Here is a 57671-nt window from a genome sequence, read left to right on the forward strand (position 1 = left end):
CCCGCGACGGCCGCCGCTGGTACCGCACCGGCGACCGGGTGCGCCGCCTGTCCGACGGCGAACTCGTCTACCTCGGCCGCCTCGACTCCCAGGTGCAGGTCCAGGGCTGGCGCGTCGAACTGGCCGAGGTCGAGCACGTGCTGCGCGGCGTCGACGGCGTCGAGGACGCGGTCACCGTGGGCGCGACGACGGCTTCGGGCACCGAACTCGTCGTCTACTACACCGGCCAGGCCCGCCCCGCCGCCCAACTCGCCCGCGCCCTGCGGGAGCTGCTGCCCAAGGGCATGATGCCCCGGCACTTCGAGCACGTGGCGGAGTTCCCGCTGAACTCCAACCGCAAGACCGACCGCAAGGAACTGACCCAGCGGGCGACGGACCTGGTCGCCCGGCCGTCGCGGCGCGAGGCCGCCGGTTCCGGCGCTGGTGTGGAGCGGCAGCCGGTCGCCTGACCGCCCGGCTGCGAGAGCGGGACCGCCCGGGGAGCGAGCCCCGGGCGGTTCTGCGGTTTCTGGGGGTGGTTCGGGTGTCCCGGTCGGGTGGCGGCGTGTGCACTGCCCACCGCAGGGTTCACCGCTGCCCCCGCGCCCATCGGGCCCGCCCGGCACTGGTGCTCACCCGGTAGTTGATGAGCGCGGAAAGGGCCGTCAAGGCCCGGTCGCGGCGGCAGCCGCGATTTCGCGATCGGCGCGGTGACGCCCGCCGACGGCCCTGCCAGCAGGGCCAAACGCTGCCCGGCCCGGGTGGCGGCAGCGGCACGGGCAGGTTGCCCGCCGGAGGCCCAACCGGCCGCTGGTTCTGGAGCTTGAAAGAGGGGCAACGTGCTGATCTGCGGAAACGCAATGCGAGTGTGGGGTTACAACCCCCAGTTACCGATGAGTAACGGGGGTTGTAACCCCACACTCGTGAAGTCGGCCCGCCAAGTGGGGGTTGCAGCCCTACAAAAGTTATCTCCTGGGATAACCTTTGGTAGTGATCAGTCCTTCGAAGGGCGGCGATGTGGTCCGCCTTCCTGCCTCGCGGCCTCCCGCTGAGCCGGCGGGCGCACACAATGTGGTCGCCATCCGGCTCCAGCCGGGCGAGACGGTCACGGTCAGCCCGGCCCCTGAGCCGGAACCGGGCGGCGGGCGGCGGGACGACTTCGACTTCCTCGGCCACAGCTTCTACATGGCCTCGAAGGAGCTCTCCGCCAAGCTGCCGTTCATCGGCCTGACCGCGACCGAGTACGACGTCTGGCACACCATGCTCGGCGCCCAGCTCAAGGGCGGCATCGTGCCGATCACCGTCATCAAGCTCGGCGAGCGGCTCGGCATCGGTCGCAAGGAGGCGGGCGAGGCCCTGGCCCGTTTCCTGGACATGGGCTTCATGTGGCTGGAGCGGCGAGGCCGCTACCGGATCAACCCGCGCATCGCCTTCTGGGGGTCCAGCGCGGAACAGCAGCGCGCCCTGGCGCTGATGCCCGACTCCATCCCCGAGATCCGCCTGCCGGAGGGTAGTGTTCGCCCACCCCGTCGTACCCGCCGACCGAAGTTGGAGTCGCTGTGATGACCGCCGCCCACCGGGACCCGGGCACGGAGACTTTCCTGACGGCAGAGGGCAGCGTGTTCACCGCACAGGATCTCTCCCGGGCCCTGCCGCTGTACCGGCTCACCACCCTGCAGTACGACGTGTGGCACACCGTGCTGGGTGAGATGACCGACGGCGGCTACGTCACCCTCACCCTCGATGACATCGCGGAGCGGCTCGGCTCCAGCAAGAGCAATATCTCGCCGGCCCTCAGCCGCCTGGCCGAGCTCGGCCTGCTGTGGCGGGTCTCCAACGGGCTGCACCGGGTCAACCCGCGGATCGCCTTCAAGGGCTCCCAGGAGGAGTGGGCCGAGGCCCTGGACACGGTGCCGGCCGACGTCCCCGAGGTCGTCCTGCCCAGCTATCGCAGGCGCCCGCCCCGCAACAACAGGTCCGGTCTGGCCGCCACCGGCTGAAGCTGAGTGCGGGTTGCAACCCCCCAAAAGTTATCTGCTGGCAGAACCTTTGGGGTTCAGCTCTTCGGCTGGTGGCAGTGTCGGCCGGGGTCGGCGCACTATCACCGGTGCTAGTGGTTTGGCCCTGGCCAGCGGGGCCAGAGGTTGCAGTTCTTCCCGGAGGTGAGCAAGTGCCCGAGGCCCCCTCGATCGAGGACCTCATGACAGTCTGCAAGTACTCGGCCGTGCACCTGGAGATGCGCGACGGCTACATGCGAGATGACCAGCGGTTCGTCGCATGGCAAGCTGGAACGCTCGACCTCAGCTCGGCCAATGAGGCCGAGCGCCCCTGGCTCGCGTTGATCGCGGCCACCACAGCGCGCGGTGTCGTTGTGCGACGAGCCCGGATCGTCTCCGAACCCATCAGCGACTACGTCCGCTTCGAGCACGACCTCACGCCGGCCAACGTGGCATCGGGCGAGATGGTGCGCTGGCTGCCGCGCCGACAGGCGACCGGCCTCGCTGTGCCCGGCAACGACTTCTGGCTCTTCGACAGCGCGGTGCTGCTGCTCAACCACTTCGATGGGGACGGCAACTTCATCGACCACGAGCTAATCAGCGAGCCCGAGATCATCAAGCTGTGTGCAACAGCCTTCGAGGCCGTCTGGGACCGCTCCATCCCACACGAGGAGTATCGACCGGCCTGACCGGACCCGTCCCTGTTCTCAGCACTGCGGCGCAGCTCGTGACCGTCGATCAACGAACGGCCGGGATCCGGCCGCTTCTCCAGTCACTCAGGCGCTTGCGGATGCTCGCCAGCATCGGCAGGCCGTCCGCCTCCGCAGGGGTGAACCACGCGACCTCGGTCGACTCCACCGACACCCGCAGCTCCCCGCCAACCGGCCGGCCCAGTAGGCAGATCGAGAACTCCTGCCGCACCTCACCGTCGTCGTAGGCGAACACGTGCCCGGGGTTGGTGTAGGTGCCGACGATCCCGGTCACCTCGATGTGGACGCCGGTCTCCTCCAGCGTCTCCCGGATCCCGCACTCGGCCAGGGACTCCCCCAGCTCCATCTTCCCGCCGGGGAGTGCCCACATCCCGTTGTCGGTACGCCGCTGCAGCAGCACCCGGCCGTCCTCACCGACCACCACCACCGAGGCGGCCGGTACGAGCGAGTTGGGCTTCGGGGCGTTCGTATCGTTCTCGTAGTCACGCCTCGGCATGAGCCACCTCCAAGTCCCAGATGTTCCGGCCGCGTCCCATCAGCGACTCGCCGCGACGGCGTCGGTGTACAGCTCAGTGGTGAGGTCGCCGCTCTCAATGCCCAGCCCGGCAAGGACATCACGCACCACCGACAGGGCCGCAGGTAGATCGCTGTCGCTGACCGCGATCGTCTCCACCTCGAGGAACGTGCCGTCGATCTCGGGGACGCGCACCAGCGTTGCCAGCAGATCGCGGCCGTCGGCACTGAAGGAGTAGTTCCGGCAGCGCTTCTCGAACGCGATCACCGGCACGTACCCGAGGCCTCGAACGATCTCGTGTGCGGCGGCAGCGTCCTCCACTCGCGTCTCGTGCTCCGGCTTCGAGCCGGACGCCTTGTCCACGCGCGCGCCCTTGTAGGTGAGCACGGTCCGAGTGTCGTCGGCCGCGTGCACGGTGCGGATCCGCAGCTCGCGATCACCCTGGTCGAGCAGGCCGGCCGGCGTGTCGTAGTACGTGTCCTGGTAGAGCACCGGGCGCCCCGGGCCGTACGCCTTCTCCAAGCGCTCCGTCACCGCCTTGGGATCCCGCACGATCGCCTTCAGCTCGGCCTCGATCGCCAATGTCTCCTCCTCGGACGGTGGCCATCAACTTGTGAGTCGCAGGCTCGTGTCCCTCTCAGGCGCTCGCGCCAGTGTTCAGGGTGCCACCCTCGACCGCCTCGTGAACCGCCGCCAGTGCCATGCGCCACGGATACGCGCGTGGGTTGCCCTGGCCCGGTGCATTCGGCACGAACCCGTCGTCGCTCCCCAGCAGCACGCGCACCCCTGCGGATCGGAGCACGGCGATGCTGTGTTTGCGAAGCCGACGATGAACGAGGAGGTGAGCCCGCTGTTGTGGAGCGTGAGGGGCATCGGCCGAGGTCGAGCACGTGCTGCGACGGCAGGACCGCCCGGGGAGGAAGTCCCGGCGATCTGGGGTTTCTGAGGGTGGTTCAGGCGTCCCCTTCGCTCTTCCCCTCCGGTCAGTGGCGGCGCGTGCCCTGCCGGATGGCCGGGCTCGGGCGGCAACTGAACGTCCGTCGCGGGGTTGGTGGCAGATGGGTGGCTGGGCGCGGCGTGCTCCGCCCCCGCACCCGTGGCCAGCGCCCGGATGCGCTGGACCATCCACTGGCGCCTGGCCTGCGCTGTCGACGCTGCGCGCCGACAGCGCACCGGACCGGGCCGCGGGGCGGCCCTTGCCCTGGCCAGTTGCCGTCGGGTTTCGGTGGCTGGGGCCGGTGTCAGGCGAAGGTGCGCTGCCGAGCCGGGCTGCCTCAGCCTCGGGATGCTGCCCGCCACCCGGCAGCAGACGTGGTCAGAGGCGGCTTGGGCGAGAGGCTGTTGGCGCACCCTGACGACGAGTGGGGCAAGCCAACCAGCGCCAACGGGACTGGAAGACCGTCGTTGGCCTACCGCCGGAGCGACTCCGTGGACGGGTACGCGGCCCTGCCGGAGGCCCGTCGTTGGCTGACCATGGCCGCTGATGGCGGTGCGCCTTCCGCACGTCATCAACCAGTGGTTAGAGCGAACCGCACGGGCAGGTCGCTGACCTTGGCAAATGCCGATCGGAAGGGGATTCCAGGATCCCCAAAGGGGATCCTGCGATCCCGCGAAGGGATTCCAGGATCCCTAAAATGGACTATGAGTCCATGGTGGACATAGGTCCATTCGGGTGATTTTGGTGGGCAAAAATGGACTCATGATCCATGGATGAATAGTCTATTTTTAGGTGTGGGGAGTCCCATATATGGACTATGAGTCCATCGCCAGAGCACGGAGGAGGGGGCCATGGCAGGTTCGCGTGCCCAGCGGTTCGACGCGGACGGCAACGCCGTCCGGCAGACCCACTTCGGCTACGCGGGCTCGTACAGCACCGTCGACAACACGCGGATGAACGGGATCGCCGAGGGCGTAGAAGCTCTGACGGATCGTGAGTGCCGGGTGTTGCTGTGGTTCGTGGCCAACATGCCCGGCCCCGACCTGCCGGTGGAGAAGAGCGGGCCGGAGATCGCGCGCAGGCTGAAGATGGATCCGAAGGTGCTCAAGCGGCACGTCGACAAGCTGTCCGGGATGCGCCTGCTGTTGCCAGGCAAGACGATCGGCCGGTACACCTTCTGGAAGGTGACACCGTACCTGTGCTCGCAGGCGGGAGCAGCGGAGCAGCGCGACGCGATCAAGGCGTGGAATCCTCCCGAGATCCCGCAGTGGGTGGAACCGGAGCCCAAGACGCGTAAGACTCGGGCCAAGAAGACAGAGGGGGAGTGACGGTCATGCAGATCAACTCGCGCGAGGACGTGCGTCGACTCATGAGCGTGACCAGTTCGCTGCCGCCCAACCAGCGCATCGTCGTCCTGCTCTACGCCACTCATGAGCAGGACCCGGGCAGTGGGGCCGTCCCCGTGGACGCCAAGGAGCTCGCTGGGGAGATCAACATGGACCCGTCCCTGTTCTCCAGACTGCGAGGGCAGCTCGTGACCGCCGGCTGGATGGAGAAGATCGAGGACACGGTGTACTACCGCCTCACGTCCAAGGCCGGTGGCGACGACAACGTTGTGCCGATGCGCCAACGATCCCGAGCCGATGGGCGGCACATCCGCCACGCCTGAGCAGTCAAGGTCAAGGGGCCCCGCAGCCGATGCAACTCCCCATCGTCGGGGTACTGCTGCTCGGGGTGGTGCTGCCCAGCCCTGGGAATCGAGCAAGCGTTTGATCAGCTAGGTGGGCGCCCTCCGCTACGCTGCCGCCATGGTGATCAAGGCTGTGGTGTTCGACGTCGGCGAGTGCCTGGTGGACGAGACTCGTGAGTACGGCACCTGGGCCGACTGGCTGCAGGTTCCGAGGCATACCTTCGTCGCCCAGTTCGGCGCAGTCATCGCCCAGGGCCTCGACTACCGCGAGACTTTCCAGGTTTTCCGTCCTGGCTTCGATCTCCACGAAGAGCGGGAGAAGCGCGCCGCCGCCGGCAAGCCGGAGTGGTTCGGCGAGGACGACCTTTACCCGGACGTGCGGCCAGCACTCACGCAGCTCCGCGCGGACGGCCTGTGGCTGGCCATCGCGGGCAATCAGACTGTCCGCGCCGGCCGGATCCTGCGTGAGCTGTTCACTGGTGACGTCGACCTGATCGGCACTTCGGATGACTGGGGAGCCTCCAAACCCGACCTGCTGTTCTTCGAGCGCGTTGCCGAGGTCACGCCTGCCGAGCCCAGCGAGGTCCTCTACGTCGGTGACCGTCTGGACAACGACATCCGACCAGCGGCTACAGCTGGGATGCGCACGGCGTTGATTCGCCGGGGCCCGTGGGGTTGGATCCAGCAGAACGACCCGGCCGCCGCCGACCTGGCCACGTTCCGCATCGACTCCCTCGCCGAACTGCCTTACCTCATCGTCAAGTTCAACGCTGAAGCGCGCTGAGCGTCGCCGACCAGGAGTAGAGGCGGTCATCGACTTGCTCGACTTCTGGTCGGTCCTGCCACGGTGTGAGGGCCCGGCGCGCTTCGCGGACGCGTTCCATGCCGGTCGCGTACCAGGTGAGCGCCAGCTGGTCGAGGGCCTGTTCCAGGCGCTCGCATGCTGAATCAGGTTGGCCGCTGGCGGCCTCGACTGAGGCGAGGTCAGCCAGGATGACGGAACGTTGCTTGCCGTCCGTTGGGGGCAGCTGGTCGAGCACAGCCTCCAGGGTGGTGCGCGCTTGCGGCAGGTGGCCTGCGAGCAGTTCGGTGTTTCCCCGGAAGGCGGAGAGTCGCACTGGGCTGAACCAGGTGAACCAGTCCGGCGACGCGTTCCCGTTGTCGGCTGCCAGGACGTCCTCTGCGCGCCGGAGTAGCGCGAGCGCGCCGCGGAGGTCTCCGCAACGGGTGAGGCACTCGGCCTCGACGGCGTCCAACCAGGCGAGCAGTTCGGCGGATGCAGGGCCACGCCGGGCGTAGGTGCGCGCCGCAGTCATGCGTTCGGTGGCGTCCTCGCGGCGGCCAGCCCACCCGGGGATGAAGGCCGAGTGGGCGAGGACGGCCGCGCCGAGGAGGGAATCATCAGCGTCGCCGGCGGCTTGCAGGGCACGGAGGTAGGTGGGTTCGGCCTGGGTGGGCTGCCGGAGGTCGAAGAACTGGATGCGGCCGGCGAGTAGTAGCGACTCGGCCAGTGCCGCGGCAAGGATCCGCCGCGCAACGCCGGCGGTCTCGCCGAGCAGCGCGAAACCGAGGTTCGCGTGCTCGGTGACGGCCTGGTGGAGGGTGGCGGGGGCGACGCTCCAGTACAGGCGCCGGTGGGCCTGGGTGATTATCGCGTAGTCGGCGCCGATGGTGGGTGGCTGGGCTGCCGCGTTGTTGGGCCGTGGAAGTGCTGACCGAAGCGCCGGGGCACTGTAATGCGCTGCGGACTGGCGGATCGATGCGATGGGCGCAGTGGCCTGAGACCAGGGGGACTTGAAGCCGAGCTGCTCGATCGGCAGGTGCAGCACGTGGACCAGAAGCCGCTGGTAGTCGTCTTGCGGCCACGGCGGTGTGTCGGATTCCCACCGCCGGATCTGACGAAGGCTGACCGCTACCTCGCCCAGGCCGAGCTGCCTGGCCGCAGCGCTGAGGGCGTCAGCGAACGCGGGCTGTGAGGAGAGCCCGACCGCCTGTCGAGCCGCCTTCAGTGCCGTGTTGCCGAGAGGTCGTGCCATGAGCGTCTCCCAGAAGTCCGACTGCGACTCAACTGTACTGACCGGATGCCATATTGGGGACTCCGAACGCGCGTGCCAGATGGAAGGGGCCTCAATAAGTCCCCAAGGAGTCCTCGGCGAGGCCTTCATGGCGTTCTCGGGCTGGTCGACCATGTAGCCACAGAGCCTCAGCGGGTCATCGCTCGCGACCGAGAGTAGTGCAGGGGTACGCATGCAGCGCCCACGACTTGAAACACCCAAACCGAGCTGCGTTGAGTGCGGCGCCAAGGCGGCTCCGCACTTGGGGGAGATCCGAACGACCCGGGTAGCGCCGGGCGTGGTGCGCGACGAACGTGTGCAGCGCTGCACCTCGTGCCAGCGCAAGCGCCGTTCAGCGCCTGTGGGGGCGAAAGCATGAGCGTGACCGACGCCCGGCACCCGGGCCTGTACGACGCCACCCTCGCCTTCCTGGCACGGCACGACCTGCAGCCGGACCCGGCCGGGTTCCTGGAGCACGGCTACGTCGACCTGTTCCTGGCCGCGTGGCGGGGCTCGACCGGCGAGCCGCTGGAGCTGGCCGCGTGCTGGGGTCTGTGGACGTGGCGCTTGGACGACGTGCTCGACACGGAGCTGCGCGACGCGGATTCCACGACGGTCGGCGCGCTCGTCGGCCGCCTGGTCGACGTCCTGGACGGGGAGCCGGCCGAGCTGGGCGATCACCCCACGGTGCGGGCGCTCGCGGAGCTGGTCCGGCGGACCCGGCCGGCGATGCCCCGGGGTTGGTGGGAACGCTACGCGTCCGAGCTGGACGCGTGGTTGCGCGCCGCGAGCGACAAGCTGGCGGCCTTCGTCCAGGCAGGCCGGACGCCTTCGCTGCGCCAGTACCTGACGCTGCGCCCGATCGACGGCGGCATGCTGTTGGCCGCTATGTGGACGGAGCTCGCGCTGGACTGCGTCACCCCGGACTGGGGCACGCTGCTCGTGCATCGGCTGCTCGACGCGTTCTCCGCGTGCGGCACCCTGACCAACGACCTCGCCGCGGACCCGGCCGACCCCTTCACCGCTCAGGCCTCGCTGGCCGCCGCAGGCCTGTCGCTGACGGAAGCCCGGGAGCGAGTGCGCGAGCAGTTGTCGGCGGAGGCTTCGCGTGTCTGGTTGCTGCTGACCGCCATCCGTGAGGACGCCCGGCTCGCGGGGCCTGGTGCGGTCGCCCCGGTCACGCTCGACTTCGCCCTGGCGCTCGACCGCTTCCAGCGGGCGTTGACGGACTGGACGCGCACCAGCTCCAGGTATCGGCCACGTGGTTGGGCCGGGTCGCTGCCCGTGGCGGCTTCGGTTGATAGGACGGTCTGATGACGCCGTACCAGACCCAGGCGCTGCGGAAGCTGCGGGAGCTCGGCCGCCAGGTGGACGCTGCCGCCGAGCGGGGGGCCGACACCGAGGTGCTGGACGCGCTGCTTGCCACCATGCGGCAGGTGCACGAGGGGATCGCGGAACACCTGGCCGAGCAGCTCGGGCTGGCCCGCCGCCGCGTGTGCGCAGGTTGACCAGGGCGGCCTGACCGCCCCACCAACCCCCGTGTCAGCCGCTGCGTGGACTGCGAGGACAGCGGCTGGCACGGGCCAGAAGAAGTTGACCGAGCGAATGTGAAGAGCTGCCCGGGAGCGAAAGCTCCCGGGCAGCTCTGTAGTTCCTGGTGTCAGTTCAGCAGGCCCTCGCCGTCGAGGATGCTGAAGAGCTCGTCGGCGCTCGCCGAGCTCAGGTCGTCCGCGCCGGTGTCGGCGCCGAAGAGCAGCTCGCGCAGGTGTGCGGCGAGCTTGTCAGGGGTCGGGTAGTCGAAGATGAGGGTCGGGGTGAGGCGGGCGCCGGTGAGGGCGGCCAGGTGGTTGCGCAGTTCCAGGGCTGTCAGGGAGTCGAAGCCCAGGTCGAGGAAGCCGCGGTCGGGGCGGACGGCGTCCAGGCCGGCGTGGCCGAGGACGGCTCCGGCCTGGCGGCGGACCAGGTCGAGCAGCTCCTGTGCGCGCTCCTTGGCGGCCAGTGCGGAGAGGCGCTTGACCAGTTCGTCCGGGGCGGAGGTGTGGCCGCCGGCCCGCTCCAGGGAACGGGTGGCCTGCGGGAGCAGGCCCTTCAGTAGGGCGGGCAGACCGTCCGCCCGCGACCGCAGGGTGCCGGGGTCGACCCGCAGCGGGACGGTGGCGGGACGGCCGGAGGCCTGCGCCGCGTCGAACAGGGCGAGGGCCTCGGAGACCTCCAGGGCGGGCAGGCCCCGGGCCGCCATCAGGCGGACGTCCTCCTCGAGCGACTCGGTGAGGCCGGTCTGCACCGCCCACAGGCCGTAGGCGAGGGAGGTGGCGGGCAGGCCCTGGGTGTGCCGGTGCTGGGCCAGCGCGTCCAGGAAGGTGTTCGCGGCGGCGTAGTTCGCCTGCCCGGCGGCCAGGATCAGACCGCCCGCCGAGGAGATGAGGGTGAAGAACGCCAGCGGCAGCTCACGGGTCAACTCGTGCAGGTACCAGGCCGCATCCGCCTTGGGGGCGAGGACGCCGGAGAGGCGCTCGGCGGTCATCGTGCCGATCAGCCCGTTGTCCCCCGCACCGGCCGCGTGCACCACACCCGTGAGCGGGTGGGCGGTGGGGACGGTGGAGAGGAGGTGCTGCAGCGCGGCGCGGTCGGAGACGTCGCAGGCCGCGACGGTCACCTGCGCGCCCAGCGCGGACAGCTCGGTGACCAGCTCGCTCGCCCCCGGCGCGTCGGCGCCGCGCCGGCTGGTCAGCAGCAGGTGGCGGGCACCGCGCTCGGTGACCAGGTGGCGGGCCAGGTGCGCGCCGATGCCACCGGTACCGCCGGTGATCAGCACCGTGCCCTCCGGGTTCACCGGGAGCACGGTGGCCTCGCCCACGATCGGGGCCAGGCGCGGGACCAGGACGCGGCCGGAGCGCACCGCGCTCTCCGGCTCGCCCGAGGCCACCACGGCCGCGAGTCCGTCCAGGCCGTCGGTCAGGTCGGTGAGCTGGATCCGGCCCGGGTTCTCGGCCTGCGCCGCGCGCACCAGACCCCACACCGGGGCCTGCGCCAGATCCACCCCCTCACCGGACTCGACCACCACCGCGTTGCGGGTGGCGACCACCAGCGAGGAGGCGGCGAACCGCTCGTCACCGAGCCAGGCCTGAAGCACCGCCAGCGTGCGCTCGCCGGCCTCCCGCACCGCGGCGGGCACCGCGCCCTCGACCGCCGGGACCCGGTAGACGACCACACCCGACACCGCACCGGCCTCGGGCAGCTCCTCCCACAGCTGGTGAGCGGCCTCACCCGACACCGCGCCCGGCAGCGCACGCCAGCCGATCCCGAACAGCGACTCCTGACGCCCACCACCCAGCTGCTCCCGCGACACCGGACGGAACGCCAGGGAGCCGACCGAGGCGACCGGAGCGCCGTCCTGGTCGGTGAGGTCGAGCGACAGGTTGCCGACCTCGTCCTTGGTGATGCGCACCCGCAGGGACTTGGCGCCCACCGCGTGCAGCGAGATGTCCGACCAGGAGAACGGGAGTTCCGTCGGCTCCTCGCCGGTCACGCCGTCGCCGACGCCGAGCGCGTGCATGGTGGCGTCGAGCAGGGCGGGGTGGATGCCGAAGCAGTCGGCGTCCTCGTGGGCGTGCTCGGGCAGTTCGACCTCGGCGAAGACGGTGTTGCCCTGGCGCCAGGCGGCCTTCAGGCCCTGGAAGACCGGGCCGTAGTCGTAGCCCTGCTGGAGGAGCAGCTCGTAGGCGTTGCCCATGGTGACCTCGGTGGCGCCGGTGGGGGGCCAGGTGGTGAGGTCGGTGGCGGGGGTGACGGGCTCGCTGCCGAGGAAGCCTTCGGCGTGCAGCTGCCACGGCGAGTCGGGCAGCGCCGACTCGTGGCGGGAGTGGATGCGCACGGGGCGCCGGCCGAGGTCGTCGGCGGAGCCGACGGAGACCTGCAGGGCGACACCGCCCTCGGCGGGCAGCACGAGCGGGGCCTGGAGGATGAGTTCTTCCAGGGTGGGGCTGCCGGTGTGTTCGCCGGCGTGCAGGGCGAGTTCGACGAAGCCGGTGCCGGGCAGCAGCACGGTGCCCAGCACGTCGTGGTCGGCCAGCCAGGAGTGGGTGTCCAGCGCGAGGCGGCCGGTGAAGGTGAAGCCGTCGCCGTCGGGCGCGGAGAGCACCGCGCCGAGCAGCGGATGGTCGACACGACCGAGGCCGAGGGAGGCGGGGTCGCCGCCGCCCTGGGTCTCGATGATCCAGTAGCGCTCGCGCTGGAAGGGGTACGTCGGCAGGTCGATGCGGTGGGCGCCGGTGCCGGCGTGGAACGCGGTCCAGTCGATCCGGGTGCCGGCCGTGAAGAGGCGGCCGATCGCGGTGAGCAGGGTCTGGGCCTCGGGCTGGTTCTTGCGGACGGCCGGGACGACGACGATCGGGTCGTCGCTGTCGAGGGTGGTCTGGGTGAGCGCGGTCAGGATCGCGTCCGGCCCGAGCTCCAGGAAGCGGGTGACACCGCGTCCGTGCAGGTAGGTGACCGTGTCGGCGAAGCGGACGGCCTCACGCAGGTGACGGGTCCAGTAGTCCGGGGTACCCCAGTCCTCGGCGATCGTGCCGTGCACGCCCGCCACCACCGGGATGCCCGGCTTCTGGTAGCCGATGCTCTCCGCCACCAGGTGGAACTCAGCGAGGACCGGGTCCATCAGCGGCGAGTGGAAAGCGTGCGAGACCTTCAGGCGGCTGGTCTTGCGGCCCTGGGCGGTGAACTCGGCGACGATCGCCTCGACATCCGCCGCGACACCCGAAACCACCACCGAGGAGGGGCTGTTGATCGCCGCGATCCCGACCGTGTCACTCAGGTGCGGCAGCACCTCGGCCTCGGTCGCCTGCAACGCGGCCATCGCACCACCGGCCGGCAGCGCCTGCATCAGACGCCCACGGGCCGCCACCAGGCGGGCCGCGTCGGCGAGGGTGATCGCGCCGGAGGCGTGGGCGGCGGTGATCTCACCGATCGAGTGCCCGGCCAGGAAGTCCGGCCGCACCCCCCACGACTCCACCAGACGGAACAACGCCGTCTCCACCGCGAACAACGCGGGCTGGGTGTAGGCGGTGCCGGCCAGCAGCTCCGCGTCCTGGCCCCACATCACGTCCTTGAGCGGAATCTCGAGGTACGTGTCGAGCGCGGCCACGGCCTCGTCCAGCGCGGCAGCGAACACCGGGAACACGCCGTACAGCTCACGGCCCATCCCCAGCCGCTGCGCACCCTGACCCGTGAACACGAACGCGCTCTTGCCCGACCGCACCAGATCCTGCACCACACCGGGACCCAGCGACCCACCCGCGACCGCCGACAGCCCCGCCAGCAACTCCTCGCGGCCCCCGGCCACCACCACCGCGCGGTGCTCGTGCGCCGTTCGGCTGATCGCGGTGGAGTACGCCAGGTCGGTCAGCGACACGTCCTGCTGCTCGGCGACCTGAGCACGCAGCCGCGTCGCCTGCTCGACCAGCGCCTGCGGCGAGCGACCCGAGAGCAGCACCGGAACGACCGGCAGCTCGCGCCGCTCGACCGCCTCCTCAGCTACGGCTGCCGGGGCTTCCTCGATGATGATGTGGGCGTTGGTGCCGCTGAGGCCGAAGGAGGAGACGCCCGCGCGGCGTGGCTGCTCGCCGGCCGGCCACGGCACGGCCTCGCGCAGGAGCTCGACGTTGCCGGCCTCCCAGTCCACGTGCGGGGTCGGCTCGTCCAGGTGCAGCGTCTTGGGCAGCAGGCCATGGCGCAGCGCCAGGACCATCTTGATGATGCCGCCCACCCCGGCCGCGGCCTGGGTGTGGGCCAGGTTGGACTTCAGCGAGCCCAGGTACAGCGGCTTGGCGTCGGCGCCGCGCCGTCCGTAGGTGGCCAGCACCGCCTGCGCCTCGATCGGGTCACCGAGCCTGGTGCCGGTGCCGTGCGCCTCCACCGCGTCCACGTCCGCGATCGTCAGCCCCGCGCTGTCCAGCGCCGCGCGGATCACCCGCTGCTGCGAAGGCCCGTTCGGTGCCGTCATCGAGGACGACGCACCGTCCTGGTTCACCGCCGAACCCCGCACCAGGGCGAGGACCGGGTGGCCGTTGCGCCGGGCGTCGGACAGACGCTCCAGCACCACCACACCCACACCCTCCGAGCAGCCCGTCCCGTCCGCCGCAGCCGCGAAGGACTTGCAGCGGCCGTCGGCGGCCATCCCCCGCTGGTGGCTGAAGTACAGGAACATGTCCGGCTCGGTCATCACCGTCACACCACCGGCCAACGCCAGCGTCGACTCACCCGACCGCAACGACTGCGCCGCCAGATGCACCGCCACCAGCGACGACGAGCACGCCGTGTCGATCGTGACCGCCGGACCCTCCAGACCCAGACTGAACGCCACCCGACCCGTCACCAGACTGCCGTCGCTCGTACCGGGACCGTAGTCGTGGTACATCACGCCGCCGAAGACACCGGTCTTGCTCTTGCGCAGGCTGTGCGGGTCGATGCCGGCGCGCTCGATGGCCTCCCAGGAGGTCTCCAGCAGCAGCCGCTGCTGCGGATCCAGCCCGAGCGCCTCGCGCGGCGAGATACCGAACAGCGCGGCGTCGAAGTCACCGGCGTCGTAGAGGAAACCGCCCTCACGCGTGATCGTCCGGCCCAGCTTGCCCGGCTCCGGGTCGTACAGACCCTCGGTGTCCCAGCCACGGTCGGTCGGGAACTGCGCGATGCCGTCCCGGCCCTCGGCGACCAGCTCCCACAGGCCTTCCGGCGAGTCGACCCCGCCGGGGTAGCGGCAGGCCATGCCCACCACGGCGATCGGCTCGCTGCTCCGGGCGGTCTGCTCGGTCAGCTCGCTGTTCTGCAGGCGCAGTCGCTCGTTGTCCAGCATCGACTGCCGCAGTGCGGAGACGAGTTGCTCAACTGATGCTTCCACGATGCCCTCAGCCCTCGGTCGAAGTCGGGTCGGCGGACGCCAGCGCGGCACGCACCAGGTCGTCGATGTTCATGCTCTTGATCTCCTCGCTGCGGTCCACCGGCTGCGGGACCGCTGTGGTCTCGGGCGCCGCGGGGGCCGCCTGGCCCGCCGGGGCGAGCCTGAGCAGCGCGTCCAGCAGCCCGGCGTCGCGCAGCGTGGCCACCGGGATCGAGGCGAGCAGTTCGCGGACCGACTCCTCGTCCTGCGGTGCGGCCTCGTCCGGAACCTGCTCGTACTCCTCGAGTGCCGGAAGGATCTCCTCCAGCAGGAACTCCGCCATCACGACCGGGCTGGGGTAGTCGAACATCATGGTGGCCGGCAGCCGCATCCCGGTGGCCGACTGCAGTCGGTTGCGCAGGTCGATCGCGGCCAGCGAGTCCAGGCCGAGGTCGGTGAACCCCTTGTTGACGTCGATGCCGTCCGGGTCGCTGTGGCTGACGGCGGCCACCTGGGCCCGGATCAGGTCCAGCACCGCCGCCTGCCGCTCGGCCGGCCGCATCCGGGCCAGCTGCTCCTCCAGCGACTGCGAGCTGGGCGCCGCCACCGCGGCGGTGACGGACGGGGCCCGCACCTCCTTGCGGGCCGCTGCGGCCGGCTCCTGCTTCAGGACCTCCCGCAGCAGCACCGGCGGCTCGCCCGGGGCCGCGCCACGGGCCTCGGCGTCGACCCGGATCGGGGCGATGAACGCCTCGTCCAGGGTCAGCGCCTCGTCGAAGAGCCGCAGCCCCTCGTCGGTGGTCAGCGCCGGCAGGCCCAGCGAGCGCATCCGCCCGAGGTCGGCCTCGTTGACGCCGCCGCCCAGGCCGGTCTTGGTCTCCCAGAGCCCGAACGCCAGCGCCGTGCCCGGCAGGCCCAGCTCGCGGCGGTGCGCGGCGAGGCCGTCCAGGAAGCGGTTGGCGGCCGCGTAGTTCGCCTGTCCGGCGCCGACGACCAGTCCGGCGCAGGAGGAGAAGAGCACGAAGGCCGACAGCTCCAGGTCGCGGGTGGCCTCGTGCAGGTACCAGGCCGCGTCCGCCTTGGGCCGCAGCACGGTGTCCAGCTGCTCGGGGGTGAGCTGCGAGATGAGCGCGTTGTCCATCAGGGCCGCCGCGTGCACCACCGCGGTCAGCGGCTGGGCCTCGGAGACCGAGGCGACCAGGGCCGCCACGGCCTCGCGGTCCGACACGTCGCACGCGGCGATGGTCACCTCGGCACCCAACTCGGCTAGCTCGGCCGAGAGTTCACCGGCGCCCGGCGCGTCGGCGCCGCGCCGGCTGGTGAGCAGCAGGTGCCGCACGCCGTGCTCGGTGACCAGGTGGCGGGCCACCACGGCGCCGAGGCCGCTGGTGCCGCCGGTGATCAGCACGGTGCCCTCGGGCTGCCACGGCAGGGCCGAGGCGACCTGGCCGGCGGAGACCCGGGCCAGCTGCGGGAACTTGACCTCGCTGCCCCGCACCGCCGTCTCCGGCTCACCGGTGGCGATGATCGCGGGCAGCACCTGGGCGGCGGCGGCCGAGCCGTCGGTGTCCACCAGGACGAAGCGTCCCGGGTTCTCCTCGGCGGCCGAGCGCAGCAGGCCCCAGACCGGCACCTGCGCGAGGTCCACCGTGTCGGTGGGCCTGGCGGCGACGGCACCCTGGGTGAGGATCACCAGCCGGGAGCGCCCGAAGCGGTCGTCGGCGAGCCAGCCCTGCAGCACCCGCAGCACGTCACCGGTCACCTGCCGGACCGCGACCGGGACGTCGGCCTCGGTCCCGGCCACCGGCAGCACCACCACCTCGGGCACCGCCGCGCCGGCGTCGAGCTTGGCGACGAGCGAGGCCAGGTCCGGGTAGTTGGTGAGGTCGCCGTCCAGCTCGTGGCCGAGGTCGCCGAGGACGGCCCAGCCCTTCGCCACGGCTCCGGCACTGGCGCCCAGCGGCAGCTGGTTCCAGGCCAGGTGGAACATCGAGGTGCGCTCACCGCGCCCGCCCGCCGCGGCGGCGTTGACCCGGGCCGCCGTGACCGGCCGCACCACCAGCGACTCGATGGTCGCCACCGGGGTGCCGTGCAGGTCGGACAGTTCGAGGCGGACGGCGTCGGAGCCCTCCGACTTGCGGCCCTCCACCGCGGTGATCCGGCCCCGCAGCTGCGAGGAGCCGGCCGCGTGCAGCGTCACGCCCTCCCAGGCGAACGGCAGCTGGGTGCCGCCGACGTCCTGCGGCTTGCGTCCGTCCATGAAGTCCGTCGCGCTCAGCGAGGCGTCGAGGATGGACGGGTGGATCCGGTAGTCGGCGCCCACCGCGAGGCTGTCCTCGGGCAGCGAGACCTGGACGAACGTCTCCTTGCCGCGCCGCCAGATGCCGCGCAGGCCGCGGAACATCGGCCCGTACCCGTAGCCCTGGCCGGTCAGGTAGTCGTACACATCGGAGATGTCGACCTCCTCCGCGCCCACCGGCGGCCAGACCCCGACGCCCGAGCCGAAGGTCTCGGCGGCCGGCGCGGGCTTGGCACCCGGCGCCAGCACACCGCTGGCGTGCCGGGTCCACGGGGTGTCGGGTGACGCGTCGTCGGGCCGCGAGTACACGGCCAGCGAGCGCCGGCCGGTGTGGTCGGCGGCATCGACGACGACCTGGACGGCGAGACCGCCGCCGTCCTCCCGCATCGGCATCAGCGCCTCGATGGTGAGCTCGTCGACCACGTCGCAGCCGACCTCCTCACCGGCGCGGATGGCCAGTTCGATGTAGGCGGTGCCGGGCAGCAGCACGGTGCCCAGCACGTCGTGGTCAGCGAGCCACGGGTGGGTGCGCACCGACAGGTTGCTGGTCAGCACCACACCGCCGGCCTCCGGGGAGACCACCACCGCGCTCAGCAGCGGGTGTTCGGCCGCCCGCTGACCCAGGCCGGTGATGTCGCCGGCGGGGGCCGTCGGGCCGTCGAGCCAGTACACCTTCCGCTGGAAGGCGTACGTCGGCAGGTCGAGGCGGTGGGCGCCGGTGCCGGCGTGGAAGGCTGCCCAGTCGATGCGGGTGCCGGCCGTGAAGAGGCGGGCCACGGCCGACAGGAGGGTCTGCGCCTCGGGCTGGTTCTTGCGGACGGTCGGGACGACGACGATCGGGGTGTCGCTGTCCAGGGTGCTCTGGGTGAGCGCGGTCAGGATCGCGTCCGGGCCCAGCTCCAGGAACCGGGTCACGCCGCGTCCGTGCAGGTGGGTGACCGTGTCGGCGAAGCGGACGGCCTCGCGCAGGTGGCGGGTCCAGTACTCGGGAGTGCCCCAGTCCTCGGTCACCTCACCGTGCACGCCGGAGACCACCGGGATGGTGGGCCGGCTGCGGGTGATGCTCTCGGCGACCAGGTGGAACTCGGCGAGGACCGGGTCCATCAGCGGGGAGTGGAAGGCGTGCGAGACCTTCAAACGGCTGGTCTTGCGGCCCTGGGCGGTGAACTCGGCGACGATCGCCTCGACATCCGCCTCGACACCCGAAACCACCACCGAGGAGGGGCTGTTGATCGCCGCGATCCCGACGGTGTCCGTCAGGTGCGGCAGGACCTCGGCCTCGGTCGCCTGGAGCGCGGCCATCGCGCCACCGGCCGGCAGCGCCTGCATCAACCGGCCACGGGCCGCGACCAGGCGGGCCGCGTCCTCCAGACCGATCGCGCCGGAGGCGTGGGCGGCGGTGATCTCACCGATCGAGTGCCCGGCCAGGAAGTCCGCACGCACCCCCCACGACTCCACCAGACGGAACAGCGCGGTCTCGACGGCGAACAGCGCGGGCTGGGTGTACGCGGTGCCGGCCAGCAGCTCCGCGTCCTCGCCCCACATCACGTCCTTCAGCGGAATCTCGAGGTAGGCGTCGAGCGCGGCCACGGCTTCGTCCAGCGCGGTAGCGAACACCGGGAACGCGCCGTACAGCTCACGGCCCATCCCGAGCCGCTGCGCACCCTGACCGGTGAACACGAACGCCGTAGCGCCGTCCACCCGGCCACCCGCGACCACACCCGCCGAACCGCTCCCCTCGGCGAGCTTCGCCAGCTCCGCCACGGCGCCCTCGTGGTCCTCGGCGAGGACCACCGCGCGGTGGTCGAGCGCCGCACGCGAGGTCGCCAGCGAGTAGCCGACGTCCTGGAGCGACTGCTCCGGGTGGGCCGCCAGGTGCGCGCGCAGCGCCTCGGCCTGTCCGGGCAGCGCCTTCGGGTTCTTGGCGGACAGCGTCAGCACCACCGGCGCGGAAGCCGCCGGGGCCACCGGGGCCACCGGGGCCGCGTCGGGCTCCGGCTGCGCCTGGCCGCGCTGCGGCGCCTCCTCCAGGATCACGTGGGCGTTGGTGCCGCTCAGGCCGAAGGAGGAGACGGCCGCGCGACGCGGGCGCTCACCGGCCGGCCACTGGACGGGCTCGGTCAGCAGCTTGACGTTGCCGGCCGTCCAGTCCACGTGCGGGGAGGGCTGGTCCACGTGCAGGGTCTTCGGCAGCACCTCGTTGCGCAGCGCCATCACCATCTTGACGATGCCGCTGACGCCGGCCGCCGCCTGCGCGTGGCCGATGTTCGACTTGATCGAGCCGAGCCAGAGCGGCTTGTCCGCCTCCCGGTCCTGGCCGTAGGTCGCCAGCAGCGCCTGCGCCTCGATCGGGTCACCCAACCTGGTGCCGGTGCCGTGGCCCTCGACCGCGTCCACGTCGGCCGTGGTCAGCCCGGCCGCGGCGAGCGCCTGCTGGATCACCCGCTGCTGCGAGGGACCGTTGGGCGCCGTCAGACCGTTGGACGCACCGTCCTGGTTGATGGCGGAGCCGCGGATCACGGCGAGCACCGGGTGGCCGTTGGCCTCGGCCTCGGAGAGCCGCTCCACCAGGAGCAGCCCGATGCCCTCGGCCCAGCTGGTGCCGTCGGCGGCCCCGGCGAAGGCCTTCGAGCGGCCGTCGGCGGCCAGCCCGCGCTGCTGGCTGAAGTCGATGAACAGGTCCGGCGTCGGCATCACGGTGACACCGCCGGCCAGCGCCATGCTGACCTCGCCGGAGCGCAGCGCCTGGCAGGCCATGTGCAGGCTCACCAGGGACGAGGAGCACGCGGTGTCGACGGTGACCGCCGGGCCCTCCAGGCCGAGGGTGTAGGCCACCCGGCCCGAGGCGATGCTGCCCGCGCTGCCGTTGCCGAGGTAGGCCGCGATGTCCTCGGGCACCTCGCTCAGCCGGCTGCCGTACTCGTGGTACATGATGCCGACGTACACACCGGTCCGGCTGCCGCGCACGGACTGCGGGTCGATGCCCGCCCGCTCGAAGGTCTCCCAGGCGGACTCCAGCAGCAGGCGCTGCTGCGGGTCCATCGCGAGGGCCTCCTTGGGCATGATGCCGAAGAACTCCGCGTCGAACTCGGCGGCGTCGTAGAGGAAGCCGCCGTCCTTCGCGTAGGTCTTGCCGGGCAGGCCGGGCTCCGGGTCGTAGATGGCACTGGCGTCCCAGCCGCGGTCGGCCGGGAACTCGGCGATGGCGTCCCGGCCTTCGGCGACCAGGTCCCACAGCTCCTCGGCGGAGCGCACCCCGCCGGGGAAGCGGCAGCTGATCGCGACGATCGCGATCGGGTCGTCGGTGTCGGTCGTGCTCGTGCGGACCGGGGCCGCCGGGGTGGCGACCGCCGGGGTGGACGACAGCTTGCCGACGATGAACTCCGCCACCGCGCGGGTGTTGGGGTAGTCGAAGACCAGCGTGGCCGGCAGCCGCAGACCGGTGGCGGCGCTCAGCGCGTTGCGCAGTTCGACCGCGGCGAGCGAGTCGAAGCCCTGCTCGCGGAAGGCCGTCTCCGGCCCCACCGCGTCGGCCGACGCGTGTCCGAGCACCGAGGCCACCTGGGAGCGGACCAGCTCCAGGACGATCCGGCCGCGCTCCTGCTCCGACACGCCGGCCAGGCGGCGCTCCAGCTCGCTGGACTCCACGGCCTGGGCCTGCGCGGTCCGGCGCACCGGTCCGCGCACCTTGCCGCGCAGCAGCGCCGGCAGGTCCTCGCCGCGCGCGGCCAGCGCCGCGGCGTCGAGCTTGAGCGGCAGCACCACGGCGTCCGTGCCCGCGACGGCCGCGTCGAAGAGGGCCAGGCCCTCGGCGACCGACAGGGCGGGCAGGCCCAGCCGCTTCATCCGCTCCAGGTCGGCGTCCGTGAGGTCGCCGCCCAGGCCGGTGCTGATCTCCCACATGCCGAAGGCCGGCGCCGTGGCGGGCAGCCCCTGGGCCTGGCGGTGGGCCGCCAGGCCGTCGAGGAAGGCGTTCGCCGCGGCGTAGTCGGCCTGCCCGGCGGCGAGCACCGAGCCGCCGGCGGAGGAGAAGAGGACGAAGGCCGTCAGGTCCAGGTCCCGGGTCAGCTCGTGCAGGTTCCAGGCGCCGTCGGTCTTCGGCCGCAGCACCGCCTCGAAGCCCTGCGTGGTCAGCGAGCCGACCAGCCCGCCGCCCGCGACGGCGGCGGCGTGCACCACCGCGCTGAGCGGACGGTCCTCGGCGATCCCGGCAAGCACGGTGGCGAACGCCGCGCGGTCGGTCACGTCGAGCGCGACCACCTCGACCGAGGCACCCAACTCGGCCAGCTCGGCCGAGAGTTCACCGGCACCCGGCGCGTCGGCGCCGCGCCGGCTGGTGAGCAGCAGGTGCCGGACACCGTGTTCGGCGACCAGGCGACGGGCCACCAGGGCACCCAGACCGCTGGTCCCCCCGGTGATCAGCACGGTCCCGGTGGCGCTCCAGGTCGGCGCGGCAGCGGGTGCGGGGATCCGGTTCAGGCGCGGAACCCGCACCTCACCGGCCCGGACCGCGCTCTCGCTCTCGCCGGACGCCAGCGCGGCGACGGCCTGCGCCTGCGGGTCGGCCGTGCCGGCCGCGACGTCGACCAGGACGAAACGCCCCGGGTTCTCCGCCTCGGCGGCCCGGACCAGACCCCACACGGCGGTCTGCGCCGGGTCGACGTCCTCGCCCGGCAGGACGGCGAACGCCCCGCGGGTCACCACGGCGAGCCGCGTCGTGGCCGAGGCCTGATCGGCCAGCCACTCCTGGAGCCGGGGGAGTACGGCGGCCACGGTCGTGCGGACCCGGGCGGCGGCGCTGCCGTCGGCCGGGACCGGGACCAGGTGGATCGGGAGATCGGTCGCGCCGGCCTCCGCAGGGGCGCCGGTCCGCAGCCACTCGACGCGGTGCAGGGCCGCCGCCGCGCCGTCCGAGGCCGCTGCCAGCTGCTCCTGCGACACCGGGCGGGACACCAGCGACTCCACCGTCGCCACCGGGGCGCCGGTCTCGTCCGCGACCAGGATCTCCGAGAGCTCGTCGCCCCGGAGCCGGCGGATCTGCACCCGCAGCACGGACGTGCCGGCCGCGTGCAGGGTGACGCCGTTCCAGGAGAACGGCAGCAGGGTCGCGCCCTCGGCCGCGCCGTTGCCGCCGAGCAGGTCGGCGTGCATGGCGGCGTCGAGCAGCGCGGGGTGCAGGCCGAACCGGGCGGCCTCGTCGCGGGACCGCTCGGGCAGCGCCACCTCGGCGAAGACGTCGTCGCCGCGCACCCAGGCGGCCTTCAGGCCCTGGAACACCGGCCCGTACGCGTAACCGCGCTCGAACAGCCGCTCGTACGCGCCGGAGACCTCCAGCGCGGTGGCGTCGGTCGGCGGCCACTGGGTCAGGTCGAAGGTCGGTGCCCCGGCGCTCGGCACCAGCGTGCCGTACGCGTGCCGGGTCCACGGCGAGTCCGGCGCCGAAGCGCGCGAGTGGATGCCGATCGAGCGGGCACCCGAGCCGTCCGCCGCACCGACCCGCACCTGCAGCGTCACGCTGCCACGGGCCGGGATGATCAGCGGCGCTTCGAGGAGGAGTTCTTCGATCTTGTCGCAGCCGGCTTGGTCGCCGGCGCGGATGGCGAGTTCGACGAAGCCGGTGCCGGGGAAGAGGATGCTGCCCAGGACGTCGTGGTCGGCCAGCCAGGGCTGGGTGTCGACGGACAGGCGTCCGGTCAGGACGACCTCGCCGGAGTCGGCGGAGGCCACCGAGGCGCTCAGCAGCGGGTGGGCGACCGGGTCCAGGCCCGCCGAGCCCACGCCCGCGCCACCGCCGGTGGCGGCCTCCAGCCAGTACCGCTCGTGCTGGAAGGCGTAGGTCGGCAGATCCGCCCAACGGTCCTCGCCCGCACCGAAGTACGCCGCCCAGTCGATCCGGACGCCGGCGGTGAACAGGCGGCCGAGCGCGGCGAGCAGGGTCTGCGCCTCGGGCTGGTTCTTGCGCACGGCCGGGACCACGACGATCGGCTCGTCGCTGTCGATGGTGCTCTGGGTGAGCGCGGTCAGGACCGCGTCGGGGCCGAGCTCCAGGAAGGTCTCGACACCGCGCTCGTGGAGGAACGTCACCGTGTCGGCGAAGCGGACGGCCTCGCGCAGGTGGCGGGTCCAGTAGTCCGGGGTGCCCCAGTCCTCGGCGATCGTGCCGTGGACACCGGAGACCACCGGGATGGTCGGCTGCTGGTAGGAGATGCTCTCCGCCACCAGGTGGAACTCGGCGAGGACCGGGTCCATCAGCGGGGAGTGGAAGGCGTGCGAGACCTTCAAACGGCTGGTCTTGCGGCCCTGGGCGGTGAACTCGGCGACGATCGCCTCGACATCCGCCTCGACACCCGAAACCACCACCGAGGAGGGGCTGTTGATCGCCGCGATCCCGACGGTGTCCGTCAGGTGCGGCAGGACCTCGGCCTCGGTGGCCTGGAGCGCGGCCATCGCGCCACCGGCGGGCAGCGCCTGCATCAGACGCCCACGGGCGGCGACCAGGCGGGCGGCGTCGGCCAGGGTGATGGCGCCGGAGGCGTGGGCGGCGGTGATCTCACCGATCGAGTGCCCGGCCAGGAAGTCCGGACGCACCCCCCACGACTCCACCAGACGGAACAACGCCGTCTCCACCGCGAACAACGCGGGCTGGGTGTAGGCAGTGCTCGCCAGCAGCTCCGCGTCCTCGCCCCACATCACATCCTTCAGCGGCCGGTCCAAGTGCTCATCGAGCGCGGCCACGGCCTCGTCCAACGCGGCAGCGAACACCGGGAACGCCGCGTGCAACTCACGGCCCATCCCCAGCCGCTGCGCACCCTGACCCGTGAACACGAACGCCGACTTGCCCTCACGCACCGACCCGGTCACCACACCCGGCGACCCCACACCCTCCACCAGCGCGGACAGACCCGCCAGCAACTCCTCACGCCCCCCGGCCACCACCACCGCACGGTGGTCCAGCCGGGCCCGACGCGTGGCCAGCGCACGACCGACACCCGCCAGCTCAGCCGACCCCAGCCCCTCGGCGAACGCGGCCAACCGCTCCGCCTGGGCCCGCACCGCCTGCGCGCTACGACCCGACACCACCCACGGCACCAGCGACGGCACAGCGCCCGTCACCGACTGCGCCTCGGCGGTGGCCGCCGGCGGCTCCTCGATGATCAGGTGGGCGTTGGTGCCGCTGATCCCGAAGGAGGAGACGCCCGCCCGGCGCGGCCGGTCACCGGCCGGCCAGGGGACCTCCTCGGTCAGCAGCTGGACCGCGCCCTGGTCCCAGGCGACCTGCGGCGAGGGCTCGTCCACGTGCAGCGTCCTCGGCAGCACGCCGTGGCGCATCGCCTCCACCATCTTGATGACACCGGCGACACCGGCGGCGGCCTGGGTGTGGCCGATGTTGGACTTGATCGAGCCGAGCCAGAGCGGTGCGCCCTGGCCCCGCTCCTGGCCGTAGGTGGCCAGCAGGGCCTGGGCCTCGATCGGGTCACCGAGCGTGGTGCCGGTGCCATGGCCCTCGACCACGTCGACGTCGGCGGGGGTGAGCCCGCCGTCCCGCAGCGCGCGCAGCACGACCCGCTGCTGGGCGGGGCCGTTGGGCGCGGTCAGGCCGTTGGACGCACCGTCCTGGTTGACCGCCGAGCCGCGCATGATGCCCAGCACCTGGTGGCCGTTGGCCTCGGCGTCGGACAGCCGCTCCAGGAGCAGCAGGCCCACGCCCTCGCCCCAGCCGGTGCCGTCCGCGCCGCTGCCGAAGGACTTGCACCGGCCGTCGGCGGAGAGGCCGCCCTGCCGGCTCATGTCCACGAAGGTGTCCGGGGTGGACATCACGGTGACACCGCCCGCGAGCGCCAGACCGCACTCGCCGCGCCGCAGCGCCTGCGCCGCCCAGTGCATCGCCACCAGGGACGAGGAGCACGCCGTGTCGACGGTGACCGCCGGGCCCTCCAGGCCCAGGGCGTAGGCGACGCGGCCGGAGACCACGCTGGCCAGGCTGCCGTTGCCGTGGTAGCCCGCGAGGTGCTCGGGCAGCGGGCCCAGGCGCAGGCCCCAGTCGTGGTACATCACGCCGGCGAACACGCCGGTGTCGCTGCCGCGCAGGGTGTGCGGGTCGATGCCGGCCCGCTCGAAGGTCTCCCAGGCGGTCTCCAGCAGCAGGCGCTGCTGCGGGTCCATCGCCTGCGCCTCGCGCGGGCTGATGCCGAAGAACTCGGGGTCGAAGTCGGCCGCCTGGTAGAGGAAACCGCCCTGGTCGCTGCGGCTCTTACCGGGCTTGCCCGGCTCCGGGTCGAAGACGTCGGAGTCCCAGCCGCGGTCGGTGGGGAACGCGGAGATCGCGTCCACCCCACCCCGGACCAGCTGCCACAGCTCGGCCGGCGAGGTCACGCCGCCCGGGTAGCGGCAGGCCATGCCGACGATCGCGATCGGGTCGTCGTCGCTCGCGGCCAGTGCTCCGGCCGGGGCCGCGGACCGGGTGTCCTGGTCCGGGTCGCCGAGCCGGCCCGCGAGGTGGTCGGCCAGCGCGTTCGGTGACGGGTAGTCGAAGATCAGCGTGGCGGTGAGCGGCAGGCCGATCGCCGAGCTGAGCCGGTTGCGCAGTTCCACGGCGGCCAGCGAGTCGAAGCCCATCTCGTTGAACGCGCGGGTCGGGCTGACCCGGTGGCCGCCGTCGTGGCCGAGGACGGCCGCGACCTGGGTGCGCACCAGCTCGAGCAGGGCCTCGCCGCGCTCGGCCCGGGACAGCCCGGCCAGGCTGCGGGTCAGCGGCTGGTCGACCGGCGCGGTGCCGGCGGCCGCGGCGCGGCGCACCGGGCGCACCAGGCCGTGCAGCACGGCTGGGAGTTCGGCGGCGCGGGCCTGCAGGGTGCGCAGGTTGAACCGGACGGGCACCACGGCCGCGGCGTCCGCGTCGGTGCCCAGCGCCTCGTCGAACAGCGCCAGGTTCTCGGCCGGCGAGAGGATCTGCAGGCCCAGGCGGTCGATCCGGCGCAGCGCGGCCTCGTCGAGCTGTCCGCCCATGCCGCCGACACCGGTCCACAGACCCCAGGCGAGCGAGGTGGCGGGCAGGCCGGCGGCGCGGCGGTGGGCGGCGAGCGCGTCGAGGAAGAGGTTCGCCGCCGCGTAGTTGCCCTGGCCGGCGCCGTCCAGGAAGGTCGCCGTGGAGGAGAACAGGACGAACGCGGCCAGGTCCAGGTCCTGGGTCAGCTCGTGCAGGTACCAGGCCCCGTCGACCTTGGGGCGCAGCACGGTCGCCAGCCGCTCGTGGTCGAGCGAGTCGATCAGGCCGTCGTCGAGCACCCCGGCCGCGTGCACCACGGCGGTCAGCGGGTGCTCGGCGGGGATCGCGGCCAGCAGGGCGGCGATGGCGTGGCGGTCGGCCACGTCGAGCGCGGCCACCTCGACCTCGGCGCCCAGCCCGGCCAGCTCGGCCGAGAGTTCACCGGCGCCCGGCGCGTCGGCGCCGCGCCGGCTGGTGAGCAGCAGGTGGCGCACGCCGTGCTCGGTGACCAGGTGGCGGGCCACGGTGGCGGCGACGCCGCCGGTGCCGCCGGTGATCAGCACCGTGCCGTCCGGCCCCCACGGCGCCGGGCGGCTCTCGCCGCCGGACAGGGTGGCCAGGCGCGGCACGAGGAACTCGCCGTCCCGGACGGCCGCCTCGCTCTCGTCCAGGCCGGCCGCGAGCCGCGTCAGCTGCGCGTCGTCGATCGAGCCGTCGGAGTCCAGCAGCACGAACCGGCCCGGGTGCTCGGCCTGCGCGGAGCGCACCAGGCCCCACACCGGCGCCTGGGCGAGGTCGGTCGGCTCGCCCGGCGTGACGGCGACCGCCCGGCGGGTGAGGACGACCAGTCGGCCGGTGGCGGAGCGCTCGTCGGCCAGCCAGGAGCGCAGCGCGTCGAGCACCTCGCCGGTCGCGGTCAGCACCTGCTCGGGCAGGTCGGCCTCGGCCAGGGCCGCCGGGCAGGGGTGGGCGACGGTCAGCGGCGCGTCCGCGCCCGGGGCGGGCAGCGGGGCGGGCGTCCAGCGCAGCTGGAAGAGCGCGTCGCGGTGCGTGGCGCGCAGCCGCTCCGGGTCGAGCGGCCGCACGGTGAAGGAGTCGACCCGGCCGACCGGCGCGCCGTCCGGGCCAGCCAGGTCCAGCGCCACCGAGTCGGCGCCGGTGGCGGTGATCCGCACCCGCAGCGCGGCCGGACCGGTGGCGTACAGGCTGACGCCCGACCAGGCGAACGGCAGGCGGGGGCCCTGGCCCACGGGCTCGGGCGAGGCGAAGTCGGTGGCCTGCAGGACGGCGTCCAGCAGGGCCGGGTGCAGGCCGAAGGAGCCGGCCTGGTCGGCGACCTGAGTCGGCAGCGCCACCTCGGCGAACACCTCGCCGGTGCCGCGCCACACGGCGCTCAGGCCGTGGAAGGCCGGGCCGTAGCCGTAGCCCTGCGCGGCCATCTCGGCGTAGAGGCCGGTGAGGTCCACCGCCTCGGCGCCGCGCGGCGGCCAGACGGCCGCGTCGAACGGGTGGGCGGCGGTGCCGCGCGCGGTCAGCACGCCGGAGGCGTTGCGGCTCCACGGGGCGTCGGCCGGGGCGTCCTCGTCGCGGGAGTGGAAGGTGATCGCGCGGCGGCCGTCGGGGCCGGCCGGCTCGACGACGATCTGCAGCGCGACCCCGCCGGTGGCGGGCAGGACGAGCGGGGCCTCCATGATCAGCTCATCGAGGTGGGCGCAGCCGGTCTCCTCGCCCGCGCGCAGCGCGAGCTCGACGAAGGCGGTGCCCGGCAGCAGGGTGCTGCCCGCGATCACGTGGTCGGCGAGCCAGCCCTGCGAGCGCGGCGAGACCCGGCCGGTGAGGACCGTGGTCCCGGTGCCGGCCAGCGACACCACCGCACCCAGCAGCGGGTGGTCCACGGCGACCTGGCCCAGGCCGCTCGCCTCGCCGCGCGAGAGCGGCGCGGACAGCCAGAAGCGCTCCCGCTGGAACGCGTAGGTGGGCAGCTCGACCTGGCGGGCGCCGCGGCCGGCGAAGAAGGCCGGCCAGTCCACCCGGGCGCCGCGGGCGTGCACCCGGGCCAGCGCGCCGAGCAGCTGGCGCCGCTCGTCGAGGCCGCGGCGCAGCGAGCCGACGAACTCGGTGGCGGCGGAGTCCTGGAGGATCTCGCGGCCCAGGCCGGAGAGCACCGGGTCGGGGCCGATCTCCAGGAAGGTGGTGACGCCGAGGTCGGCCAGGGTGCGGACGCCGTCGTGGAAGCGGACCGCCTCGCGCACGTGGCGCACCCAGTACTCGGGGGAGCAGAGCTCCTCGGCGGTGGCGGCGCGCCCGGTGAGGGTGGAGACCACCGGGATGCGCGGCGCGCGGTAGTCCAGGATCTGGGCGAGCTGCCGGAACTCCGCCAGCATCGGCTCCATCAGCGGGGAGTGGAAGGCGTGCGAGACCCGCAGCCGCTTGGTGCGGTGACCCGCGGCCTCAAGCCGGGCCGCCAGCTCCTCGACCGCCGCCGCCTCGCCCGAGACGACCACGGACTGCGGGCCGTTGACCGCGGCGATGCTCACCTGGTCCGACCCGCCGCCGAGCAGCGCGGCCACCGCCTCCTCGGAGGCCGTCACCGCCACCATGGCGCCGCCGGCGGGCAGCGCCTGCATCAGGCGACCGCGCGCGGCCACCAGGGTCGCCGCGTCGTCCAGCGACAGCACGCCCGCGACGTGCGCGGCGGCCAGCTCGCCGATGGAGTGGCCCGCCACGTGGTCGGGGCGCACCCCCCAGGACTCGAGCAGCCGGAACAGCGCCACCTCGACGGCGAACAGCGCGGCCTGCGCGTACCCGGTCTGGTCGAGCAGCGCGCTCTCGGGGGTGCCGTCCGCGGCGAACAGGATCTCGCGCAGCGGGCGGTCGAGCTGCAGGTCGAGGTGGCCGGCCGCCTCGTCGAGGGCGGCGGCGAAGACCGGCTCGGTGTCGTACAGCGCCCGGCCCATGGCGGCGCGCTGGCTGCCCTGGCCGGTGAAGAGGAAGGCCAGGCGGCCGGTCCCGGCACCGCCCAGCGCGACGGCCGGCGACTCCTGGCCCGAGGCCAGGGCGCGCAGCGCGGTCAGCGTCTCGTCGCGGTCCTCGGCCACCAGCACGGCGCGGTGGCGCAGCGTGGCACGGGAGGTGGCCAGGGACAGCGCGAGGTCGGCGGGGGCCAGCTCGGTGTCCGCCTCGACGCGGGCCAGCAGGCGCTCGGCCTGCGCGCGCAGCGCGGTCTCGGTGGCGCCGGAGACCACCAGCGCGACCGGGCCGGCGGCCTGCGGGGCGCTGCCCCCGGCCTGCCGCGCGGCCTCGGCGGTGGGCGGCTCCTCGATGATCAGGTGCGCGTTGGTGCCGCTGACGCCGAACGAGGAGACGCCCGCGCGCCGGGGCTCGGTGCCCTTGGGCCAGGCCAGCGGCTCGGTCAGCAGCTCCACCTGGCCGGCCGACCAGTCGACGTTGGGGGTGGGCTGGTCGACGTGCAGGGTGCTGGGCAGCAGCTCGTGGCGCATCGCCATGAGCATCTTGATGATGCCGGCCGAGCCGGCGGCGGCCTGGGTGTGGCCGATGTTGGACTTGACCGAGCCGAGCCGCAGCGGTGCGGCCTCGCCCCGGTCCCTGCCGTAGGTGGCCAGCAGCGCCTGGGCCTCGATCGGGTCGCCGAGCGTGGTGCCGGTGCCGTGCGCCTCGACCGCGTCGACCTGGGCGCCGGTGAGTCCGGCGTTGGCCAGGGACTGCCGGATGACCTGCTGCTGGGCCCGTCCGCTGGGGGCGGTCAGGCCGTTGGAGGCGCCGTCCTGGTTGATCGCGGAGCCGCGGATCACGCCGACCACCGGGTGGCCGTTGGCCTGCGCGTCGGAGAGCCGCTCCAGCACGAAGACGCCGACGCCCTCGGCGAAGGCGGTGCCGTCGGCGGCCGCGGCGAAGGCCTTGACCGTGCCGTCGGGTGCCAGGCCGCGCTGCCGGCTGAAGGCGGTGAAGGTGCCTGGGCTGCCCATCACGGCCACGCCGCCGGCCACCGCCAGGGTGGACTCGCCGCGCTGCAGGGACTGGATGGCCAGGTGCAGGCCGACCAGCGAGCCGGAGCAGGCGGTGTCGACGGTCAGCGCGGGGCCGGCCAGGCCGAGCACGTAGCTGACCCGGCCGGAGATGACGCTCGGGGTGTTGCCGCTGAGCAGGTAGCCGTCCAGGCCGTCCGGGGCTTCGTGGAGCCGCATCGCGTACTCCTGCGGCTCGGCGGCGATGAACACGCCGGCCGCGCTGCCGCGCAGCGAGCCCGGGTCGATGCCGGCCCGCTCGATCGCCTCCCACACGGTCTCCAGCACCAGCCGCTGCTGCGGGTCCATCGCGAGGGCCTCGCGCGGGCTGATGCCGAAGAAGTCCGCGTCGAACTCGGCGGCGTCCGGCAGGAATCCGCCGTGCCGCAGGTAGGTGGTGCCGGGGGTGGTGGGGTCGTCGGAGAAGAGTGTGTCGAGGTCCCAGCCGCGGTCCTCGGGGAACGGGTCGCGCACGTGCTCGCCGGCCGCGACCAGCCGCCACAGGTCCTCCGGCGAGGCCACCCCGCCGGGGTAGCGGCAGCCGATGCCCACGATGGCGATCGGCTCGTCGCTCGCCGCCGCCGCGCGCACGACCGGTGCCACGTGGTCGGGCAGGCCGAGGACCTCGGTGCGCAGGTGGGCGGCGAGGTCGGCCGGGGACGGGTGGTCGAAGGCGACGGTCGGCGGCATGGTGAGGCCGGTGGCCCGGTTCAGCCGGGTCTGCAGCTCCAGCAGGGCGACCGAGTCGAGGCCGAGGTCCCTGAAGGAGCGGTCCGGGTCCACCGAGGTCGGGGCCGGGGGCGTGGCTGCCGCGTCCTGCGGCAGGTCGCCCTGCTTCGACCGCAGTACGGCGAGCGTGTGCTCGCGCACCAGGCCGAGTAGTACGTACGTCTGCTCGGCGGCGGGCAGCGCCGCCAGCTCACGTACGAGCGGGGACTCCGCCGCCGCGTCGGCCGCGGCCTCACCGGCCGGCCCGCCGTGGATGCCGTGGTTTCCGGGCTCAGTCATCTGCACTCCACACACTCGTTGTCCGCAGCGGACGGAGGGAACATCAGTGGTCCAGGACGCTCGCCGTCCGCCCGGTGACGAGGCGTCATCACCGGGCGGACGGGGCTGATCTGTTCAGGTGGGCCGGGTGAGGGCCGAAACTCTGCCGAACGGCCCGAAGGACGGATCGGGGTGGCCGGTGGTGTCGCGGCCGGTGGGGCGGTGGCCGACGGTGTCGCGGCCGGTGGTGCTCTCAGTCGGCGAGGTGCGCCGGTTCGACCAGGCTCAGGGCCTGGACGGGGCACGCGTCGATGGAGTCGATGATCTGCACGCGCAGCGACTCATCGGGCTCATCGATGATGAGGATGGCCTGGCCGTCCTCGTCCTGGTCGAAGACGTCGGGACCGGCGAGCACACAGGCCCCGCAGGCCACGCAGACGTCCTTGTCGATGATGACTTGCAGCATGAACGTTTCCTCCATTACCAGGTGATCGGCAGCTCGTGCAGGCCCTCGATCAGCGCCCGCTCGTCCTTGAACGGCAGCTCCTCGACGGGCACGGCCAGCCGCAGCCCCGGCAGGCGGCGCAGCAGCGTGGTGAACAGCACCTCCATCTGCATCCGGACCAGGACCTGGCCGGCGCAGCGGTGGTGGCCGGAGCCGAACGCGATGTTGTCGGCGGCGTTCTCGCGGTGGAAGTCGAGCCGGTCCGGGTCGGGGAAGACCGAGGGGTCGCTGTCGGCCGCCTGCAGCGAGCAGATGACGCCGTCGCCGGCCTTGATCAGGACGCCGCCGAGCTCCACGTCCTCCTTGGCGACGCGCACGGTGCCGTGGTCGGAGACGCTGCTGTAGCGCATCAGCTCGTCGACGGCCTGGCCGGCCAGCTCGGGGTGCTCGCGCAGGATCTCGACCTGCTCGGGGTGGTTGAGCAGCACCGTGATGGCCATCGTCATGCCGTTCATGGTGCTCTCGTGACCGCCCGCGATCATGATCCGGGCCAGCGCGCTGATGTCGAGCGTGCTGAGCTCGCCGCCCCGCTCCTCGTTGCGCTGGATCAGCCGGCTGATCAGGTCGTCGGCGGGCTGCTCGGTGCGCTCGGCGATCAGCCGGTGCAGCAGCACCTCGACGTCGCCGTTGAGCGTCGCGTGCTCCTCCGGGGTGGCCTGGGTCACCAGCGAGGTCATCCAGCGGTGGAAGAGGTTGGTGTACTCGCTGGGCACGCCGAGCAGTTCGATCATCGCGATCGACGGCAGCGGCATCGTCAGGGCCTCGACGGCGTCGATCGGGCCGCCCTTGGCCACCATCGCGTCGATCAGCTCGTCGACCAGCTCCTGGGTCCGGGGCCGCATGGCCTCGACCTTCTTGGCGGTCAGCTCCGGCATCAGCATCATGCGGTGCTTGGTGTGCACGGGCGGGTCCATGTGGAACAGCGTCCGGCCCACGATGCCCTGCTCCAGCAGCTCCAGCGGGAACCCGAACTGCAGTGGGTAGCCGGGGGCGGCGATGTCCGAGTCGAAGCGGGGGTCGCGCAGCACCGCCTGCATGTCCTCGTAGCGGGTCAGCAGCCAGGCCTCGCGGCCGTTGAACTTCAGCTTCACCCGGGAGACCGGCTCGGTCTCGCGCAGCACCGCGTACTCGGGGGCCGGCCGCATCGGGCAGCCTCGCTGCAGCGGGAACGGACGCACCTGCGTCTCCGACCGCGTCGTGGTGAGTTCCGTCATTTTTCCTTCTCTCATCCGCCCGCCCGCACGGTGTGCGTCACGGTCTTTTATCGATCGGTCTGAGTCGTGGCCGGGGCGTCCGCCGGAACGGAGTTCACCCCAGGCAGACTCCTTCTATTTCCCGGCCGCCAAAACCCCTAATTTGCCGCTCAGGGGTGCTGCCGGCGACCGCGCCGACCGGTGACATTAGGGGCCGAAAGACCGGGTGCTGGGGGCGGTGGCAATTGCGGGCCGGATCGGCAGCGGTTTCGATGGAGCCGGCGGCCAAAAGTGCCGCCGGGCCGGTTCTGCCGACCGGATTCGGCGGCTCTCCGGCCCGGCGAAACTCCACGGCGATTCGAGTGGAATTCGAGCGGTCGTCGAGCGGCTTTCAAGCGGAATTGGATCCACCGGCGCCGCGGCGCGGCCGCTCGAATCCGACAGCGGAACAGCCGGAATCCCGGTACGCTCCGGTACCGGAATCATGCGCTCCGGCCAGCTCGGGCAGGGGTGTCTGGCGTCGATCGGCCTGCGTACCGGCTACTCACAACGGCTCGCGCCGCTTACGATGGACATAAATGCGTGCGTGATACGCATCGGATCTCTCGAAGAGGACGTATGAAGGCGGAACGCTCCACGACCAGCGATGCGGGCGCAGGACTGCCGGGCAGCATCCACGTGCTGTGGGATCTGCGGGAGCGGGAGCAGCGCGGCCGAACCGGCCTGAGCACGTCCCGCATCGTCACCGCGGCGATCGGGTTCGCGGACGAGTTCGGCCTCGGGACGCTGTCCATGGCCCGGATCGCCGAGCGGCTCGACTCCGCGACGATGTCGCTCTACCGGCACGTGTCCAGCAAGGACGAACTGCAGGCGCTGATGGTCGACATGGCCTACGGGATGCCGCCCGAGCTCGAGGACGGCGACCGCCACTGGCGGGCCGGGCTGGAGCAGTGGGCCAGGGCCTTCCTGGAGGTCTTCCGCCGGCACCCGTGGATGCTGCAGATCCCGGTCAGCGGACCGCCGCTGGAGCCGGGGCAGATGAGCTGGCTGGAGCGCGGGCTGCGCACCCTCGGCCGCACCGGGCTGACGCCCAACGAGAAGCTCTCGGTGATGCTGCTGATGGTCGGCTACGTGCGCAACAACGCCCAGCTGTCCATGGGACTGGTCAGCGAGAACGTCAGCGAGGCCGAGCTGATGGCCAACTACGGCCAGGCGATGGACAAGTTCGTCACCGCCGAGACCTTCCCCGCGGTGCGCGAGCTGATCGAGGCGGGGACCTTCGAGAGCACCGAGGACGACTTCGGCTTCGGGCTGCAGCGGGTCCTGGACGGCGTCGAGGTGCTGGTCCGGGTCCGGGCCGGGGAGAACCCGCTGGGGTAGCCGGAACGCCCGCGCGGGCGCACAAGTGGAGAGGTCCGCTCCCGACACCTTCCGGTGTTCGGGAGCGGACCTCTTCGGGGGCTCTTCGGGCCGGTCTGCCACTCACCGGTAGGCGGCCGAAGAGTGCTGGACGGCGGCCGGGGTGTCGTCCGCCCAGGCGATGGATCCGGGGCTGTCGAACTCGTCGTACCCGCCCTCCTGCGCCGCCTCCAGAGCACCGGGCAGGGCACCCTCGATGGGAGTCTTGCGCAGCAGGAACGAGGCGAGCAGGGCGGTGAAGGCCATCAGGCCGACGCCGGCGATGGAGGCGATCTGCAGGCCGTGGGTGAAGGCGCTCTGGCTGGCCGAGAGCAGTTGGCCGCCTGCGCTGTGGGACAGGCCGGAGGCCACGTTGGCCGCGCCGCCGATGGTGTTGCGCAGCGCCGTCAGCGCGTCGCCGGTGACGCCGGCCGGGCTGACGTGGGACATGTCGTGCCGGTAGATGGCCGACCCGATGCTGCCGAGGGTGGCGAAGCCCATCGCGATGCCGAACTCGGTGAAGGTCTCCGAGACGGCGACCGAGGAGCCGGCCTGCTCCGGCGGAGCGGAGGTGACCACGATCTCGGCGGCCAGGGTCTTGCAGGCCACCATGCCGCCGGCCAGCAGGCCCACGCCGACCAGGACCACGGCGATGTTGGAGTCCACCTTGACCTGGGTCAGCACGCCGAAGCCGGCCGTGATGATCAACAGCGCCCCGCCGATGATCTTCGCCGGGCGGACCTTGCGGCTCAGTGCGGGGGTCAGGCCGACCGCGATGCCGATGACGGGCATCGGTGCGAGGGACCAGAGGGCGGCCTTGAGCGGGGAGTAGCCGAGCACCATCTGCAGGTACTGGTTGGTCAGGACGCTGCTGCCCATCAGGGCGAAGGCGATCATCATGTTGGTGATCACCGCGCCGCTGAAGCCGCCGTTGCGGAACAGCGAGACGTTGATCATCGGGCTGGCGGACCGGCTCTGGCGGATCACGAAGGCGAGCAGCAGGACGGCGCCGACGCCGGCGCAGATCGCCGAGCTCTGGCTGTAGCCGTTGATCACGATGTCCTTGAACCCGTAGATCAGCGTCATGATGCCGGCCAGCGACAGGGCGGTGCTGAGCAGGTCGAGCTTGCCGCGGTTCGGGTCGCGGTACTCCGGCAGCAGGAACGGGCCGAGGATCAGGACCAGGACCATCAACGGGGTGTTGATCAGGAAGACCGAGCCCCACCAGAAGTTGTTCAGCAGCAGGCCGCCGACGATGGGGCCGAGCGCCGCACCCGAGGTGAGGGTGCCGCCCCAGGCCGCGATGGCGCCCTTGCGCTGCTTCGAGTCGTGGAACATGTTGCGGATCAGCGCGAGCGAGGTCGGCGTCAGGGTCGACGCGGCCAGGCCCAGGGTGGCCCGCGAGGCGATGAGCATCTCGGGGCTGGTCGAGAAGGCGGCGACCGCCGAGGAGACGCCGAACAGCGCGGCCCCGATCAGCAGCAGCCGGCGGCGGCCGACGCGGTCGGCCAGCCAACCCACCGTGACCAGGGTTCCGGCCAGCACGAAGCTGTAGATGTCCATGATCCAGAGCAGCTGCGTCGCGCTGGGCGAGAGGTCCTCGCTCAGCGGGGCGATCGCGAACCCGAGGACCGAGACGTCGATGGCGACCAGCAGGGTGACCAGGATGATCACCGTGAGGCCGAACCACTCCTTGATTCCTGCCTTGGGCTTCAGTTCTGACATGGCAATCGTCCAGTTCCTCTCTGCGTACGTGGCACGCATAGCGTATCAGGTACGCATCTGCGTGTCACGTGCTCTTTGGGTGTGGTGAGGTCGAGGCGGGTTGAGGAGGAGGGGTGCGGCGGCGGGAGCGTCGGTGCCGGGCGGATGGGGCGATCACGCCGCCCGAGCGGCTGGCTGCTGTGTGAGACATTTCAGTTTGTCCCGGACCGCAATCCCCGGCCGAAAAAGCGTTCGGCTCGGGATTCGCTCGGCGAGCGGCAAAGTACCGCTCGAAACGCTAACAGGGCGGTCCACCCCTGCCCACCCCTAGTTCCCCTAACTTGACCCCGAAGTCCTCGGTACTGCGCGGGTTCCGCCAGGCTCAGGGGTGGGCGCCCGCCCGGCGGCGAAGTAATTTGCCAGATATCTCGGTCCATCATGAGCTCGTCGAATGCGGGTGCCGGCTCGATGCGGCGTCCGAAATACCTGCCGCGCGGCGCAGGGAAAACCAAATCTCGTTTCGGCGCAGTCGAAAGGCATTGGAGGGGTGTGCTCGGTGAGCAACGAGGAGAGGCTTCTCGAATACCTACGCCGGGCTACCGCCGATCTGCGCGATGCCCGCGCCCGGCTCGCGGTAGCGGAACAGCAGATCTCCGGCGAGCCGATCGCCGTGGTGGGCATGGCCTGCCGCTACCCCGGCGGGGTCGACTCGCCGGAGGGGCTCTGGGAGCTGCTGGAGCAGGAGCGCGACGGCGTCTCCGCGTTCCCGACCGACCGCGGCTGGGACACCGAGGGTCTGTACGACCCGGAGCCGGGCAAGCCCGGCCGGACGATCACGCGTGAGGGCGGTTTCCTCTACGACGCGGGCGACTTCGACGCCGCGCTGTTCGGTATCTCGCCGCGCGAGGCGCTCGGGCTGGATCCGCAGCAGCGGCTGCTGCTGGAGACCTCCTGGGAGGCCATCGAGCGCGCCGGCATCGACCCGCACAGCCTGCGGGAGAGCAAGACCGGTGTCTTCGGCGGCGTGATGTACCACGACTACGCGCAGGGCACCGAGGCCTCCGCCTCCACCGGCGGCAGTCTGGTGACGGGTCGGGTGGCGTTCAGTCTGGGGCTGGAGGGTCCGGCGGTCACGATCGACACGGCGTGCTCGTCGTCGCTGGTGGCGGTGCATCTGGCGGCGCAGTCGTTGCGGTCGGGTGAGTCGACGCTGGCGTTGGCCGGTGGTGTGACGGTGATGACCGAGCCGGACATGTTCCTGTACTTCAGCCACCAGCGGGGGATGGCCGCCGACGGCCGCTGCAAGTCCTTCGCGGCTGCGGCGGACGGGACGGGCTGCTCGGAGGGTGTGGGTGTGGTGGTGCTGGAGCGTCTGTCCGACGCCCGGCGCAACGGCCACCCGGTCCTTGCCCTGGTGCGGGGTTCGGCGGTGAACCAGGACGGTGCGTCGTCCTCGATGACGGCGCCGAACGGGCCTTCGCAGCAGCGGGTGATCCGCGCGGCGCTGGACAGCGCGGGGCTGACGATCGCGGACGTGGACGCGGTGGAGGCGCACGGCACCGGCACCAGGCTCGGTGACCCGATCGAGGCGCAGGCGGTGCTGGCCACCTACGGGCGGCGTGGCGCCGATGCCAAGCCGCTGTACCTGGGTTCGCTGAAGTCCAACCTGGCCCACACCCAGGCCGCGGCCGGGGTGGGCGGCATCATCAAGATGGTCCTGGCGCTGCGCCATGGCCTGCTGCCCAAGACGCTGCACCTGGACGAGCCGACCCCGCACGTGGACTGGGAGGCCGGCAACGTCGAGCTCCTGCGCGAGGCCGTGCCGTGGCCGGCCGGCGAGCAGCCACGCCGCGCGGGCGTCTCCTCCTTCGGCCTCAGCGGCACCAACGCCCACGTGATCCTGGAGGAGGCTCCGGTCGAGGAGGCGGCGGAGGCCGCCGAGCACGTGGAACTGCCGGTGCTGCCGGTGGTGGTGACGGGCCGCACGCCGAAGGCGCTGGCCGACCAGGCCGCCCGGCTGGGCGCGCAGGTCGCCGAGCAGCAGGACGTGTCGCTGACCGACCTGGCGTACTCCACCGCGACCAGCCGCACGCCGCTCGAGCACCGCGCGGTGGTGGTGGCCGGGGGGCGTGAGGAGTTGCTGGCGGGTCTGTCCGCGCTGGTGGAGGGTGTGGGGTCGCCGGGTGTGGTGACCGGGTCGGTGCGTGAGGGCAAGTCGGCGTTCGTGTTCACGGGTCAGGGTGCGCAGCGGCTGGGGATGGGCCGTGAGTTGCACGCGGCGTTCCCGGTGTTCGCTACCGCGCTGGACGAGGCCGTGGCCGCGCTGGACGAGCACTTGGACCGGCCGCTGAAGGATGTGATGTGGGGGGAGGACGCGGAGCTGCTGGCCGGCACCGCGTTCACCCAGCCCGCGTTGTTCGCGGTGGAGACGGCGTTGTTCCGTCTGGTGGAGTCGTGGGGGGTGCGGCCGGACTTCCTGGCCGGGCACTCGATCGGTGAGCTCACCGCCGCCCACGCCTCCGGCGCGATCACCCTGGCCGACGCCGCCCGCCTCGTCGCGGCGCGTGGGCGTCTGATGCAGGCGCTGCCCGCCGGTGGTGCGATGGCCGCGCTCCAGGCGACCGAGGCCGAGGTGCTGCCGCACCTGAGTGACACGGTCGGGATCGCGGCGATCAACAGCCCTTCCTCCGTGGTGGTTTCGGGTGTCGAGGCGGATGTCGAGGCGATCGTCGCCGAGTTCACCGCCCAGGGCCGCAAGACGACCAAGCTGCGCGTCTCGCATGCCTTCCACTCCCCGCTGATGGACCCGGTCCTCGTCGAGTTCCGCGCGGTCGCCGAGAGCATCGGCTACCAGCAGCCGGGCATCCCGGTGGTGTCCGGTGTCCACGGCACGATCGCCGAGGACTGGGGCACCCCCGAGTACTGGACCCGCCACCTGCGCGAGGCCGTCCGCTTCGCCGACACGGTGACGTTCCTCCACGAGCGCGGTGTCGAGACCTTCCTGGAGCTCGGCCCGGACGCGGTCCTGACCGCGCTGGCCGCCCAGAGCGTGGGCGAGGCCGAGGGCACCACCTTCATCCCCACCGTCCGCCGCGGCCGCCCCGAGGCGCAGACGCTGCTCGCCGCGCTCGGCCGCCTGTTCACGGCCGGCACCCGGATCGACTGGACCGCTTTCTACACCGGCACCGGCGCCCGCCGCGTCGACCTGCCCACCTACGCTTTCCAGCGCGAGCGCTACTGGATGCTCGGCCAGCTCGCCAAGGACGGCGACGCCGCCGGACTCGGTCTGGGCCGCGCCGACCATCCGCTGCTCGGCGCGGTGCTCTCCGCCCCCGACGGCGACGGCTTCACCTTCACCGGCCGCCTCGCCCTGGACACCCACTCCTGGCTGGCCGACCACGACGTGCTGGGCACCGTGCTGCTGCCCGGCACCGGCTTCGTCGAACTCGCCCTGCACGCCGGCGAACACACCGGCAGCCCCACCCTGGAAGAACTCATCCTCCAGGCCCCCCTCGTGCTGCCCGACCACGGCGGCATCGCCCTGCAGGTCACCGTCGGCTCCGCCGACGACCTCGGCCGCCGCCCGGTGCGCATCCACTCCCGCGCCCAGGACGCGCTGCCCGACACCCCCTGGCAGCTGCACGCCGAAGGCCTGCTCAGCAGCGAGCCCGTCACCCCCGCCACCGACCTGACCAGCTGGCCCCCCACCGGCGCCACCGAGCTCCCGGTCGAGGACGCGTACGAGGCGCTGCACGGACGCGGCTACGCCTACGGTCCGGTCTTCCAGGGGCTGAAGGCCGCCTGGCGCCAGGGCGACACCGTCTTCGCCGAGGTCGAGCTGCCCGAGCAGGCCCACGAGGACGCCGACCGCTTCGGCATCCACCCCGCCCTGCTCGACGCCGCCCTGCACGGCTCGCTGCTGGAGGACGGCGCGGCCGAGCAGGCCGGGAACGGCGAGCGCGGGGTCCTGCTCCCGTTCGCCTGGAAGGGCATCCGGGTCCACGCGGTCGGTGCGACGCAGCTGCGGGTGCGGATCGCGCCGCTGGGCGCCGACGGCATCGTGATCGACGGCGCGGACGGCGCGGGCAACCCGGTGTTCTCCGTCGAGTCCCTGCTCTCGCGGCCCGCCGCGGTGCCGGCCGCCGCCGAGCCGTCCGGCGGGGCGCTGTTCGCCGTCGAGCTGCGCGCGCTGCCGGTGGCGTCGGCTCCCGCCGCCGTCTCCTTCCGCCGGTGGGCGGAGTACGACCGTGCCGAGCCGGTGCCCGAGGTGCTGGTGCTCGACTCGGCCGCGCCGGACACCGCGGCGGACGAGTCCACCGCCGCGCTGGTCCACCGGGTGCTGACCAAGGCGCTGACGGACCTCCAGGAGTGGCTCGCGGACGAGCGGTTCGCCGACTCCCGCCTGGTCGTCCTGACCCGTGGCGCCGTCGCCGTCGCCGGCGAGGAGGTCGCCGACCTGCCCGGTGCGGCGCTGCGCGGCCTGATGCGTGCCGCGCAGGCCGAGAACCCCGGCCGGATCGTGCTGCTGGACCTGGCAGGCCAGGCCGCCGCCGACCTCACCGCCGACACCCTCGCCGCCGTGCTCGCCGCCGACGAGCCCGAGGTCGTGCTGCGCGACGGGGTGCTCTCGGCGCCCCGGCTGACCCGCGCCGCCGCCGGGACGACGGTGGCGGAAGAAACGATTCGCTTCGACGGCTCCGGCTCCGTCCTGGTCTCCGGTGCCACCGGCACGCTGGGCCGCCTGGTGACCCGGCACCTGGTCACCGAGCACGGCGCCGGTCGCCTGCTGCTGGTCAGCCGGCGCGGTGCCGAGGCCCCGGGCGCCGGTGAACTGGCCGACGAGCTGGCCGCGTTGGGCGCCGAGGTGATCTTCGCCGGCTGCGACCTGGCGGATCCGGCGGCCACCCGCGAGCTGCTCGCCGCCCACGACGTCTCGGCGGTCGTCCACCTGGCCGGAGTGCTCGGCGACACCACCATCGGCTCGCTCACCCCCGCGCTGCTCGACCAGGCCCTGCGCCCGAAGGTCGACGCGGCCTGGAACCTGCACACGCTGACCCGGGACGCGCGGCTGAGCGCGTTCGTCCTCTTCTCCTCGGTCGCCGGTGTGCTCGGCAACCCCGGTCAGGGCAACTACGCGGCGGGCAACGCCTTCCTGGACGCCCTCGCCGCGCACCGCCGCGCGCTCGGCCTGCCGGGCCAGTCCCTGGCCTGGGGCCTGTGGGCCACCGAGAACGCCGACGGCACGGTCAGCGGCGACGGCATGGCCGACGAGCTGCACCAGGCCGACCTGCTGCGGATGCGCCGCTCCGGGATCGCCGCGCTGCCCGCCGACCAGGGCCTGGCCCTGTTCGACGCCGCCCTGGGCTCGGCCGCCGCACTGCTGCTGCCGCTCGCCCTCGACCTGGCCACCCTGCGCGCCGCCGACGACCTGCCCGCCCAGTTCCGCGAGCTGGTCCGGCGCCGGGCGCGCGCGGCGGGCCGTCCGGGAGCCGCCCGCACGGCCGGCGCCGGCGACCGGCTCGCGGCGCTGCCGGCCAAGGAGCGCCGCCGCGCCCTGCTGGAGCTGGTCCGCGGCCAGGTGGCGTCCATCCTGGGCCACGGTTCGACGGCCGAGGTCGGTCCGGACCGGGCCTTCAACGAGCTCGGCTTCGACTCGCTGACCGCGCTGGAGCTGCGCAACCAGCTCACCGCCGCGACCGGCCTGCGGCTGACGCCCACCCTGGTCTTCGACCACCCGAGCGCCGGCGCCGTCGCCGACCACCTCGACACGCTGCTGGCCGGCGCCACCGCCGCCCCGGTCGGCGCGGCCCTGGCCCCGGCGGTCGCCGCGGACCAGGACGACCCGATCGCGATCGTCGGCATGGCCTGCCGCTACCCCGGCGGGGTCCGCTCGCCCGAGGAGCTGTGGCGCCTGGTCACCGAGGGCACCGACGCCATCTCGGAGTTCCCGACCGACCGCGGCTGGGACCTCGAGGGTCTGTACGACCCGGAGCCGGGCACCCCCGGCAAGGTCTACGTGCGCCACGGCGGCTTCCTGCACGACGCCGACACCTTCGACCCGGCCTTCTTCGGCATGAGCCCGAACGACGCGCTGACCACCGACCCGCAGCACCGGCTGCTGCTGGAGGTCGCCTGGGAGGCGCTGGAGCGCGCCGCGATCGACCCGGCCGGGCTGCGGGCCACCCCCACCGGGGTGTTCGCCGGGATCATGTACCACGACTACACGGGCAACAGCGCGGCCGGTTCGCTCGGCTCGGGCCGGGTGTCCTACACCTTCGGCCTCGAGGGCCCCTCGGTGACGGTCGACACGGCCTGCTCCTCCTCGCTGGTCGCCCTGCACCTGGCCGCGCAGGCGCTGCGGTCGGGGGAGTGCCCGCTGGCCCTGGTCGGCGGCGTGACGGTGATGGCCTCCACCGAGACCTTCGTGGAGTTCTCGCGCCAGCGCGGCCTGGCCAAGGACGGCCGCTGCAAGTCGTTCTCCGCCGCCGCCGACGGCGCCGCCTGGGCCGAGGGCGTCGGTGTCCTCGTGGTCGAGCGGCTCTCCGAGGCGCGCCGCAACGGCCACCAGGTGCTGGCCGTCATCCGGGGCACCGCCGTCAACCAGGACGGCGCGAGCAACGGACTGATGGCGCCCAACGGCCCCTCGCAGGAGCGCGTGATCCGGCAGGCCCTGGCCAACGCGGGCCTGACCGTCGCCGACGTCGACGCGGTCGAGGCGCACGGCACCGGCACCGCGCTCGGCGACCCGATCGAGGCGCAGGCGCTGCTGGCGACCTACGGCCAGGACCGGGGCGAGGCCGAACCGCTGTGGCTCGGCTCGATCAAGTCCAACATCGGCCACACCCAGGCCGCCGCCGGCGTGGCCGGCGTGATCAAGATGGTGCAGGCGATGCGCGAGGGCGTGCTGCCCAGGTCGCTGCACCTCGACGAGCCCTCGCCCAAGGTGGACTGGGCATCCGGCAGCGTCCGGCTGCTCGACCGGAGCCAGGCCTGGCCCGAGACCGGCCGTCCGCGCCGCGCCGGCGTCTCGTCCTTCGGCATCAGCGGGACCAACGCCCACGTCATCCTGGAAGCCGTCGAAGCCGTCGAGGCCACTGACGCCGTCGACGCCCCCGAGCCCGCCGCCCGCCCGGTCCCGTGGATCCTCAACGCCCGCGACACCGACGGACTGCGCCGCCAGGCCCGCGAGCTGCTCGGGCACCTGGACACCGTGCCCGACGCCGCCCCGCGCGACGTGGCGTACTCGCTGGCCACCGCCCGCACCCCGATGGAGTACCGGGCCGCGCTCACCGTCACCGACCCCGAGCAGGCCCGCCGCGACCTGGCCGCGCTGGCCGCCGGGACACCCGGCGCCGGCTCGGTCGCCCGGGCCGACACCGGCGGCCTGACCGCCTTCCTCTTCTCCGGCCAGGGCGCCCAGCGCCCCGGCATGGGCCGCGAGCTGCACGCCGCGTTCCCGGTCTTCGCCGAGGCCTTCGACGCCGCCGTCGCGGAGCTGGACCGGCACCTGGACCGGCCGCTGCGCGAGGTCGTCTGGGGCGAGGACGCCGAGCTGCTCAGCCGCACCGCCTACACCCAGACCGGACTGTTCGCCTTCGAGACGGCGCTGTTCCGGCTGCTGGAGTCGTGGGGCGTGCGGCCGGACTTCCTGGCCGGCCACTCGGTCGGCGAGATCACCGCCGCCCACGTCAGCGGCGCGCTGTCGCTGGCCGACGCGGCCCGGCTGGTGGCCGCGCGCGGCCGGCTGATGCAGGCGCTGCCGGCCGGTGGCGCGATGACCGCCGTCGAGGCCACCGAAGAAGAGGTGCTGCCGCTGCTGACCGGGCAGGTGAGCATCGGCGCGCTCAACGGGCCGCGCTCGGTGGTCGTCTCCGGCGCCGAGGACGCGGTGCGGCAGCTCGCCGACCACTTCACCGCCCAGGGGCGCAAGGTCTCCCGGCTGCGCGTCTCGCACGCCTTCCACTCCCCGCTGATGGAGCCGATGCTCGCCGAGTTCGGCGAGTTCGCCGCGGCCCTGACCGTCGGCGCCCCGCACACCCCGGTCGTCTCCAACGTGACCGGCCGGGTGATGACCGCCGAGGAGATCGCCGACCCGCAGTACTGGGTGCGCCACGTGCGGCAGGCCGTCCGGTTCGCCGACGGCGTGCGCGCCCTCGGCGAGGCCGGGGTCACCGCCTACCTCGAGGTGGGCCCCGACGCGGTGCTGGCGGGCCTGGGCCCGGCCTGTGTCGCCGACGGCCAGGCAGCCGGCCCGGACCCGGTGTTCGTGGCGCTCGCCCGCCGCGAGCGCGACGAGGAGCAGACCCTGGTGGCCGGCCTGGCCCGCGCCCACACGGCCGGTGTCCCGGTCGACTGGGCGGCGTTCTTCGCCGGGCGCCACGCCCGCCGGATCGACCTGCCCACCTACGCCTTCCGGCGCGAACACTTCTGGGCGCTGCCCGAGCAGACCGGCGGCGACGCCGGCACGCTCGGCCTGGACGCGCTCGACCACCCGCTGCTCGGCGCGGTGCTGCCCGCCCTCGGCCAGGGCGGCGCGACCCTGACCGGCCGGCTGACCCGCACCGCCCAGCCCTGGCTGGCCGACCACGACCTGCTGGGCACCGTCGTCCTGCCGGCCGCCGGCCTCGTGGAGCTGGCCCTGCGGGCCGGCGCCGAGTTCGGCTGCGACCGGCTGGCCGAGCTCGCCGTCGAGGCCCCGCTGGTGCTGCCCGAGCAGGGCGGCGTCCCGCTGCAGGTGGTCGTCGGCGCCCCGGGCGAGGACGGCAGCCGCCCGGTGAGCGTCTACACCCGGGTCCCGGACAGCGCGGACGAGGACGCCTGGGTCCGGCACGCCCAGGGCGTCCTGGACCACGCCGGTGCGGCCCCGCTGCCCGACCTGGCCGCCTGGCCGCCGGCCGGCGCGGAGCCCGTCACCGTCACCGACGCCTACGAACGGCTGCTCGCCCGGGGCCACGGCTACGGGCCGGTCTTCCAGGGCCTGCGGGCGGCCTGGCGGCGCGGCGGCGACCTGTTCGCCGAGATCGCGCTGCCCGAGGAGCAGCAGGCCGCGGCCGCCCGCTTCGTGCTGCACCCCGCGCTGCTCGACGCCGCCCTGCACCTGGAGATCCTGGGCGACGAGACGGCCGCCGGCCCGCTGACCGCGTCGGCGTGGTCCGAGGTCCGGGCCCACCGGCCGGGCGCCACCGCCCTGCGGGTGCGGATCACCAGGGACGAGCAGGGCCTGGCGGTGCTGCACGCGGCCGACCAGGACGGCGCCCCGGTGCTGTCGGCGGGCGCGGTGCGGCACCGGGCGGTCTCGGCCGCCGAGCTGCGCACCGGCGAGCCGGCCGGCGCCCTGTACCGACTCAGCTGGTCCTCGACCGAGGGCGGCATCCCCGTACCGCAGGACGCCTTCGAGGTGTTCGACTGCCCGGTGCCGGACGAGGCCGACAGCGCGGTCGCCGCCGACGCGGTGGCGCGGGCGGTGCTGGCCCGGCTGGCCGAGCACCTGGGCGCCGGGCAGGAGCGGCGCGCACCGCTGGCCGTCGTCACCCACGGCGCCGCCGCGGTCCGCCCCGACCAGAGCCCCGACCTCGCCCAGGCCGCCGTCTGGGGTCTGGTGCGGGCCGCGCAGAGCGAGAACCCGGGCCGCTTCGTGCTGGTGGACCTCGACGGCGCCGAAGCCTCCCGCGCCGCCCTGCCCGCCGCGCTCGGCACCGGCCTGACCGAGCTGGCGATCCGGGGCGGCAGCGTCCTGGCACCCCGCCTGGTCCGGGCCACCGCGCCGGACGCGGAGCGCTCCGCCCTGCCGGGCGGCACCGTGCTGGTCACCGGCGGCAGCACCCCGACCGGCGCCGCGGTGGCCCGCCACCTGGTCGCCGAGTACGGCGCCGACCACCTGCTGCTCACCCGCACCGCAGGGGGCGAACTCCCGGCCGATCTGGCCGAGTCGGCCAACGTCACCATCGCCGACTGCGACCCGGCCGACCGCACGGCCCTGGCGGCCCTGCTGGCGGCCATCCCCGCCGAGCACCCGCTGGTCGCGATCGTGCACACCAACGCGGCGGCGGTCGGCGGCCGGCTGACGGCCACCACCCCCGAGGCGCTGGCGGCGGGCCTGCGCCCCGGCGCGCAGGCGGCCTGGAACCTGCACGAGCTCACCCGCGACCGGGAGTTGGCCGCCTTCGTGCTGCTGACCTCGACCGCGGGCCTGATGCACGGCGCGGGCCTGGCCGCCCTGGCCGCCGGCGCCACCTTCCAGAGCGCCCTCGCCCGGCACCGCCACACCCTGGGCCTGGCCGCCACCGCGGTCGGCCACGGCCCGTGGCAGGCCGGTCCGGAGACCGAGGAGCAGCGGCAGTTGCTGGCCTCGCTGGGCCTGCCCGCCCTGGACGCCGAGCGCGGCCTGGCCCTGCTCGACGAGGCGCTGCGCACCGGTGAGCCGGAGCTGGCCGCCTTCGACCTGGACCGGGCCGCACTGCGCTCGCCGTCCGCCGGGCGGCTGCCCGCGGTGCTGTCCGGACTCGTCCGGGTCCCGGACCGGCAGGCCGAGCGCGGCGGCGCCGACGAGGCGCAGCGACTGCGCCAGCGGCTCGCGGGGCTGGACCAGAACGACCGGCTGCGGGTGCTGGTGGAGGTGGTCCGCACGCACGTCGCCGGACTGCTCGGCCACGCCTCCGCCGACGCCGTCCCCGCCGACCAGGCCTACCAGGGGCTCGGCTTCGACTCCCTGGCCTCCGACGAACTGCGCAGCCGGCTCGGCGCGGCCACCGGGCTCGCCCTGCCGGCCAGCCTGGCCTTCGACTTCCCGACCTCGCGCGCCGTGGCCGGCTACCTGGACTCCCTGCTGGAGCCGGCGGCCGACGACGCCACGCAGGTGCTGACCACCGCCCTGGACCAGCTGGACGAGGCCCTGACGGCCGTCGATCCCGGCACGGCGGAGACGGCTGCCGTCACCGCCCGGCTCGAAGCGGTGCTGCGCCGCTGGCAGGACCTCCAGAGCACCCGACAAGCCGCCCCGGAGCAGGACTTCGAAGGGGCTTCCGATGACGAACTGTTCGCGGCACTGGACCGGGAACTGGGGCTGACCTGAGCTGACCGCCCAGCCCCCGACCGGTACGAACCACCGCCTGCTGCAGATTGGTTGACCTCAGATGCCAGACCCAGACCAGGACAAGCTCCGCGACTACCTGCGGCGGGCCACCGCCGACCTGCAGACCGCCAAGCGGCGGCTGCGCGAGGCCGAGGCCCGCGAGCACGAGCCCATCGCGATCGTCGGGATGAGCTGCCGCTACCCCGGCGGGGTCCGCTCGCCCGAGGACCTGTGGGACCTGGTGGCCTCCGGCGGCGACGGCATCACCGGCTTCCCGCTCAACCGGGGCTGGGACGTGGAGGGCCTCTACGACCCCCAGCCGGGCACGCCGGGCAAGTCGTACGCCCGTGAAGGCGGCTTCCTGCACGAGGCCGACGCCTTCGACGCCGACTTCTTCAAGATCAGCCCCAAGGAGGCGCGGGAGACCGACCCGCAGCAGCGGCTGCTGCTCGAGACCTCCTGGGAGGCGCTGGAGCGCGCCTCGATCGACCCGCTGTCGCTCAAGGGCAGCCGCACCGGCGTCTTCGCCGGCGTCGTCTACCACGACTACCCCTCCGACGGCGGCACCGGCGGCCTGGGCAGCGTCGCCTCCGGCCGGATCTCCTACGTGCTCGGCCTGGAGGGCCCGGCGATCACCGTCGACACGGCCTGCTCCTCGTCGCTGGTCGCGCTGCACTGGGCGGTCAAGGCGCTGCGGGCCGGGGAGTGCACGCTCGCGCTGGCCGGCGGCGTCACCGTGATGGCCACCCCCACCTCCTTCGTCGGCTTCAGCCAGGAGCGCGGCCTGGCCCCCGACGGCCGCTGCAAGTCCTTCGCCGCGGGTGCCGACGGCACCGGCTGGGGCGAGGGCGTGGGCATGCTCGTGGTCGAGCGGCTCTCCGACGCCCGCCGCAACGGCCACCCGGTGCTCGCCCTGGTGCGCGGCTCGGGCATCAACCAGGACGGCGCCTCCAACGGCCTGACCGCGCCCAACGGCCCCGCCCAGCGGCTGCTGATCCAGCAGACCCTGGCCGGCGCCCAGCTCACCGCCGACCAGGTCGACGCCGTCGAGGCGCACGGCACCGGCACCACGCTCGGCGACCCGATCGAGGCGCAGGCGCTGCTGGCGACCTACGGCCAGGGACGTCCGGCGGACCAACCCCTGTGGCTCGGCTCGATCAAGTCCAACATCGGGCACGCCCAGGCCGCGGCCGGTGTCGGCGGCGTGATCAAGATGGTCGAGGCGATCCGGCACGGCCTGCTGCCCAAGACCCTGCACGTCGACGAGCCCTCGCCCAAGGTCGACTGGTCGGCCGGCAACATCGAGCTGCTCACCGAGTCCATCGCCTGGCCCGACCGGGGGCACCCGCGCCGGGCCGCGGTCTCCGCCTTCGGCCTCAGCGGCACCAACGCCCACGTCATCCTCGAGGCGGCGCCCGAGCCGGGCGCGCCCGACGAGCAGCCGCCGGCCGGCGAGGGCGCGCCCGCGGCGGCCACCGAGGCCGCCATCATGGTGCCCGTGCCGCTGTCGGCCAGGACCGCCGAGTCGCTGCGCGCCCAGGCCGCCGCCCTGCTCGCCCACCTCGCCGAGCAGCCCGCCGACCAGCCGTCCGTCGCCGACCTGGGTCTCTCGCTGGCCACCACCCGCGCCGCCCTGGAGCAGCGCGCCGTGCTGGCCGTCGCCGACCGGGACGAGCTGGTCCGCGCGCTCACCGCGCTGGCCGCCGGCGACACCCCGGAGGAGGCCGCCCGGGCCACCGCCGAGCCCGACGTGCGCGCCGCCTTCCTCTTCTCCGGCCAGGGCGCCCAGCGCCTGGGCATGGGGCGCGGCCTGTACGCGGCCTTCCCGGTCTTCGCCGGGGCGCTGGACGAGGCGGCCGAGGCACTCGACGCGCACCTCGGCACCCCGCTGAAGGACGTGATGTGGGGGGACGACGCGGAGCTGCTGAACAGCACCGCCTTCGCCCAGCCCGCGCTCTTCGCCGTCGAGACCGCGCTCTTCCGCCTGCTGCACTCCTGGGGCCTGCGCGCCGACCTGCTGGCCGGGCACTCGGTCGGCGAGCTCAGCGCCGCGCACGTCGCCGGGGTGCTCACGCTGCCCGACGCCGCCCGGCTGGTGGCCGCGCGCGGCCGGCTGATGCAGGCGCTGCCGGCCGGCGGCGCGATGGCCGCGATCCAGGCCACCGAGGACGAGGTCCGCCCGCTGCTGACCGAGGGCACCGGCCTCGCGGCCGTCAACGGCCCCACCGCCGTAGTGGTCTCCGGCGCCGGGGAGACGGTGCGCGCCATCGCCGCCCACTTCGCCGAGCAGGGCCGCAAGACCCGCGAGCTGCGCGTCTCGCACGCCTTCCACTCGCCGCTGATGGAGCCGATGCTGGCCGAGTTCCGGGCCGTCGCGCAGAGCGTGGCCTGGCACGAGGCCGCCCGCCCGATCGTCTCCAACCTCACCGGCCGGGCCGCCGAGCCCGGCGAGCTGCAGGACCCCGAGTACTGGGTGCGCCACGTGCGCGAGGCCGTCCGGTTCGGCGACGCGCTGCGCACCCTGGCGGCGGACGGCGTGCGGGTCTTCCTCGAACTCGGGCCGGACGCCGCGCTCACCCCGATGGCGGGCGACTCGCTCGGCACCGACGCGCTGGTCGCCCCGGTGCTGCGCCGCGGCCGCGACGAGGAGCGCACGCTGCTCGCCGCGCTCGGCCAGGCCTTCGCCCGCGGCTGCCCGGTGGACTGGCCCGCCTTCTACGCCGGCCGCGGCGCCCGGCGCGTCGACCTGCCGACCTACCCCTTCCAGCACCGCTCGTTCTGGGCCGACTCCGCCCCGGCCACCCCGGGGATGGCCGGCGCCCCGGCGACCGGCGGCGACGCGGCCGCCGACACCGCCTTCTGGGACGCCGTCGAGCACGCCGAGGTCGGCAGCCTCGCCGACCGGCTGGAGATCGGCGCGGACTCGCTGGGCGAGGTGCTGCCCGCGCTCGCGCGCTGGCGCCGCCACCACCACGATCTGCACACCCTGGACTCCTGGCGCTACCGGGTGGTCTGGCAGTCGGCCGCCACCGACGCCGCCACCCCGGTGCTCACCGGCAGCTGGCTGGTCGCCGTCCCCGTGCGGCTCGCCCAGGACAGCCGGATCACCGCCGTGCTGGCCGCCCTGGCCGCACACGGCGCCGCCCCGGAGACCGTCGTCGTCGCCGACCAGGACCGCGCCGCGCTCGCCGACCTGCTGCGCACCCGCACCCCGGCCGGCGTGCTCTCGCTGCTCGCCCTGGACGAGCAGCCGCACCCCGGGCACCCCGTCCTCAGCCAGGGCCTGGCCGCCACCATCACCCTGGTGCAGGCGCTCGGCGACGCCGCGAGCACCGCCCCGCTGTGGCTGCTCACCTCGCAGGCGGCGGCCGTGGCCGGCTCCCACGAGGTGACCGCGGTGGCCCAGACCCCGCTGTGGGGGCTGGCCGGCGGCCTCGCGCTCGACCTGCCGCAGACCTTCGGCGGCATCGCCGACCTGCCCGCCGAGCTCGACGAGCGGGCCGCCCGGCAGCTGTGCGGCTGGCTCACCGGAGCCACCGGCGAGGACGCCGTCGCGATCCGGCCGCAGGGCCTGTTCGTCCGGCGCCTGGTCCGCGTCCCGGTGGGCGACCAGGCCCCCCGGCGCACCTGGCAGCCGCGCGGCACCGTCCTGATCACCGGCGGCACCGGCGGCCTGGGGGCCCACGTGGCCCGCCGGCTCGCCACCGAGGGTGCGCCGCACCTGCTGCTCACCGGCCGCCGCGGCCCCGCCACCGCCGGGATCGACAAGCTGACGGCCGAGCTGGAGGAGCTGGGCGCGCGGGTCACCGTGGCGGCCTGCGACGTCACCGACCGGCAGTCGCTGGCCCGGGTGCTGGCCTCGGTGCCGCAGGACCAGCCGCTGACCGCCGTCGTGCACGCCGCCGGCGCCATGCAGCGCATCGCCCCGCTCACCGAGCTGACCCTGACGGAGTTCGCCGAGGTCAACGACGCGAAGGTGACCGGAGCGCAGCACCTGGACGCGCTGCTGGCGGACCAGCCGCTGGACGCCTTCGTGCTCTTCTCCTCCGGCGCCGCCGTCTGGGGCAGCGCCGGACAGGCCGCCTACGCGGCCGCCAACGCCCAGCTGGACGGCATCGCCCACCAGCGGCGCGCCCAGGGCCGCACCGTCACCTCGATCGCCTGGAGCTCGTGGGACGGCGGCATGGTCGACGCCGAGCTGGCGGCCATGATGCAGCGCATCGGCGCACCCGCGATGCGGCCCTCGGTCGCGGTGGGCGCGTTGCGCCAGGCCGTCGAGCACGACGAGAGCCACCTGGTGGTCGCCGAGTTCGACTGGGAGCGCTTCGTCCCCACCTACACCCTCGCCCGCCCGCGCCCGCTGCTGGACGCGCTCCCCGAGGTGCGCGCCGTCCTGGACGGCGCCACCGGCGCGGCGGCGGCCGGCGGCGGCTCCGCCCTGGTCACCGAGCTGGCCGGCAAGTCCGAGGCCGAGCAGCAGCGGGCCCTGCTGGACCTGGTCCGCGCCAAGGCCGCGAGCCTGCTCGGCTACGACTCCCCGGCCGAGCTGGAGCCGACCCGGGCCTTCGAGGACCTCGGCTTCGACTCCGTCGCCGCCGTCGACCTGCGCGACCGGCTCAACGAGGCGACCGGCGCCAGCCTGCCCAGCACCATGGTGTTCGACCACGCCAACCCCGTCGCCCTTGCCGACTTCCTGCGCACCGAGCTCTTCCAGGACGCGGCGAACGGCACGGACGTCCTCGCCGAACTGGACCGGTTCGAGGCGCTGGCCGACTCGCTGGACATCGAGCAGATCCGCAGCAGCCGGATCGCCTCGCGGCTGCAGGCCCTGCTCGGCCGACTCACCGACCCCCAGGGCGCCGGCGAGAACGTCCTCGACCAGCTCGAATCCGCCTCCGCGGACGACGTGTTCGCTTTCATCGATCAAGAACTCGGCCTGTCCTGACCGAGCACATCGCTGACACATTCACCAAAAAGGACTCGGTGGGATCCGACATGGCAAACGACGAGAAGATTCTCGACTACCTGAAGAAGGTCACGGCCGACCTGCACCAGACGCGTCAGCGGCTCCAGGACGTCGAGGCACAGGCCCGGGAACCGATCGCGATCGTGGCCATGAGCTGCCGCTACCCGGGCGGGATCAGCACGCCCGAGCAGCTGTGGGAGCTGGTGGCCGAGGGGCGGGACGCGGTGGCGGGCATGCCCACCGACCGCGGCTGGGACCTCGAGGCCCTGATGAACCCCGACCTGGACGCGGCCGGGGCCAGCTACGTCCACCAGGGCGGCTTCCTGGAGAACGCCGGCCTGTTCGACCCGGGCTTCTTCGGCCTCAGCCCGATGGAGGCCGAGGGCACCGACCCGCAGCAGCGGCTGGTGCTCGAGGTGTCCTGGGAGGCCTTCGAGCGGGCCGGCATCGACCCGCAGACCCTGCGCGGCGGCTCGGTCGGCGTCTACATGGGCTCCGGCATCCAGGACTACGGCGACTTCGACGAGGGCGTGCCGGAGGCCGTCGAGGCCTACATGGCCACCGCCCGCGCCGCCTCGGTGATCTCCGGCCGGGTCTCCTACGTGCTCGGCCTGGAGGGCCCCTCCTTCACCGTCGACACCGCCTGCTCGTCCTCGCTGGTGGCCATCCACCTCGCCGCGCAGGCGCTGCGCCAGAGCGAGTGCACGCTGGCCCTGGCCGGCGGCGTGATGATCATGTCGACGCCCTCCCCGTTCGTCGCGTTCAGCCACCAGAAGGGCCTGTCGCCCGACGGCCGCTGCCGCGCGTTCTCCGACTCCGCCGACGGCACCGGCTGGGCCGAGGGCGTCGGCGTCATCCTGCTGGAGCGGCTCTCCGACGCCCGCCGCAACGGCCACCCCGTCCTCGCGGTGATCCAGGGCTCGGCGATCAACTCCGACGGCGCCTCCAACGGCCTGACCGCGCCCAGCGGCCCCGCGCAGCAGAAGGTGATCCGCCAGGCGCTGGCCAACGCCCAGATCCCCGGCTCGCACGTCGACCTGGTCGAGGCGCACGGCACCGGCACCACGCTCGGCGACCCGATCGAGGCCCAGGCCCTGCTCACCACCTACGGCCAGGACCACAGCGCCGAACGACCACTTCGGCTGGGCTCCTTCAAGTCCAACATCGGACACGCGCAGGGCGCGGCCGGCGTCGGCGGCGTGATCAAGACCGTGATGGCGCTGCGCCACGGCCTGATGCCGCGCACCCTGCACGTCACCGAGCCCTCCAGCCACGTCGACTGGAATGCCGGCCACGTCAAGCTGCTCACCGAGGCCGAGCCCTGGCCGCGCACCGAGGACCACCCGCGCACCGCGGGCGTCTCCGCGTTCGGGCTGAGCGGCACCAACAGCCACGTCATCATCAGCGAGGCCCCCGAGGCCGAGCCCGCCGACGACACCGCCGAGCCCACCGCGGCCCCGCTCGCCTCGCCGGTGCTGCCCTACCTGCTGTCCGCCCGCGGCACCCAGGCGCTGCGCGGCCAGGCGGCCAAGCTCGCCGCCTTCGTCCGGGACGACGCCGAGCTCGCCCTGCCCGACCTCGGCCACTCGCTGCTCACCCGCCGCGCCGCCTTCGACCACCGCGCCGTGGTGCTCGGCGGCGACCGCGACGCCCTGCTGGCCGGCCTCGACGCGCTCGCCGCCGGCGACAAGTCGCCGGCCGTGGTGCGCGGCACCGCCCTCGGCTCCTCCCGGATCGCCTTCGTCTTCCCCGGCCAGGGCTCCCAGTGGGTCGGCATGGCCGTCGAACTCATCGAGTCCGCCCCGGCCTTCGCCGACCGGATGCGCGAGTGCGCCCAGGCCCTGTCCGCGTTCGTCGACTGGGACCTCTTCGACGTCCTGTACGAGCGCGACGGCGCCCCCACCTTCGCCGACGTCGACGTCGTCCAGCCGGTGCTGTGGGCCGTCATGGTCTCGCTGGCCGAGCTGTGGCGCTCCTTCGGCGTCCAGCCGGACGCCGTCGTCGGCCACTCGCAGGGCGAGATCGCCGCCGCCACCGCCGCCGGCGCCCTCACCCTGGAGGACGGCGCCCGCATCGTCGCCCTGCGCAGCAAGATCATCCGTTCCGGGCTGGCCGGCCTGGGCGGCATGATGTCGGTGCGGCTGCCCGCCACCGAGGCCGAGGCCCTGCTGCCCCGCTGGAGCGGCCGCCTGCAGCTCGCCGTCGTCAACAGCCCCACCTCGGTGGTCGTCTGCGGCGACGTCGACGCGCTCGACGAGCTGTACAACCAGCTCGAGGAGAGCGGCGTCCAAGCCCGCAAGATCCCGGTGGACTACGCCTCGCACTCGGTCTTCGTCGAGGAGATCCGCGACCGCGTCATCGCCGCCCTGGCCGACGTCGCCCCGCGCTCCACCCCGACCGCCTTCTACTCCACGGTCACCGGCACCCGCCTCGACACCGCCACCCTCGACGCCGACTACTGGTACCGCAACCTGCGCCAGACCGTGCTCTTCGAGGAGACCACCCGCCGCCTGCTGGACGACGGCTTCACCGCCTTCGTCGAGGCCAGCCCGCACCCCGGGCTGCTGGTCGGCCTGGCCGAGACCGTCTCCGCCGTCGGCGCCACCGCGGCCCCCATCGGCTCGCTGCGCCGCAACGAGGGCGGCCTGGACCGCTTCGTCGCCTCGCTCGCCGAGGCCCACACGCACGGCCTGCCGGTCGACTGGACGCAGTTCTTCGGCACCGGCGGCACCCCCGTGGACCTGCCGACCTACGCCTTCCAGCGCGAGCAGTACTGGGCCCAGGCACCCGCCGCCCGCGGCGACGTCGCCGCCGCCGGCCTGGAGCCCGCCGACCACCCGCTGCTCGGCGCGATCGTCAGCTCGCCCGACGGCGAGGGCTTCACCCTCACCGGCCGCCTCGCCACCGGCACCCACGGCTGGCTCGGCGACCACCGGGTCGGCGAGTCCGTCTTCTTCCCCGGCACCGGCTTCGTGGAACTGGCCGTCCGGGCCGGCGACCACGCCGGCTGCCCGAGCGTCGACGAGCTGACCCTGGAAGCGCCCCTGGTGCTGCCCGAGCGCGGCGGTGTCGCGCTGCGGGTGACCGTGGACGCCCCCGACCAGGCCGGCCGGCGCACCGTCACCGTCCACTCCCGGGTGGAGGACACCGGCGCGGCCTGGACCCGGCACGCGGTCGGCACCCTGAGCCGGACCGCCGCCGAACCCCGGACCTTCGACACCGCGCCGTGGCCCCCGGCCGGCGCCGAGGCCGTCGACCTCGACGGCTTCTACGCCGACATCGCCCGCGAGGGCCTGGTCTACGGCCCGGTCTTCCAGGGCCTGAGCGCCGCCTGGCGGGTCGGCACCGACATCTACGCCGAGGTGCAGCTGCCCGAGGGCACCGACGCCACCGGCTTCGGCCTGCACCCCGCGCTGCTCGACGCCGCCCTGCACACCGTCGCGCTGACCGGCGTGACCGGCTCCCAGGGCGCGCTGCCCTTCGCCTGGTCGGGCGTCTCGCTCGCCGCCGAAGGCGCCACCAGCGTGCGGGTGCGGGTCCGCCCGCTGGGCGAGGGCGAGGTCGGCGTGGACCTCGCCGACTCCGCCGGCGCCCCGGTCGCCGCCATCGACTCCCTGGTGCTGCGCCCGCTGACCGAGGACCTGCTCACCGCCGACCGGGCCCTGGTCCGCGACGCCCTCTTCCGGATCGACTGGCAGCCCGTCGCCCAGCCGCCGGCCGAGGGCCGCACCGTCCGGGCCTGGGACGCCCCGCGCGACACCGAGGTCGCCGACGTCGTGGTCTGGACGCCCACCCCGGGCACCGACGCCCAGGCCGCCCGCACCGCCGTGCACCAGGCGCTGGACGTGGTCCGGCAGTGGCTGGCGGACGAGCGCTGCGCGGCCTCGACCCTGGTGGTGCGCACCCACGGCGCCGCCGCGCTGCCCGGCGAGGACGCCGTGGACCTGGCCGGCGCCGCCGTCTGGGGCCTGGTGCGCTCCGCGCAGTCCGAGAACCCCGGCCGCATCGTGCTGCTCGACACCGACCCGCAGGCCGCCGCCGAGACCGCCGCCGCCGCCGTCGCCACCGGCGAGTCCCAGATCGCGGTGCGCGCCGGTGTCCAGCTGGCGCCGCGCCTGGTGCGCGCCGACAGCGACCCGGCGACGGCCCCGGCCGTGCCGGCGTTCGACCCGGACGGCACCGTGCTACTGGCCGGCGGCACCGGCACCCTGGGCAGGCACCTCGCCCGGCACCTGATCACCGAACACGGCGTCGGCCGCATCGTGCTGACCAGCCGGCGCGGCCCGGCCGCCGAGGGCGCCGCCGAACTCCTCGCGGAGCTGCGCGAGTTGGGCGCTGAGGCGGAGATCGCCGCCTGCGACGCGGCCGACCGCGACGCGCTGGCCGCGCTGCTCGCGCAGCTGCCCGCCGACCGCCCGCTCACCGGCGTCGTCCACCTGGCCGGCGTGCTGGACGACGGCATCCTCGCCTCCCTCACCCCCGAGCGGGTCGACGCCGTGCTGCGGCCCAAGATCGACGCCGCCGTCAACCTGCACGAGCTGACGGCCGGTCTGGACCTGGCCGCCTTCGTGCTCTTCTCCTCCGTCGCGGGCGTCCTGGGCAACCCGGGCCAGGCCAACTACGCCGCCGCCAACACCTTCCTGGACGCCCTCGCCGCGCACCGCCGCGCCCACGGCCTGCCCGCCCAGTCCCTGGCCTGGGGCTTCTGGGGCGAGGCCAGCGGCATGACCAGCGGCCTGACGGCCGACGAGCGCACCCGCATCGCCGCCCAGGGCGGCGTGCTCCCGATCGCCTCGGACGAGGGCGTGGCCCTCTTCGACGCCGCCCGCCGCGCCGGCGACGCCACCCTCGTCCCGGTCAAGCTGAACATCGCCGCCATCCGGGCCCAGGGCGCGAGCGCCCGCGAGGTGTTCCGGGCCCTCGCCCCGGTCACCGCCCGCCGCAAGGCCGGGGCCAAGGTCGAGACCGGCGGGCTGCAGCAGCGGCTGGCCGCCGTCGCCGAGGCCGACCGCGAGGCCGCCGTGCTCGAGCTGGTCCTCCAGCAGATCGCGGACGTCCTCGGCTTCAGCTCCACCCAGGCCATCGAACCCGAGCGGGCCTTCAAGGAGCTGGGCTTCGACTCGCTGCGCGCGGTGGAGTTCCGCAACGGGCTGGTCGAGGCGACCGGGCTGCGGCTGCCCGCCACCGTCGTCTTCGACTACCCCAACCCGCTGGGGCTGGCCCGCCACCTGCTCACCGAGATCTCCGGCCTGCCCGAGCAGGCGGCCGCGCCCGCCGCGGCCGCGCCCGTCACCGGCGACCCGATCGCGATCGTCGGCATGGCCTGCCGCTTCCCCGGCGGCATCGGCTCGCCCGAGGACCTGTGGCAGGCCGTCGTCGGCGGGGTGGACGTCATCTCCGGCTTCCCCACCGACCGCGGCTGGGACATCGCCCGGATCTACGACCCCCAGGGCCTGCGCCCCGACACCAGCTACACCGACCAGGGCGGCTTCCTGGACCACGCGGGCGACTTCGACGCCGACTTCTTCGGGATCAGCCCCAACGAGGCGCTGATCATGGACCCGCAGCAGCGCCAGCTGCTCGAGGTCTCCTGGGAGGCGCTGGAGCGGTCGGGCATCGACCCGCGCTCGCTCAAGGGCAGCAAGACCGGCGTCTACGCCGGGATGATGTACCACGACTACGCGCACAACGCGAGCACCGGCGGCATCGCCTCCGGCCGGATCTCCTACGTCCTGGGCCTCGAGGGCCCGTCGATGACGGTGGACACCGCCTGCTCGTCCTC

At 73.6% G+C, this 57671-nt stretch carries 20 protein-coding genes and 1 pseudogene (2 of these 21 cut by a window edge); 13 read left to right on the top strand and 8 right to left on the bottom strand.

From position 1 onward, the window contains the following. From OG403_RS36450 to OG403_RS36465, 4 genes are all read left to right on the top strand, one after another. On the top strand, nucleotides 1–449 hold the 3' end of the coding sequence (locus OG403_RS36450) for an AMP-binding protein (RefSeq protein ID WP_329572863.1). The gene continues 1102 nt to the left of window position 1, outside the view; only the last 449 of its 1551 coding nucleotides appear in the window; the start codon falls outside the window, past its left edge; the stop codon is at nucleotides 447–449. A gap of 601 nt (nucleotides 450–1050) precedes the next feature. Then, complete coding sequence (locus OG403_RS36455) at nucleotides 1051–1542, top strand: hypothetical protein (protein WP_329572865.1); 492 nt, start codon at nucleotides 1051–1053, stop codon at nucleotides 1540–1542. Then, nucleotides 1542–1979, top strand: a complete 438-nt coding sequence (locus tag OG403_RS36460; protein ID WP_329572867.1) for a helix-turn-helix domain-containing protein — start codon at nucleotides 1542–1544, stop codon at nucleotides 1977–1979. The genes OG403_RS36455 and OG403_RS36460 overlap by 1 nt, the downstream gene beginning before the upstream one ends. A gap of 170 nt (nucleotides 1980–2149) precedes the next feature. Next, nucleotides 2150–2665 (top strand): DUF6879 family protein, encoded by a 516-nt coding sequence (locus OG403_RS36465; protein ID WP_329572869.1) that lies wholly within the window; start codon nucleotides 2150–2152, stop codon nucleotides 2663–2665. A gap of 49 nt (nucleotides 2666–2714) precedes the next feature. Here OG403_RS36465 and OG403_RS36470 read toward each other — a convergent pair whose 3' ends face one another. Then, a complete protein-coding gene (locus tag OG403_RS36470; RefSeq protein WP_329572871.1) occupies nucleotides 2715–3182 on the bottom strand; it encodes an NUDIX hydrolase in 468 nt (155 codons plus the stop codon). A gap of 39 nt (nucleotides 3183–3221) precedes the next feature. Beyond that, nucleotides 3222–3782, bottom strand: coding sequence for a class IV adenylate cyclase (gene cyaB / locus OG403_RS36475; protein ID WP_329572872.1), 561 nt, complete (start codon nucleotides 3780–3782; stop codon nucleotides 3222–3224). Between the two features lie 1206 nt (nucleotides 3783–4988). Here cyaB and OG403_RS36480 point away from each other — a divergent pair. From OG403_RS36480 to OG403_RS36490, 3 genes are all read left to right on the top strand, one after another. Beyond that, nucleotides 4989–5465 (top strand): hypothetical protein, encoded by a 477-nt coding sequence (locus tag OG403_RS36480; protein ID WP_329572875.1) that lies wholly within the window; start codon nucleotides 4989–4991, stop codon nucleotides 5463–5465. Nucleotides 5466–5470: 5 nt separating this feature from the next. After that, nucleotides 5471–5806, top strand: coding sequence for a replication initiation protein, RepL2 (locus OG403_RS36485; RefSeq protein ID WP_329572877.1), 336 nt, complete (start codon nucleotides 5471–5473; stop codon nucleotides 5804–5806). A gap of 142 nt (nucleotides 5807–5948) precedes the next feature. Beyond that, complete coding sequence (locus tag OG403_RS36490; RefSeq protein WP_329572936.1) at nucleotides 5949–6611, top strand: HAD family hydrolase; 663 nt, start codon at nucleotides 5949–5951, stop codon at nucleotides 6609–6611. Here the strand turns inward: OG403_RS36490 and OG403_RS36495 are convergent. Beyond that, nucleotides 6592–7863, bottom strand: coding sequence for a tetratricopeptide repeat protein (locus tag OG403_RS36495; protein WP_329572878.1), 1272 nt, complete (start codon nucleotides 7861–7863; stop codon nucleotides 6592–6594). The genes OG403_RS36490 and OG403_RS36495 overlap by 20 nt on opposite strands. Nucleotides 7864–8256: 393 nt before the next feature. Between OG403_RS36495 and OG403_RS36500 the strand changes: the two genes are divergently transcribed. Together OG403_RS36500 and OG403_RS36505 are read left to right on the top strand one after the other, a co-directional pair. Beyond that, on the top strand, nucleotides 8257–9195 hold the full coding sequence (locus tag OG403_RS36500) for a terpene synthase family protein (protein ID WP_329572880.1): 939 nt from the start codon (nucleotides 8257–8259) through the stop codon (nucleotides 9193–9195). Further along, the gene (locus tag OG403_RS36505; RefSeq protein WP_329572882.1) at nucleotides 9195–9389 is read left to right on the top strand and encodes a hypothetical protein; all 195 of its coding nucleotides are present in this window, start codon (nucleotides 9195–9197) and stop codon (nucleotides 9387–9389) included. The genes OG403_RS36500 and OG403_RS36505 overlap by 1 nt, the downstream gene beginning before the upstream one ends. Before the next feature lie 152 nt (nucleotides 9390–9541). On the opposite strand, the gene OG403_RS36510 is transcribed toward OG403_RS36505, so the two are convergent. The 4 genes from OG403_RS36510 to OG403_RS36525 form a co-directional block, all read right to left on the bottom strand. Next, nucleotides 9542–14776 carry a type I polyketide synthase gene (locus OG403_RS36510; protein ID WP_329572884.1) on the bottom strand — a complete coding sequence of 1745 codons (5235 nt, stop codon included), beginning with the start codon at nucleotides 14774–14776 and terminating at the stop codon, nucleotides 9542–9544. A gap of 7 nt (nucleotides 14777–14783) precedes the next feature. Continuing rightward, the gene (locus OG403_RS36515) at nucleotides 14784–31073 is read right to left on the bottom strand and encodes a type I polyketide synthase (RefSeq protein ID WP_329572886.1); all 16290 of its coding nucleotides are present in this window, start codon (nucleotides 31071–31073) and stop codon (nucleotides 14784–14786) included. Nucleotides 31074–31305: 232 nt separating this feature from the next. Further along, complete coding sequence (locus OG403_RS36520; RefSeq protein ID WP_329572888.1) at nucleotides 31306–31518, bottom strand: ferredoxin; 213 nt, start codon at nucleotides 31516–31518, stop codon at nucleotides 31306–31308. A gap of 14 nt (nucleotides 31519–31532) precedes the next feature. Continuing rightward, entirely contained in the window at nucleotides 31533–32771 is a 1239-nt protein-coding gene (locus OG403_RS36525; RefSeq protein ID WP_329572890.1) for a cytochrome P450, read from the bottom strand. Between the two features lie 597 nt (nucleotides 32772–33368). Here OG403_RS36525 and OG403_RS36530 point away from each other — a divergent pair. After that, complete coding sequence (locus OG403_RS36530; RefSeq protein WP_329572892.1) at nucleotides 33369–34130, top strand: TetR/AcrR family transcriptional regulator C-terminal domain-containing protein; 762 nt, start codon at nucleotides 33369–33371, stop codon at nucleotides 34128–34130. A gap of 102 nt (nucleotides 34131–34232) precedes the next feature. Here the strand turns inward: OG403_RS36530 and OG403_RS36535 are convergent, their stop codons facing one another. Then, on the bottom strand, nucleotides 34233–35873 hold the full coding sequence (locus OG403_RS36535; RefSeq protein ID WP_329572894.1) for an MFS transporter: 1641 nt from the start codon (nucleotides 35871–35873) through the stop codon (nucleotides 34233–34235). 538 nt (nucleotides 35874–36411) lie between these two features. Here OG403_RS36535 and OG403_RS36540 point away from each other — a divergent pair. The 3 genes and pseudogenes from OG403_RS36540 to OG403_RS36550 all read left to right on the top strand — a co-directional run. After that, nucleotides 36412–46923 (top strand): annotated as a pseudogene (locus OG403_RS36540) (SDR family NAD(P)-dependent oxidoreductase); the annotation flags it as partial. A gap of 97 nt (nucleotides 46924–47020) precedes the next feature. Continuing rightward, nucleotides 47021–51868, top strand: a complete 4848-nt coding sequence (locus OG403_RS36545; protein WP_442911111.1) for a type I polyketide synthase — start codon at nucleotides 47021–47023, stop codon at nucleotides 51866–51868. A gap of 50 nt (nucleotides 51869–51918) precedes the next feature. Then, nucleotides 51919–57671, top strand: the 5' portion of a protein-coding gene (locus tag OG403_RS36550) for a type I polyketide synthase (protein ID WP_329572900.1). Its footprint extends 4846 nt past the window's final position; the window shows 5753 of its 10599 coding nt (coding positions 1–5753); it begins with the start codon at nucleotides 51919–51921; its stop codon lies off the right edge, out of view.

Source organism: Kitasatospora sp. NBC_01266, from assembly GCF_036242395.1.
In the GTDB taxonomy this organism is placed as follows: Bacteria; Actinomycetota; Actinomycetes; order Streptomycetales; family Streptomycetaceae; genus Kitasatospora.

Excerpts from the sequence above, each read along its gene's own strand:
- OG403_RS36500 (WP_329572880.1), top strand. The coding sequence starts at position 8,257 with ATGAGCGTGACCGACGCCCGGCACCCGGGCCTGTACGACGCCACCCTC.
- OG403_RS36485 (WP_329572877.1), top strand. The coding sequence starts at position 5,471 with ATGCAGATCAACTCGCGCGAGGACGTGCGTCGACTCATGAGCGTGACC.
- OG403_RS36530 (WP_329572892.1), top strand. The coding sequence starts at position 33,369 with ATGAAGGCGGAACGCTCCACGACCAGCGATGCGGGCGCAGGACTGCCG.
- OG403_RS36495 (WP_329572878.1), bottom strand. The coding sequence starts at position 7,863 with ATGGCACGACCTCTCGGCAACACGGCACTGAAGGCGGCTCGACAGGCG.
- OG403_RS36535 (WP_329572894.1), bottom strand. The coding sequence starts at position 35,873 with ATGTCAGAACTGAAGCCCAAGGCAGGAATCAAGGAGTGGTTCGGCCTC.
- OG403_RS36515 (WP_329572886.1), bottom strand. The coding sequence starts at position 31,073 with ATGACTGAGCCCGGAAACCACGGCATCCACGGCGGGCCGGCCGGTGAG.
- OG403_RS36470 (WP_329572871.1), bottom strand. The coding sequence starts at position 3,182 with ATGCCGAGGCGTGACTACGAGAACGATACGAACGCCCCGAAGCCCAAC.
- OG403_RS36505 (WP_329572882.1), top strand. The coding sequence starts at position 9,195 with ATGACGCCGTACCAGACCCAGGCGCTGCGGAAGCTGCGGGAGCTCGGC.
- OG403_RS36525 (WP_329572890.1), bottom strand. The coding sequence starts at position 32,771 with ATGACGGAACTCACCACGACGCGGTCGGAGACGCAGGTGCGTCCGTTC.
- OG403_RS36520 (WP_329572888.1), bottom strand. The coding sequence starts at position 31,518 with ATGCTGCAAGTCATCATCGACAAGGACGTCTGCGTGGCCTGCGGGGCC.
- OG403_RS36480 (WP_329572875.1), top strand. The coding sequence starts at position 4,989 with ATGGCAGGTTCGCGTGCCCAGCGGTTCGACGCGGACGGCAACGCCGTC.
- OG403_RS36460 (WP_329572867.1), top strand. The coding sequence starts at position 1,542 with ATGACCGCCGCCCACCGGGACCCGGGCACGGAGACTTTCCTGACGGCA.